The organism is Bradyrhizobium sp. ma5, from assembly GCF_042258955.1.
GTDB lineage: Bacteria > Pseudomonadota > Alphaproteobacteria > Rhizobiales > Xanthobacteraceae > Bradyrhizobium.
This window is the reverse complement of record NZ_CP170156.1, coordinates 398,303-455,973: the sequence shown is the minus strand read 5'-3', so window position 1 is coordinate 455,973 and position 57,671 is coordinate 398,303. Positions and strand designations below refer to the sequence as shown.

Genomic DNA, 57,671 nt, shown 5'->3' with positions numbered 1-57,671 from the left:
CTCGGCCGTTGCGGCTCGGGCGAGCCGCCCGAGAGGAGTAGTCCTTTCATTCGACTTGATGGGTCGCGCAAATCGGCGCAGTCTCTCCCGAACCTCCCCACAGGGCTGCAGGGTCGCCCGCGCGGCTGCGCGGGTAGATTGATCCGGGGATGACAGTCATGAACGTCACGGCGATGCGACTGGCCATACCGTTGCTGGCACTTGCGGCCGGCGGCACGGCTGCGTTCATCTTCGGCATTCACCAAACCCAGCAGATCCTGGGCGTGAGCACGCGCTTGATAGCGACAGCGCCAGCGGCTCCCGCGCAAGACCAGGACGCGGCAAAACAGGACAAGACTGCGCTGGCAAGGGCGCAGACCGAGACCGCGGCGCTGGCCAACGCGTTGGCAGGACCGTCGCCAACACCGGACGGCAATGCGGTGCCGGAATTCGACGTCGTCAACATCGAGCCGACCGGTGCGACCGTTGTCGCCGGCCGGGCGCTCCCCGGCGCGACGGTGGAATTGCTGCGCAATGGCGAGGTGCATGATCGCGCCGTCGCGGACAAGTCCGGCCAGTTCGTGATGGTGCCGCGCCCGCTTCCGCCAGGAAATTACGACCTCACCCTGCGCATCACGCATGATGGCAAGCAGGTGACCTCCAAGCAGAGCGTGGCCGTGGCGCTCGATGCTGCGGCCAGCGAGCGGCCGATGGTGGCGCTGATGGCGCCGGACAAGCCGATCCGGGTGCTGTCGCAACCTGCGCCCACCTCACCGGCGGCCGGCAAGGTGGCTGTCGAGGCCGTCCAGGTCGAACCCGGCGGAAAGCTCCATGTCAGCGCTCAGGCAACTCCCGGCGCGACCGTCAGGCTCTATCTCAACGACAGCTTGATCACATCCGCGACTGCCGACGCGGCGGGGCACCTTTCGGTCACGATCAACAAGGGCGTGACGACCGGCGACTATCGGATCCGGCTTGACGACGTCGACCTTGGCTCCGGCAAGGTCCGTGCACGGGCCGAGGTGCCGTTCAACGTTCCGGATACGACGACGACCGCATCGATCCCGACGGCTGCGGCGTCATCCGCTCGTACGGATGCGACCGCGCCGCAGCTCGCGGCGGCAACCACCGCCGCAGTGAGCTCACCCTCCGCCGTGATCGTGCCGAAGATCGCCACGACCACCGTCGCGCGCGGCGACAGCCTGTGGCGGATCAGCCAGCGCGCATTGGGTGCCGGGCAGCGTTACGCGGTGATCTATCGGGCCAATTCGCGGCAGATCCGCAATCCCAATTTGATCTATCCCGGCCAGGTGTTCGTCATGCCTGCGCGTTGAGGCCGGCATTCCGCCAGCGGCGCAGCGGGTCTGGCGCACGCGCTTGCTCAGCACTAGATGTGCTGCCATGCAGCACCCCGCCCTCGAGGATTTCGTCGCCGGCCACCAGCGCCTGTTTGTCCTGACCGGGGCCGGCTGCAGCACCAATTCCGGCATTCCCGATTATCGCGACAGTGACGGCAACTGGAAGCGGACGCCGCCGGTGACGATCCAGGCATTCCTGGGTGAGGCGGCGACGCGGCAGCGCTACTGGGCACGCAGCATGGTCGGCTGGCGGCGGTTCGGCCGCGCGACGCCGAATGGTGCGCATCGCGCACTGGCCAAGCTCGAACAGCAGGGCCGTTGCGAGCTGCTCTTGACCCAGAACGTCGACCGCCTGCACCAGGCCGCGGGCAGCCAGCGCGTGATCGACCTGCACGGCCGGCTCGATGTCGTCCGTTGCCTCAGCTGTGGCGCGACGACCCCGCGCGAGCAATTTCAGGGCGAGCTGGCGCGGCTGAATCCGGTCTGGCTCACGCTCGATGCCACTGACGCCCCCGACGGCGATGCCGATCTCGAGCAGGATTTTTCGTCGTTCGTGGTGCCAGCCTGCGAGGCCTGCGGCGGTGTGCTGAAACCCGACGTGGTGTTCTTCGGCGAGAACGTGCCGCGCGATACTGTCGCATCGGCGCAGGCGCATCTCGAACAGGCCGACGCTCTTCTGATCGTCGGCTCCTCGCTGATGGTCTATTCCGGCTTTCGCTTCGTTCGGATGGCAGAGCAGCGCGGCCTGCCGATCGCCGCGGTCAATCTCGGCCGCACCCGCGCCGACGAGCTGCTCACGCTCAAGGTCGAGGATAGTTGCGAGACCGCGCTGGCGTTTTTGTTGTAGCGCGCCGCTCTCTCCCTGTCATTGGGAGCGAAGCGAAGCAATCTATCGTGCCGCACACGTTGAAGCATGGATTGCTTCGTCGCTTCAGCGCAAAATTGCTCTGCAATTTTGTCGCGAGCTCCTCGCAATGACGACGAGGGAATTATCGCACTACGCCCGGTGGCGCTGCGACTTGGCCATCGGCATGTTGGCGTTCCAGTGCGTCCAGCTAACGCTGGCGAGGCTGCCCCGGTCCGTTGCCAACGGACGACGGGTCCGGCGTTCGTACTCGGCGATGCAGCGGCCGGACTCGCCGATCTTGCGCTGCAATTCGTCGATCGTCATCTGCGTCGCACGGCCGCAATTGGCCTTGCCGAGCTGATCGACCTCGATCGCCTTCAACGCCGCGCGCAGCTTCTTCAGCTGCGCGCGTTGCCAGGCGATGTGACTGTCGCTGTCTGCTGTCATGTGGCCGCCACCATCTTTGATCGTTGCACGCCGTTGGGAACCTCGATGTCGACTTCAAGCATCGAGACGAACTTGCCTCGGTCCATCTTGACCACGACCTTGTCGGGATCGACGTCGATATGCTTGGAGACCACGCCCAGGATTTCCGAGCGGAGCATCTCCAGAAGGTCCGGCGCGCCGGTCCGGCCACGCTCATGCGAAAGCAGGATCTGCAACCGCTCCCGCGCGACGGGCGCCGATGCAGAGCGGCCGCCGAACAGCCGCATTACGTTCATCATGCCGCCCTCCGTCGCAGCAGCCGGTCCATCAGCCCCTTGCGCTCGACCGGCACGGTCATCTCCACCGCCTCGCCCATCAGGCGCCGCACCGCGTCGGTATAGGCCCGCGCCGGCGCACTGCTCGCAGCGTTCAGCGTGACCGGGCAACCGACATTGGATGCGCGCAGCACGTCCTGGCTCTCCGGGACGATGCCGAGCAGCGGTGTGGCAAGGATTTCCAGGATATCGTTGATCGACAGCATCTCGCCGCGCGCGGCGCGGGCGGCATCATAACGGGTGACCAAAAGATGCTTCTCGACCCGCTCGCCGCGCTCGGCGCGGGCCGTCTTGGAATCCAGCATGCCGATGATGCGGTCGGAATCGCGCACCGACGACACTTCCGGATTGGTGACGATGATCGCCTCGTCGGCATAGCGCATCGCGAGCGTCGCGCCGCGTTCGATGCCGGCCGGGCTGTCGCACAGGATCCAGTCGAACTTGGTCTTGAGGTCTGCGATGACGCGCTTGACCCCCTCTTCGGTCAGCGCGTCCTTGTCGCGGGTCTGCGACGCCGGCAGCAGCCAGAGATTTTCCATCCGCTTGTCGCGGATCAGAGCCTGCGGCAGCTTGGCGACGCCCTGCACCACGTTGATGAGGTCGAACACGACCCGACGTTCCGCGCCCATCACCAAATCGAGGTTCCGCAGGCCGACGTCGAAATCGATGACGACGACGTTCTGGCCCATTTGCGCGAGCGCCGCGCCAAGCGCGGCGGTTGAGGTCGTCTTGCCGACCCCGCCCTTCCCAGACGTCACGACCAATACCTTGGCCATTCTCTCTCTCCTTGTGGTCGATCAGTTCAAAGCTGTGATGCGCAGCATTTCGCCCTCGAGCCACGCCTGGGCGGGCCGGTTGCGCAAGCCGTCGTCGATTTCATCTGCGGTCTGGTAGTAGCCGTCGATGGCGAGCAGCTCGGCCTCGATCTTCTGGCAGAAGATCCGGGCCGCCGAATTGCCGTTGATGCCGGCCATCGCGCGGCCGCGCAGCGTGCCGTAGACATGGATCGAACCGCCCGCGACGATCTCGGCGCCGGAGCCGACCGAACCGAGCACGGTGACATCGCCCTCGGCAAACACGATCGACTGGCCGGAACGCACCGGGCTCTCCAGCAGCAGCGACGGCAGCTTGGTCTTGTCCTTGTCTTTGTTCTTTTCCTGCGCCGGCGGTGTCTTCGGCTCGACATGGGTGATCGCGCAGGCGCGGCCGCCGGTCAGCAGCGGCGGCAGGTTGGCGCCGAGCTTGGATTCGTCGACACCCTCGATGCCGAGGATACGGATGTTGCGTTCAGCGAGGCTGCCGACCAGATGCGCGATCGCGGCCTGGCTGAGGTCGACCGCCGAGAGGTCCAGCACCACGGGCTTGCCGGCGAAGAAGCCCGGCGACTTCCCCAACGTCGCGTCGATCTCGGCGAGCCAGGACACGACCGGCACGACGGGCGAGAAAACGAACGCAACGTAGGAACGGCCGCGCATGCGGACCTGCTGACGTGCCACCTGTGGAGTTGCGTCCATCGCCTCTGACTCGGTTCTCTTGTCGAATGGTTAACAATCGGACCGCATGGTTAATCAAAGGTTAACGGAAGGGGGTGTTTTCACGGATTTGAGAGGACTGCTCCTCGGGCAACCGCTGTTGGCTGCGACCTGTTGCCTGGACGCATGATTCTGGAACCGGCGGCGCGGATCAACGCCGAGCTGTCGGCGATCGCTCGGCCTGCACCGATGCATCGAACACCGCGCGGCATGACGGGCTGAGCTGCTCGACTTGCGCGGCCATACAGTCCCTGATCCGGCCGCGGTCCGGAATGTAGGCGCCGCACAGGCGGACCGCGTCACCCATGCAGGCCTGACGCTGCATCGATTCGTTCGGTCCGGACTGGGCCAACGCGGGCGCAATCGTTGCGGCGAGAAGCACGAGGGCAAGACGAAGTTTCATGGATCACTCTCACTGGCAGGTTGAAATGTTGGTCGAGACTGGATGTCACGACAGCGGCTTGCGGCCGTTGCCGGCGGCGGGTTCGGCGCCGCCTTGCGACGGCGGCAGATGCAGAAGCGTTGCGATCGTCGTGTCGAGCAGCTCGGTCCACGCGGTTGCGGGATCGATCTCGGGCGCGATCTGACCGAGCAGCATCGGAAACGACGGCGGCTGGTTGAGCGCGGCGTTGAGCAGCGCGAAGAACAGCGCCGGATGGCTGCTGCGGATGATGCCGGCATCGATGCCGGCCTGGAAAAGATCGCGCGCCGACTCATACGCCGGGCGCAACAGCTTCTCGGTTACCAGTGTGGCCCGCTCCGGGCTCTCGGCGCCGCGACGAACCACGAAATTCCTGACATCCGGATAGGCGGCATAGAAGGTCGCGACCCGGATGATGAGCGCACGCAGCCGGTCGCCGAGTGAACGGCTCGCGTCGGCTGCGATCGCCTGCACCTCGGCCATCGCCGGTGTTGCGAGCACTGCGATGCGGTCGAGACAGGCCTCCCACAGCGCGGCCTTGTTGCCGAAATGCACGCGCACGAGATTCGGCGCGACGCCCGCCGCCGCCGCGACGCTGCGCAGGTCGGCGCCGTCGAACCCCTGGACCGCAAAGGCCTCGGTCGCGGCGATCAGCAGCGCCTGCCGGCCGTCCGGCATGTCCTTGTTGCGGCGTCCCTTGGGCCTGGCAGCCGGCGTCGCCACCAATTTGCTCGGATCAGTCATTGTCACTCTTATATGTACAATCGAACATATAAGAGCATGATCCGGCTTTTCAAGGCGACGAGCCCCGGATCGGGGCCTATAAAAAACACGTGTCAAATCATATGGTTATGCCTATTCCGCCTTAATGTTGGCCGACTTGACGATCGGCCACCATTTCTCGACCTCGGCGGCCTGATGGTCGCGCAGCGCGGTGGGGGTCTGCCTGTCCGGTGCCGGAATCTCCTGCCCGAGGTCGGCGAAGCGTTGCCGAACGACGGGCTCGGCGAGCGCCGACATCACCGCCTTCGACAGAACAGACACGATATCGGCCGGCGTGCCCTTCGGCGCCCAGATGCCATGCCAGTACGCAATATAGAGTCCCGGCAATCCGGCCTCGTCGACCGTCGGAATCTCGGGCGCCGATGCGAGCCGCGATGATGCGGTCACCGCAAAAGCCTTCACGGTCCCGCTCTTCACCTGCGGCAGCGAGTTGGAGGCCTGATCGAACATGATGTCGATATGCCCGGCCATCAGATCGTTCAGCGCGGGACCGGCGCCGCGATACGGCACGAACGAGAAGTCGGTCGTTGTCAGCTGCTGGAAGAACACGCCCGCGACATGCGCGCCCGAACCCGGGCCCGCCGTGCCGGCGGTGGCCTTGTCGCCATTGGCCTTGAGCCAGGCGATCAGCTCTTTCAGATTCTTCGCCGGCAGATCGGGCCGACCGATGATGAGCTGCGGTCCGCTCGCGATCAGTGCAATCGGCGCGAATTCGCGCACGTCATATTGCAGCTGATAGATCGCGCCGTTGAGGCAATGCGTGCCCCAATGCCCGATCGTGATCGTGGTGCCGTCCGGCGCCGCGCGCGAGGCGCGCAGGCCCGCGACAGTGCCGGAGGCGCTCGTGACATTCTCGATGATGACGGGATGGCCGAGGGTATTGCGCATGTATTCGGCGAGGATCCGCGCCAGCACGTCGGTCGGCCCGCCCGCGGCGAACGGCACGATCATCGTGATCGGGCGCGCCATGGTTTCGGCGCACGCGCCGCGGGAAGCAAGCGGCAACGTCGCCGCGCCGAGCGCGAGTTGCAGGAATGGCCGGCGAGAGATGTTGGGCATGTGCGTTCCCCCTCGTCTGTCATAGAGCCGCTCGCCTAGAAGCTCCAGCCCTTCGACGTGGCCCAGTCCAGCATGAATTGCTCGGTCTCGCGACCGGCGTCGGCGAGCCACGCGGTGAAGTCGGCGATGGCGCCGGCGCTTTCATTGTCGGCGAGATAGAACGAACGGTACTCGCGCTTGCGCAGGCCGAGGTCGCCGAACGGAAGACAGAGCTGGCCCGCTATCAGCTCGTCGATCACGAGGAACAGCGGAAACAGCCCGATGCCGATGCGATCGATGGTCGCCTGCAGCGCGAAGAACATCTGCTCGAACCGCAGCGTCTCCTGATCCGCACTCATCTCGCCGCCGGCCTGGGCGAGCCAGCGCGACCAATCGTAGGGCTCGGTCAGATAGGTGATGAGGGTGTGATGCCGCAAATCATCGGGGGTGGCGAGCCGCCCGCGGGTCAGCAGGTCGACATGGCAGACCGGCGCGATCAGCTCGGTCATGAAATGCTGCGACATCCAGCCGACCGGTTCGCCGACATTGCCGCGGATCGCGACGTCGAACGAACGGTCGTTGACGTTGAGCGGCCCGATCGAGGTCAATAGCCGCAGCTCGACATCGGCGCGCATGCGCTGGAACGACGCGATGCGGCGGATCAGCCAGCGCATCGCGAATGTCGGCGGTGCGCTGACCCGCAGCACCGACGGCGAGCCGTACGCCTTCATGTCCATAGAGGCGAGCGCAAGCCGATCGAGGATCGCCGTGACCTCGCGATAATAGATCTGCCCGGCTGCGGTTAGCGTCAGTTGCGAAGGGGCGCGGCGAAACAACTTGACGCCGAACCAGTCCTCGAGAAGCGCGACCTGGCGGCTGACGGCGCCGTGGGTGACGAGCAGCTCTTCAGCGGCCTTGGTGAAGCTGACATGCCGCGCCGCCGCCTCGAATGTCCGCACCGCGTTGAGCGGTGGCAACTTTCTCATGATCGTGTCGCGTCTCCGGAGAATTCAGGAGGATAGCGTGGAGGCGTCCGGATTGTCGAGGGCGCGGACGAACTGCACGCGATCGAGGTCGCCTTCCCAGTTCGCCACCACCACAGTGGCCACCGCCGTGCCGATGAAGTTGGTCAGCGCACGCGCTTCCGACATGAAGCGGTCGATGCCGAGCAGCAGCGCGATGCTTGCCGCCGGAACATGGCCGATCGAGCCCAGCGTCGCGGCGAGCACGATGAAGCCGCTGCCCGGCACGGCAGCTGCGCCCTTCGACGTCAAGAGGCAGACCACCACGAGACCGATCTGCTGGGCGAGCGACATCGGCGTATCGGTGGCCTGCGCAAGGAACACGCTGGCCATGGTGAGATAGATGCAGGTGCCGTCGAGATTGAACGTATAGCCGGTCGGGATCACGAGGCCGACGGTCGATTCCGCGCAGCCGGCGGCCTTCATCTTGTCGATGAAGCGCGGCATCACCGATTCCGAGCCTGATAGGCCGAGCACCAGCAGCAGCTCTTCGCGGAGATAGCGGATTAGCTTGAAGATGCTGAAGCCGGCAAGCCGCGACACGATGCCGAGCCCGACGATCACAAACAGCAGACAGGTGAGATAGAACACCAGCATGAAGTGCGACAAGGCGACGATCGAGCCGACGCCGTACTTGCCGATGGTGAAGGCCATGGCGCCGAACGCGCCGATCGGCGCGATCCGCATGATCATGCCGATCAGGATGAAGAGGATGTTCGACAGTCTCTCGATCGCCTGCAGCACCGGCTTGCCGCGTTCGCCATAGCGTTGCAGGGCGATGCCGAACAGCACCGCGAAGAACAGCACCTGGAGCGTGTCGCCGCTGGTGAACGCGCCTCCGATCGTCGACGGAATCACGTTCATCAGGAAGCCGACCACGGACTGATCGTGCGACTGGGTCACGTAGGAGGCAACGAGGCGGGAATCCAGCGAAGCCGCCGAGACATGCATGCCGACGCCGGGGCGCGCCAGGTTGATGACAACAAGGCCGATGATCAGCGCCGCTGTCGTGGCGATCTCGAAATAAATAAGGGTTTTGACGCCGATCCGTCCGGCCTTGCGCATGTCGCCAAGGCTCGCAATGCCGTGCACCACCGTGAGGAAGACGATCGGCGCGATCGCCATCTTGATCATCTTGATCAGGGCGTCGCCGAGCGGCTTCAGCGCCGCGCCGACATCCGGCCAGAGATAGCCGACGAGGACACCGAGTGCGATGCCGATCAGCACCTGGACATAGAGACGCGCATGCCACGGCGTCGCGACAGCGTCGAGACGGGTGGCGCCGTCATTGGTGATCGTGGACATGGGCGTCGATCCTCGGGAGTCTTTGATGTTGGCCGCGCGGGAGAGATCATCGGCAGGCGCCAATGCGGCGGCGGGGACGTTGGCGGGCGATTGGCCGAAGCGCAAACGAGTTAAGCTCAGGCAGCGTGACCTCAGCTCACAGGCAGGCGACGGCGGGACGCGGTTGACGGCGCGCCGCGTGAGCCCAACTCACGCTCCGTCAGCATTACTCGTTTGCGGGCGCATCCCGCTTTGACCGACAACGGCAGGGAAGCCGGTGGTCAGCCGGCGCAAGCTGTGAGGAACCACAATGAGCAGACTTTCGGTGGCGGTGATCGGCGCCGGCATGGGGGGACTTGCCTCCGCCGCGGCGCTGAGCCGCGCAGGGGTTGACGTGACGGTGTACGAACAGGCCCAGCGCTTCACGCGGCTCGGTGCCGGCATCCAGATCGGCTGCAACGCCATGAAGGTGATGCGGGCTTGGGACCTCGAGCCCGTGCTGCGCCGCGAGGCGTTCTATCCCCGCTCCTGGAACAACAAGGAATACGACACCGGCGAGGTGCGTTTCGACATGGTGTTCGGTCCAGCCGCCGAGGAGCGCTATGGTGCGCCCTATCTGCTCGGGCATCGCGGCGACCTGCATGCGGCGCTCGCCAGCGCCGTACCCGACAACCTCGTTCGCCTCGATCACAAGCTAACCGCGATCGAGCAGCGCGCCGACCGCTCGGTGGCGCTGACATTTGCCAACGGTCACAGCACGACGGTCGACGCCGTGGTGGCGGCCGACGGCGTGCATTCCTTTGTCAAGGAACGGCTGTTCGGCCGCGACGAGCCGAACTTCACCGGCCGCATCGCCTATCGCACCGTATTCCCGGCGTCGCTGCTCAACGGCTATCCGATCGACGACTGTACCAAATGGTGGGGACCGGATCGCCACATCGTCATCTATTACGTCAAGCCGGACCGCAGCGAGGTCTACTTCGTGACCAGCCAGCCGGAGCCTAACTTCACCGTGGAATCCTGGTCGGCCACCGGCGACGTCGTCGAATTGCGCAAGGCGTTCGAAGGCTTCCATCCCCAGGTCTGCGAGGTGCTGGAGGCCTGCCCGTCGGTGCACAAATGGGCGCTGGTCGACCGCGACCCGCTGCCGCGCTGGAGCGAGGGCAACATCACGCTGCTCGGCGACGCCTGCCATCCGATGACGCCGTACATGGCGCAGGGCGCGGCGATGGCGATCGAGGATGCCGCGGTGCTGTCGCGCTGCCTCAGGGATGTCGAGCGCGACGGCGTTGCCGAGGCCTTCCGCCGCTTCGAGGCAACGCGCAAGCCGAGAGCCTCGCGCGTACAGGCGAGCTCGCGGACCAACACCTGGCTGAAGAACCCGACCGATCCCGACTGGGTCTACGGCTACGACGCCTGGACCACGCCGCTCGCCGAGCCGGCGATGGCCTGACCACCATCCAACAGGAGATGATGATGACCGACGCAAACCCCCGCGGCGAGAAGTTCGAACGCGGCCTCAAGACCCGCCGCACCGTGCTCGGCGACGCCTATGTCGAGCGATCGCTGAAGGCCGCCGACGATTTCAACTGGCCGATCCAGAAGCTCGCGACCGAATATTGCTGGGACGAGATCTGGAATCGCCCAGACCTCGACAAGCGCAGCCGCAGCCTGCTCAACCTCGGCATGATCGCGGCGCTGAACCGGCCGCACGAGCTCAAGGTCCATATCCGCGGCGCGCTCAACAACGGGCTGAGCAAGGCCGAGCTGCGCGAGGTCTTTCTGCAGATCGCGGTCTATTGCGGCATGCCCGCAGGGCTCGACAGCTTTCGTATCGCCAAGGACGTGTTCGCGGAGATGGGCCTTGTCGACTGAAGTCGCTCCGATCGAGATTGCCGCATGGCCGGGCTTCGTCCGGCACGATCTGCAGGGCAAGGCCGGGCGGCTCAGCGTCCGCGTCGGTGGCTCCGAGCGTGGCGCGCCGGTGCTGCTTTGCCATTCGATCCTGACCAGCAGTGCGATCTGGCATCGCGAAGCGCTCGCACTCGCTGCCCGCGGCCATCGCGTGCTCGCGCTCGACAGCAGGGGTCACGGGCAATCCGAGGCGCCGCGCGGTCTCTATGCCATGGATGATCTGGTTGCCGATGCGATCGCTGTGCTCGACCACTTCGGCATCAGGCGAGCTCACGTGATCGGCGTCTCCCAGGGCGGCATGACCGCCTTCGGTCTCGGCGTGCGCCATCCGGACCGCCTGCTCAGCCTGTGCGTGATCGCCGCGCGGGCCGATGCGCCGCCACCATTCGCCGCCGCCTGGGACGACCGCATCGCGCTGGTGCAGGCGCAAGGTATCGCGCCGCTGGCGGCGCCGACCGCCGAGCGCTGGTTCGGACGCGCCTATCTCGCGGCGCATCCGGCGATCGCGACCACGCTGCTCGATTGCATCAACGAGACCGCCCCTGAAGGCTTCATCGGCTGCGCCCGTGCGATCCAGTCCCTCGCCTATCTCGACGGCGTGAAGAAAATGCAGGTGCCGCTGACGATGATCGTCGGCGCAAACGACCAGCTCTTGGTGCAGCCGATGACGGAACTCGCGGCGATGCTGGGTTGCCGGCTGGCGATCATTGCCGACGCCGGACATCTGCCGCAGGTCGATCACCCGGACGAGGTCGACGCCGTGATCGAACGGCATCTGCACCAAGTCGCTCGATCCGCGTGACTGGCTTCCGCCTCCCAGCAAAAATATCGAAAACAACCCCATGCAAAGTACCAGGCGGGCCGCCGCACCTGTGAAATGAACGGCAAGAGCTAGCCGTTGCGGCGCCTCGCCCCGCCGGCGCGCAACCCCACCTGGGCAAATCCAGCGATCATCGGATGCCGGTCAGCCCCGACCACGGTCATCGAACTCGCAAGAAAGCGTCATCCCACCGTCAATTGACCGCGACAAGTTGTCGCGGACAGCGCAGGCGATTCCAAACTCACCGAAAATAGAGGGGCGAACTCATGAGTGGCTTTCGTGACTATTTCCTGTCAACCGCCGCGATCGCGGCGGCCATGCTGGCCTGCGGCGTCGCCGTCGCGCAAGCGGATGACGACAACGATCATTCGCAGCGACACGGCTACAAGCACGTCCTGCTGATCAGCGTCGATGGCATGCACGCCGTCGATCTGAAGCGTTGGGTCGAAAGCCGCCCCGGCGGCAACTTCGCCCAGCTCACCGGAAAGGGCGTCGTCTATCCGAACGCTTTGACCACCGCGCCATCCGACAGCTTTCCCGGCATGCTCGCGCAGGTGACGGGCGCCACGCCGAAGGGCGGCGGCCTGTTCTATGACGACAGCTATGATCGCACCGAATATCCGGCCAAGGCCTTCTATACCAGCCAGGGCCTTAGCGACCCCGGCTGCGTGGGCCCGGCGGGAACCGAGCTCACCAACTTCGAAGCGCTCGACAAGACCTACAATTACTCCAGCGGGCTGGTCGCCGATTACACCGCCGGCGGCACGCTGGGCCAAGTCTACACCCAGCTCGATCCGGATCACATGCAGCGCAAGCTGGTGAACGGCCAGTGCGTGCCGGTCTATCCCCACGACTACGTGCGCACCAACACGGTCTTCGAGGTCATCAAGGAAGCCGGCATGCGCACGGCCTGGTCCGACAAGCATCCGGCCTATGAGGACCTCGCGGGCCCGTCGGGCAAGGGCCTCGACGAGCTCTTCACGCCGGAGATCAACTCGCAGGACACCATCGACGCCGGCGCCCAGCCCGGCGATGACTACACCACGAGTTATACCGGCGTCCGTTCCTACGACTCGCTGAAAGTGAAGGCGGTGTTGAACTGGATCGACGGCTATGACGGCTCGCGGACCGAGCGTAAGCCCGTTCCCGCGATCTTCGGCATGAACTTCCAGGCGGTCAGCGTCGGCCAGAAGCTCGCCAAGGCCGGCCACGCGGATGCCGACAAATCGCTCGTCGGCGGCTATGCCGACGGCAAGGCGACGCCCGGCAATGCGCTCACGCTGCAATTCCAGTTCGTGGACGACGCGCTCGGCAAGTTCGTCAACGAGCTCAAGACGCAAAATCTCTACGATTCGACGCTGATCATCGTCAGCGCCAAGCACGGCCAGTCACCGATCGACGTCAAGGACCGCGTGGCGATCTCCGACGCGCTGTACAGCAAGGCGCCCGGTTTCGGCACCAACGGCTTCGAGATCTGCGATGACGAGGCGCTGGTCTGGTTGTCGCCGGAGCTGCAGCAGGCGACCAATCCGGCGACCGGCCATCCCTACTACGCGGATGCCAAGGCCTACATCCTCGCCCACGCCGCCGATCTGCATATCCAGAAGCTGCTCGACCGCGACGAACTGACCAGGCTCTATGAAGATCCGTTCCACAACAGCCGGGTGCCGGACTTCATCGCCGTCACCGATCATGGCGTCATCTGCACCGGCGGCAGCAAGCTCGCCGAGCATGGCGGCTTCTCCAAAGACGATCGCAACGTGCTGCTGCTGCTCTCGTCGCCGCACATCAAGCATGCGAGGATCGTCGAGGAGACGGCTTTCACCACCCAGATCGCGCCGACGATCCTTCGTGCACTCGACCTCAATCCGCGCAGCCTGCAGGCTGTGCGTGAGGAAGGTGTCGAGGCCTTGAAGATCAAGTGAAGCCGCAAAGGAGCACTGGCTCCAGCTGCGCAACGCACCAAACGGCTTGCACCGGTACACCGTGACCGGGCAAGCCGAGCGGCCTGGCTCACACATCGGCGCCCCTATCGCGGGGCGCCGATGCTGCTTGTCATGAGCGCGTCAGGAGCCGAACTTCCCCCGCAGCATGGGGCCAAGGAGATTCGAGTAATCGTCCGTCCAGAGTGCGCTGGCCGGATCCGGCGACATGGCGGCCCAATGCCGGGCCGCCTCGCCCGCATCCTCGGGCGTGCGCGCAAGCATCACCACCCGGGACGCCGTCCTCAACGTGGTCATGACGTCGCCGGCGGGATGCCCTTCCTTGAAGAGTGCGATCAACCCCTGGGACTGCGCGATATTCGCCATGATCGGCGCGAGATCGAGATGGCGGTTGGAGATATGCACGAGAATGACCCCGTGCGTCGTCAGCCTCGACACATAGCCGGCGATCGCTTCACGCGTCAGCAGGTGGACCGGAATGCTGTCGGACGAGAAGGCGTCCAGCACGATCAGGTCGTAGCGATCGAGTGACGCCTGCAGTGTGAGACGCGCATCGCCGAGCACGAGGCCGGCCTTCGGCGCGCAGCGCGACAGGAATGTGAAGAAGGTTGGATTGCTCGCGATCCGGATCACCTCGGGATCGATCTCGAAGAACGTCCAGTTCTCTGCACCGCGACGGAGGCAGGCGAGCGTGCCGGTGCCGAGCCCGACGACCGCAACCCGTTCGAAGCTGCTGCGGGCACTGCGTGCCGCCGCAACCCCTTCAGCCAGCGGGCTGCCTGGATAGTAGTAGCTCTGAGGCTGAGGCGTTCCCACGACTGGCGTACCGTCGTCGTTCCGCAACCGCTCTGCGCCATGCATCGTGTTGCCGTGGTACAGCAGCCGCGCGCGGCCATCCGCGAGGTCGACCACCGTATGGACCCCGAAGAAGCTGCGCGCGGTCTCGATCGGGGCCATGCCCGGACGCCAGAACGTCGTCAGCATCAGGCCGGTGACCGCCAACCCGGCAAATGACACCGGCCGCTGGCGCAAAAATATCATGCCGGCCGCCAGCAGGACCAGCAAGGCACTGAACGACAGCTCGAAGGAGGCCGGCAACTGCAGTTGCGTCACGTACCAGACCATGGCAAGCGCGATCGCCACCGCCAACCATGGCAACGCCGTGATCAGCGTCTGGCGCGCACCGCCCGCGAACATGCCGGGCAGCGCCAGCAATGCGAGCGCGATCAGGATCGGATATTCGTAGTTGCCGGAGAATAACTGCGGCGCCAGCAGTCCCGCGAAGGCGCCGCCCAGCACACCGCCGAACGAGGTGCACAGGAAGAACTCGGTCAAGCGTTGCGGGTGCGGACGCCGGGCATAGAGCTCGCCATGACAGAGCAGCGCCAACAGCGTGAACACGACGAGGTGGAGCACGATCGTCGTGACCCAGAACACCTTGGCGCCGACCAGACTGATCGCAAGGGGGGCCACGGCGAACGGAACGAGACGCACCACGGTCGCGTGGCTGATCCACGGCCGGTCGCGGAACACGACAACGAAGGTGAACAGATAGAGCGCCAGCGGAATAACCCAGAGAAAGGGCGCTGCCGCGACGTCGGTCGTCAGGTGCGCGGTCACCGCGATGACCAACCCGGACGGAATGGCCGCAAGCGCGATCCACTGCAGCCTGTCGGCCACGCTGACGACCGATGTGTCCGGCGTCGGCGTCACCTTCACGGCACCGTTGCCTCGTCCGAGCACGAAGGCAACCGCTGTGACGAGCAGCGCGAGGACTGCAAAGCCGAACGACCAGATACTCGCCTGCATATTCAGCGCCAGCAGTGGCTCGACAACGGCGGGATAGGCAAACAGGGCCGCGAACGAGCCAAGATTCGATGCGGCATAGAGCACATAGGGATTGTCGGCATCGCGATGGCCGCTTCCGGCGAACCAGCTCTGCAGCAAGGGCGCGCTCGCCGACAATGCAAAGAACGGCAGGCCGATTGACGCAGCGAACAGTCCGAACAACCAGAGCGCGGTTCCATCGGCCGGTGGCGCACCCCAATTGGGCGCGATCGCAATCGGCAAGGTCATGGCCGTGACGGCGAGCAGGAGCAGGTGGACGAGGCCCGCGCGCTGCGGCCCGAACAACCGGCCGAGCAGATGTGCATAGGCATAGCCGGCGAGCAGGACGGCCTGGAAGAACACCATCGCCACCGACCAGACCGAAGGTGCGCCGCCGAGCTTCGGCAGCACCATTTTCGCGAACATCGGCTGAATCAGGAACAGCAGCAGCGCGGATACAAACACCGTCGCCACGCTGAGGAACGGCAGCAGGCGCGTATCATCGGCAGAACGCGATACCTCCGGAAGCGTGCGATCCGGCGCGTTCTCAAAAAGTGACATTCGTTGGCCCTTGCAATCTTTGCTTGCAAGGTAGTTAGCCGCGCCTAAGCAAGGGTTAATCGCAGTTCAGGGAGCGCGTATCGGCGACGGAGAAACAGTTTTGCCAATCGAACCTCCGCCGGTGCCCCGTCACCTCTTGTCCAGCGTCCCCTCAACACCGGAGCCAAACCGCACCCAGTTCTGCCCATCGAACTTCTGCAATTGCATTCGCTCGATCGGGTAGTGGTCACTTGGCGATGTCGTCAACGCAATATCCGGAAGAAGCATGTCGAGGTGAACCCCGTTCAAAGCCTCGGCCTGCCGCATGACGTTGGCGCGCGTCAGGTCATCCCCGCATTGCTTGAGCACGTCGACCAGCGCCTGCGCAGCGTTGTATCCATAGACCACGTAAGAGTTGTCCTTATCCTCGCCCGGCATGTGCTCGGCCATGAAATCGGAGAATCGCTTCAAGCCGGGGTCGTCCTTCCAGGCCGCATCCGCGGGGTCCTTGCTGTAGCCCGCGGTGATGATGTCTCTGGCGTTCTCGAGGCCGGCGGGCTTCAGCACGGCGCTGATCGACTGCGAGTTTCCATGCAGGATCTGCACCGGCTTCCAGCCGATCTCTGCGGCTTTCTTGATGGCCTGGGCCGCGAATTTCGCGGAGGCGAAATTGACGAAGATGCTCGCGCCGGAGAATTTCAGCTTCACGAGCTCGGAATCGATCGTCGGTGCGCTCGTCTCATACGTGACCTCGGCGACGATGTTGCCGGCCCCTTCGCCCAGACCGTCTTTCAAGCCCTTGATATTGTCTCGTCCGAAGTCGTCATTGGACGACAGCACGGCAATCTTTCCGTTGGGATAGTTTTCGCGCAGGTATTTCCCGTAGATGCGCGTTTCGCTCTGGTAGCTCGGCTGGAAACCCATCGACCAGGGATATGCCTTGTGGTCGCCGAACACGGTTGCGCCCGCCGCGATAAACAGCTGCGGTACCTTTTTGGCGTTGACATATTTGATGACCGACATGGTGGTCGGCGTACCGAGCTGATTGAAGAGCAGCAGCACCTCGTCGCTCTCGATCAACTTGCGGGTCTGCTCGACAGTCTTCGGGGGACTATAGGCATCATCATAGGAGATGAACTCGATCTTGCGGCCGTTGACCCCGCCCTGATCGTTGATCATCTTGAAGTAGGCGGCTTCGGTCCTGGCGATGATGCCGTTCGAGGACAGCGGTCCACTATAGGGAGCCGTGTTGCCGATCTTGATCGCTGTATCGGATGCGCCGGTATCGTAGCGTTTCTCCTCGTGAGCCGAGCCTGGCGCCGCAACGGCCAAGCCGATAGCGATCGTCAACGCGACACCCAAACAAGCGGATCTCGCCTCGCGCGCGTGCCGTGGCATCTGCTTCCTCGCGATTTGGTTTTTGATCGGCAATCAGCCGGGCGCTACGCCGTCTTCAGGTCGAATTCGAAACGGGTTCCCCACGTCGTCAGCTGATCGATCGTCCACACGCGCGGACGTTGCGGAAATGCCTGGTGCCACGGCCGCGGCTCGAAAATATCGAGTTCGGGAACGAGCACGTCCATGTCGGAGTAGAGCTCGATCAGAAAGCGGCTGGGGTCATAGTGATAGGAGGCAAGGTTGTGGCCCGCGGTGTGCCGCGACGGGCCCCAGAGCATCGGATGGCCTGTCGTCGCCAGAAAATCCGCCGCATCGTGATGCGCGGCGCGGCTGCGCAGCTCAAAGGCGAGGTGATGAACGCGCGCCTCCGGTGCCGCGATGATGTTGAGCACGTGATGATCGTGGTTGCAGGTCAGGAACGTGGCTATCCCCTCGAACCAATCGGTTGCACGAAACCCGATCGCGGAACAGAATTTGATCAGCTTGTCCGCCTCCGGTGCCATCAGGGCGACATGTCCAAGGCGCGTCGGAATGACGCCCGAGGTGCGGAAGCCGGGACCGGGCATGGCCATCTCCGGCACCAAATGAAGCGTGTGCCCGGCAACGACGACCTCCACCAGGCTCGGAACGCCCGGCCGCACGTCGCTCTTTCTTTCCGCAGAAAGTCCGAGATCGCGCAGCGAGCGGATGGTCTCGTCGACCGCCTCCTGACCGATCCTGAGGCCCAGCGCGGTGAGGCGCTTTTCGGATGCCGGCTTGATCGTGATGTTGTGGTGATCGACACCGAGGCTGAAATAAATGCGGCCGTCGGAGCCGCGCTCGGTCGGCGTTGCACCGATCACTTGATCATAATAGGCGAACTCCTGCTCTGCGGCAGGCGTATCGAGATCGACATAGGCGATTTGGAAAGCGCGGGTCATGGTTTTTCCTCCAGCGTCGCTGCGACTGCTTCTGCGTCGTAGCCATAAAGTCTGTTCATTGCCTCGGGGCTGCCGTGCACACCGCGCGTGGCGAGGACTTGATCCCTCTCGAACTGCTGCGGTCCATCAGGCATGTGGAAGGTCGTGGAATTGGCGCGGGATCTCTCCTGCACCTCAGTCGCACGCGGCTTGCGCAAGGTGACGTAGGCCCGGAACGCGGACGGAATGTCGAACGCTGCGTGTTTCAGGCAGGCCGCCAGCGCCGCGCCGTCCTCGATCGCCTGTGCGGCGCCCTGTGCCATGAACGGCAACATGGGATGACAGGCGTCCCCAAGGAGCGCGATACGCCCTTGCGTCCATTCCGGAAATGGATTGCGATCGAACAACGCCCATTTGAACGTCTCATCGACCGCGTTGAGGATCGTCGCAAGCTGCGGATGCCACCCTTCGTAGATCTCGACGGCATCGGAGATCGAACCGCGGTCGGACCACTGCTCCCGCGTCCAGGTCGCCGCTTCGCTCACCGCGACAAAATTCAGGAAGCGCCCGGCGCCGACGAAGTAGTGGACAAAGTGTCCGCCCGGCCCCACCCAGTTGGTGACATCGAGTGGCAGGTCGAGATGCGCGACGCGTTCCACAGGCGCGAGCCCGCGATACGCGATCTGCCCCGAGAACCTCGGCTTCTCCTCGCCGAACAGGCATTCGCGAACCCTGGAGTGGATTCCGTCGGCGCCGATCAGCAGATCGCCGCGCGCGGACGTGCCATCGTCAAAATGCGCGGTCACGCCGCTGTCGTCTTGCTCGACATGGACCAGACGGCGTCCGAGCTTGATCTCCTTGCGGCCGAACGCGTCCGTCAGGAGGGCGATGAGGTCCGCCCGGTGAAAATGGTAGTAGGGCGAACCATAGCGGTGCTCGAGGACGTCGCCCAATTCCTCGCGCCCCAGCACACGACCGTCCTGCCAGCGACGAAACACCACCGCGGCGGGGCGAACGGCGGCGCGCGCCATGGCGTCGCCAAGCCCGTAGCGGCACAGCAGCCGGGAGGCGTTGGGGCTGATCTGGATGCCTGCGCCGACCTCGCGTTGCGCCATGGTCTGCTCGAACAGGGAAACGTCGAGACCAGCCCGGCGCAGCGCAATGGCGGCGGCCGTGCCGCCGATACCGGCGCCGATCACCAGCGCATGCAGCCGCTTCACCGCGCGCCTCCCCAGCCGAGAGCGGTTGCGAGGATCGCGTCGGCATTGGGCGCCTTGCCGTCCGTACCGCGCCACGCGATGTGATGGTCGGGGCGCACCAGCAGCATGTCGCGGCCATAGACGCCCTTCAGATCGGGCTCGTCGAGTTGTAGGATCGACAGCGGGATCCGTCGTCGCGCCGCGGCATCGACGAAGGGTGACAGGTCGGCGCCGCGGAAATCGATCAGCGTGAAGTGCGTACCGAGCCGATCGTACAGCGCCGTCCCGTCCTTGAGATATGTGCTGGGCAGGCGGGCACCGGGCGTGGTCGTCGGCTTGTAGACGACCGGATCGAACGGAAATGGAGCGGCGTCGCCGCTGGCGACGATCGGCGATCCCTCATAGACAAAGCCGTGTTCGATCCCGAAACATTCGTTCTCTGCGTTGCCGAGTCTCGCAAGCTCGGCACCGACTTCGGCGCGCCGCACGGGATCTTCGCTGTTGTCGCCTTGCAGCAGGTTTCCGTAGGCTTCGGCAATCTGCATCCGCACCTGCATGTGGCGGCCGGACGCGTCGCGATTTCGTGCGGCGACGGGGCGCCGCTCGACTTCGTACGAGGCAAGGAGACCGAGCCCGCCGAAACCTTGCAGCGTTGCAGCCAGTTTCCAGCCGAGGTCGATGGCGTCGCCGACCCCGGAGTTCATCCCGTAGCCGCCGGTCGGAATGAACTGATGCGCGGAGTCGCCGGCGAGCAGGACCCGTCCCTTGCCATAGGATTCGGCGACAAGGAGATGCGGCGTCCATGCATTGGCGACCAGGATCTCGAAAGCAAACGGCCGGCCGGCATAGGCCTCGACGAGCGCGCGTGGATCGAGCTTGCTCGCATCCTGCCCGGGCAGCACGGGAACATGCACGGTCCAGATATCATCATCGTTCTGCGCAATCATGGTTCCAAGCGGCGACTGGTAGTGCCAGGCGACACCCCAGCGCTGCAACAGCTCGCGCTCGGTCGATCGAAAGTGGATCATGTAGAGCTCGCCGACGCGCGACTGCCCCTCCAGCGCGATATCCAGTCCCGCGCGAACGCGGCTGGATCCGCCGTCGCAACCTATGAGATACTGGCAGCTTACCTGCTCTTGCGCGCCACTCCCCTGCTCTCGCAGTGTCGCGACGACGCCGTCGTCCTTCGCTTCAAAGCTTTCAAAGCCGACGCCGAACCGCACCTCGACTTCCGAACGGGTGTCGATCGCCTGCTTCAGAACAGGTTCGATCTCGACTTGCGAAACGCGCATCGGCGGTTCGAGCGGCTGAGTGCCGTCGTTCCTGGTTCGGCTGTGCTTTCGAAACTCGCTCGGGGTCATGTACCGGAAGCGATGCAGCTCATATCCAGCAAGGCTCGTGATCCAGGAGACATCGAAGGGATGATCTTCCGCTACCGCGACCTTTCGCAACGCCTCCGACAGGCCGAACCGGCGGAACAGCTCCATGCTGCGGCTGTTGGTGATGTCCATCTTCGGGTGACGGGTCGTCGTCGCATTCCGCTCGACCAGCATGGAGCGAATGCCGAAATGGGCCAGCACATTCGCAAGCGTCATCCCGACGGGACCGCCACCTGCAATCAAAACCGGAACCGATTTCATTGTTTCCTCCCATAAGGACCGGCGGCGGATTATTTTGTGTTGCCGCTTCCGCACCAGGCCAGATCAAGATCTGGCCTGACCGACTCCCTCAACTCCGGGCACTGTGCGCATCGACCTCGGCCAGGCTTTCACCCTCCTGGCGATCGATACGACGTCCGTTCGCGGCCGCGTACAGCGACGCCGGCGAAGGTCAGGCAGCTGCGCGTACCGCATCATCGCCCTCTTGCACGATCGGATTGCGGAGCACCCCCAATCCCTCGATCTCGATCTCGCAGACGTCGCCGGGCTTCATGTAGAGCGGCGGCTTGCGGGCTGCGCCGACGCCGGACGGCGTGCCGGTCACGATCAGATCTCCCGGATACAAGGTTATACCCTCGCTGATCAGCGCGACCAGCGTTGCGACGTCGAAGATGAGATGGGAGGTCGATGTCTTCTGCATCACCGTGCCGTTCAAGCGCGTCTCGAGCGTCAGGCCGCTGGCACCGGGCGGAAGTTCGTCAGCCGTCACGAGCGCGGGTCCGAACGCGCCGGTGCCGTCGAAGTTCTTGCCCATGGTCCATTGCGGCGTCCGGAACTGATAATCCCGGATCGTGCCGTCATTGAAGATCGAATAACCGGCGACGTGATCGAGCGCCGCGGACTGCGGGATGTGGCGGCCGCCGCGCCCGATGACGGCGACGAGTTCGCCCTCATAGTCGAGCGCGGCCGAGACCTTCGGTCGCACGATCGGCGCGCCGTGGCCGATGAGGCTCGACGAGAACCGGCCGAACAGCGTGGGGTAGTCGGGTTGCTGGATGCTGCTTTCGGCGGTGTGGTCCGCATAGTTCAACCCAACACAGATGATCTTGCCGGGTGAGGACAGCGGCGGAAGGAAACTCACGGCTTCCGGATCGAGCGGCTCGCCCGTGAGAAGAGCGGCTGCGAGATCCTTCAGTCCATCATGCCCGCCGGCAAGGGCGCGCTCGAGCCGGCCATGCGCTGCGCCGTCATCAAGTCCCCGATATCGACCGGCCGGATCGGCCACCGCGAGGCCCCGCCTCGCGTTTCTTTCGTAAGCGATGAACCGCATGGGGTGTTTCCTCCGTGTTCGTCTCCTGTAACACGTAAAATGCATATTGCAAATAAAAATGCATAATTCTGAAAGCGTGCATATTTTAAATGACTCGGATCACCCCTTTTGTTATGGCTAAGCCCATGGAATCACCGACGAGTCTGACCCACGGGGCCTATGCCAAGCTTCGCGCCCAATTGCTGGCGTGCCGCTTCGCGCCCGGAGAAAAGCTGAAGATCGACGATCTGTGCCGCCGCTTCGAGGTCGGCTCGAGCGCCGTGCGCGAGGCACTGTCGCGGCTCGCATCAGAAGGCTTTGTGGTCAGCGAACCGCAACGCGGCTTCCGCGTGGCGCCGTTGTCCGTCGATGCGCTGAGCGACCTCACGAATGTTCGATGCAGCATCGAGGAACTGTGTCTTCGGGGTGCGATCGAGAAAGGCGGGATCGAGTGGCAGACGCAGGTGGTCGCTGCGCTACATCGCCTGTCGCACACGCCGGTATGGGCAGATAAGGCCGCGCGGCGTTACAGCGAAGAATATGCGCGGGCGCACGAGATTTTCCATGAAGCGCTCGCAGCGGGATGCGGCAGCCCCTGGCTGCTTCATCTGCGCGCGACGCTTTACAATCACTCCGAACGCTACCGCGCGTTTTCCGGTCCTTTGTCCAAGGTGGACAGAGACCTGGACAGGGAACATCGGGAGATTGCCGAGGCCACCTTGGCGCGGGACAGCGAACGCGCCGTCACGCTGATGAACAAGCACCTGCAGATGACCACGAAGGTCATCCTCGATTCCGTATTGGCCGGCGAGCCGGCTCCGGAATCGGCAAAGGCGAGACCAGGCGACGCTCACCTGCCTGAAAGCCTGCCGCGCAAAGGCGGCGCGCCGGTCTGACGCGGCATCGACGGCGGGGCGCGCATACGCGCATCGCTTTTCCGTGACGATCCTGCGCCGGAGCGCTATGCTTTAGCGGAATCCTCCGCCGGCCCAATCGCCGCCCGCCAGACTGCAATTGCAGTCTCCACGAGTGAATTCGATGCAGAAGTCACCCGCGCTTGAAACGGATCCCGGCTTTGCCCGAATGAACGTGCCGGACGTTCGGATCAATTACGATCCGATCGATCCAGACCAGTTCGACCGGCCGATTGTCGCCATGTCCATCGAGACAGGTCAGGGGAATGAGGAGCTGCCGCTCCATTCGCACAGAAAGGGCCAGCTGGTGGTGGCCTCTCATGGATCGGTCATGTGCCGCGCGCCGGGAGGACTGTGGATCGTTCCGCCGCAGGGTGCCGTATGGATACCCGCCGGAGTCCTGCACAGCAACTGCATGTCGGAGGCGAAAAAGGTCTACGTCGTCTTCATCGATCCGCAGGCGAGCGCGCTTCCGACCACATGCTGCACTTTCACGATATCGTCGCTGGTCCGCGAACTGATCCATCGATTGTCGGTATTCCCGCCGCTGTATCCGATCGAGGGACCGACAAGCCGACTTGGGCGCGTCCTGCTCGACGAACTGGTCCAGATGTCGACCGAACAGATGTATCTGCCGATCTCCCCTGATAGCCGGCTTCAGCATCTGGCCGCATCTCTGCTCGATGATCCTGCCGACCGGAGTACAGTCGACGAACTGGCCGCCCGATACGCCATGAGCGAGCGCACCTTCGCCCGGCTGGTGTTGAAGGAAACCGGAATGACATTCGGGCGCTGGCGACAGCGCCTCCACATCCTTGTCGCGCTCCAGCGGCTATCGACCGGATCTTCCGTCCAGGCGGTCTCGCTCGATCTGGGCTATGAAACGCCGAGCGCCTTCATCACCATGTTCAAGAAGACAATGGGCAAGAGCCCTCGTCGCTTCCTCGCCGAGCGGTCGAGCTTCGTCAGCCATGAGCCGTTCGAATAGGCAGCAGGTTGCGGCTTCGGATCCTGAAGCCGCGGCCGGCAATGCCCTATCTCGAATTGAACGGCACCAGCGGGTACTGAAGGGTTGCCTCGGCCACGGCTTGCGGCGCCACCACGCGAGGCTTGCCATTCTGTCCCTGCAGCAGGGTCACATCGCTTCCCATATTCTGACCACTGGCATCGAACCTGATCCTGCCGCTGGACATCAGGATCGGCGTCATGTCGGTCGCCTTGAGCGCGGCATGGATAGCAGCCGATTCAGATGAGCCGGCGCGGCTCACCGCGTCCGCAACGATCTGTACGGCTTCGAACGCACATCCTGAATTGGCGTCAAGCCAGTCGTTTGGATAGTCGGCTGCGAATTGCTTGAGGATCGCCGCGGCGTCGGGGGCCTTCGGGTTGGACCACAGCGTCGACAGGATCGCGCCGTCGCCGTATTTGCCCAATGCGTCGTAGTATGCCTTGTCTTGCACGCCATTCGAGTTCGGCGAGAAGATCAGCTTGGGATTCCACCCCTGCTTGACGCATTCCCGGATGATCATGATGGCATCGTTGACGCGCGTCACCGATATCAGTGCGTCGGCGCCCGAGGCTTTTGCCTTGGCCACCTCGACTGAGAGATCCCTCGCCTTCTCGTCGTATGGGATGTACTGGGCGATCTTCAGAGGCACATCGACCTCCTTCCACGCCTGATCGATGCTGGCCGCGGTTGATTGCCCCATCGTGTTGTTGAGATGCATGATGGCCGCGCTCGTCGGCACATCCTTGAGCGGCGACAACAGCGACTTCAGTTCGATCAACGACTTCCTGACGACCGTCAGCGACGTCGGATAATAGCGAAAGACCTGGGTGAAGCCCTGCGAAGTCACCTGGGTCGCGCTCGCGATATGGACCACCATCGGGACTTTCGCGGCCTCCGCGGCCTGCAATGCAGATATGGTTGCGCCCGAGTCCCAGGCTCCAATGAGCACCGTGCAACCCTGCCGGATCAGGTTTTCGGCCGCAATTCGCCCGTTCTCCGGTCTGCTCTGCGTGTCGGCATGGATGACTTCCATGTCTATTCCGAATTTCTCCTTGGCAAACTTCGCGCCGGCGTCGATCCCGCGCACGCAGGCCTGGCCGGGAAACGCCAGGACGCCGCTGCTCGGATTGATCGCGCCGACCCGTACCTTGCCGGGGAGATTTGCCCTTGCCGGCCACGATACGAGCCCTGCGGCGGCGCCCACGCCACTGCCGAGCAATGCACGACGCGTCAGGCCATTTTCGTTGCTAGTCTTCATGTGACGTTCCCCCTCAGTCGGCTGCATGAATATTGCGGCGATCAAATCAAGAACTCGATGACGGGCAGCGCACGCGACACGCGCCGGGCGCGCGCCTCTCGCAGCAGGTGCGCCCGTTCAAGTCACGTCTTCATCTCGGCCTTGACAAGATCGTCTTCACTCTCGTCGTAGAGCGTATCGATCAACGACCGATATCTCTCGGTAATCTGCTTCCGGCGCTTCTTCCTGGTCGGCGTCATCACGCCATTCTCGGGAGACAGCTCTTCCGGCAGGATCCGGAACGCCTTGATCTGCTCGGCTCTGGCCAATTTGCTGTTGGCCTTGCCGATCTCGCCTTCGATCATCCGGACGACGATTTCGGAGTTCGCCAGATCCGCGTACTGCGCGATTTGAAGATCCCGCGATCTCGCCCACTCCATCGTCGCAACGGCGTCGACTTCGATCAACGCGGTGAGATACTTCTTTCCTTCGCCGATCACCGCGGCTTCGGAGATGAACGGACTGTGCCGGATTTCATTCTCGATCTGCGTCGGGCTGATGGATTTTCCGTTCGACGTGTTGATGATCTCTTTCTTCCGATCGACCAGCTTGAAGAGGCCTGTGGGGCCGATATCGACGATGTCTCCGGTGTAAAGCCAACCATCGCTCAGCGCCGATTTCGTTTCCTCAGGCTTGTTCCAGTACCCGACGAACAGCCCCGGTCCCCGGACGATCATCTCCCCGTCCTCGAGAACCGCCGTCTCCCAGGCCGCATCGTGCACGGGCACGCCAACGGTGCCGGCTTCCGGCCATTCCGCCATCTGGACCAGATTGGCGCCGACCAGCTCGGTCTGGCCGTAGCATTCCTTCAACTGCAGGCCCCATAGCTGCCAGAGGGACATGAGCTCGGACGGCATCGCAGCCGACGACGTGTAGGTGACCGCGAGTTCCTCGAACCCGACTTCGGCGAGCAGCGGACGGAAGATCTGGTCCTGGCAGACCGCGAACAGCGCCGATATCAGGGGATCCGGCGTGCCGCCGGCCTGGCGGTCGTCGAGCGCCTTGCGCGCGATCGTCATCGCGAACTGATAATCCTGCTTCTGCTTCGCCGATCCGGAATGGACTTTGCTGAGGATCTGGGTGGCGAACCGCTGATAGAAGCGGGGCGGTGCCGTGAAGTAGGTCGGCTTCACCTCCTTGATGGTCTGGGCAAACTCCATGCTGGTCTCGCCGAAATGCGGCACCAACCGGGCCAGCAAAGGCAAGGTCGTCGCCTGCGCACGCGCCACCGTATGCGACATCGGCAGATGCACGACGACGCGATGGGTGTCGGAACGCATCCGCGGGCTGAACGTCGTCACGCTGTGCGCACCGGCGAGCAGCGACAGATGGGTCAGCATCGCGCCCTTCGGAAAGCCCGTGGTGCCGGATGTGTACCCAATGCTGACCAAATCGCTCGCCTTGGCTTGCGCGGCCTGCTTGCGAAGAAAGACGTCGGCATCGACCGAGATCCCCTCGCAAAAGTCCCCGAGCGAGACGACGTTCGCCGCCGCACCCGCCCCAGTCCACGCCGGATCGAGCACGATGATCTTCCGCAACCTCTCGGCCTGGCCGGAGGCCAGGACGATGCCGAGCTGAAGCTCGCTGCCGACAAAGACGAAGGAGGTTCCGGAATCGCTCAGGTAATAGCCGACTTCCTCCGGCGACGAGGTGAAGTACACGCCGACCATGACGCCGCCGGCGCAGATCGTCGCCATGTCGGCCAGCAGCCATTCCTGGGACACATCGCCCATGATGGCCGCACGATCACCGCACTCGAATCCGGCCTGCTGCAGGGCGGCCGCCAGATTGGCCACCTGATCGGAATACTGCCGCCAGGTCGCGGCGATCCATTCGCCGCGACGCTTTTGCTTGTAGGCGACCGCCTCGGGCTGCTCCGCCCTTCGCGCGCTCAGAAGCTGCGGGATGGTCACCTCGACGAGTTGAGCTCCCGACGTGATGGATTCGACGTCCATCTCACCGCTCCGCGAAGCGCTTCCGCTTTTCAGCGAAGGCGGCGACGGCCTCGCGCCGCTCGGGCAGCGCGAAGGTCAGCATCTCCAGCGCGGCCGAGGTGTCGAGCACCAGATGCGAGTACTGCTTGATGATCTTGTTGACGCTGTACTTGGTCCAGATGATGGATTCTCGCGGGCCGCTTGCAAGCATCTCGGCATATTCGACCGCCGCGTCCTTGACGTCCCTGCCCGAAATGACCTCGTTGATCATGCCCATGGCGGCGGCCTTCTCGGCGGAGATGAACTCGCCCGTCATCAGGTAGTGCTTCGCACGCACCGGCCCCATCAGCAGCGGCCAGATCACCGCGCCGCCGTCACCCGCAACCACGCCGGCCGTCACATGCGTATCGGCAAATCGCGCGGTCGGATTTGCGAAGATGACGTCGCAGAACAGAGCAAGCGTCGCCCCGAGCCCAACGGCAACGCCGTTGACGGCGGCCACGATCGGCACCTCGACCTCGAGCATGTTGCGGATCAGATGGCGTCCGCTCCTGGTCGGCGACGGCAGCGGGCCCTTGTCGAGCGACTTCTGATCGCCGCCCGAACAGAAGCCTCGCCCCGCGCCGGTCAGCACGATCGCGCGGACGTTCTTGTCGTGATCCAGCTCGACGAAAACCCGCTCCAGCTCCTCGTGCATGTCCCAATTGATGGCGTTCAGGATCTCCGGCCGGTTCATCGTGACAACGGCAACGCCGCTGGAGCGCTTCTCGACGATCAGATATTTGTAGCTGTGCTGTGACATTGGTTCTCCGTCCTGCTGTCCTGGAACTACTTTTGCGGCCGCATCGCGCGGATCTTGTCGAGGATCTCCTCGGTGGGTCGCACAACGTTGTTTCTGTCGTTGAAGTGCGGAATCACGTAGCGGCCGCACATTTCGATCGCCTCCATGATCTTCTCGTGGTTCACCGAATCGAGGTGAAGCAGGACTTCATCGATGCCCAATGCCTCGAATTTCTCGAGCTGACGGATGACGGTGTCCGGACTCCCGCAAACGGTGGTCGCCGATTCGTTGAGCAGGTAGTCCCAATCCTTTCCGGCGCGTTCTGCCGCCGGCTGGCTCTCGCTCATGTATGCGTAGTCACCGGAGAGCTTCGCCAGCCGGGGATAGGCGTCGGTCGCTATCCGGGCGTAGTGCATCAGAGGCTCAGCGTAGTCTTCCTTCGCCTTCTGGTCCGTGGCACCGATGCCAAAGAAGATCGGAAGGCCGATGCGAGAGCGATCGAGCGGGCCAAGCTCGTCACGCTTCCAGGCGCGACGGTAGGTCTTGATCAGCTTGGCTTGATAGTCCCACCCTTGGTAGATGTTGCTGCTCAGCACGGCGAACCCCTCGGCGCCTGCCCAGCTATGGCTCCGTTCACTTGTAGCAGCGATGCCGATCACTGGATGGGGCTTCTGAAGCGGCTTCGGAACCAGCATTCGCGGCGGAATCTGGTAATACTTGCCTTCGAAGGTGAAGATATCCTCGCGCATCGATTTCTTGAGCAGCGCGAGCCCCTCTTCCATTTGGGGGAGCGTTTCATTCGGGTCGACGTTGAAGGCCCGCATGGCGATGGTCGTGTTGGCGCGGCCGGCGTAGAACTCCATGCGGCCATGCGACAGAATATCGGTGACGGCCAGCCGCTCCGCCGAGCGCAGGGCGTGATTGATCTTCTGCGGCATCAGGGTCACCGCGGACCGCAGCTTCACGCGAGAGGTCACCGCGGCGAGATAGCCGTAGACCACCTCAGGGGCCGAGCTCGAGATGCCGCCGAGCGCGACGTGCTGCTCGGACAGCGCGACGCAGTCGAACCCCATCTTTTCCGCGAGGCGCACCTCATCAACCAGCTCATGAAGCCGGCGTGCATAGCTCTGCCCGACCTGGGTTTCCTGCTCCGACCAGAACCCGAACGAAAGTGCCATCTTCTAAGTCCTCTGGAAGATTCGAGATGGCAGAGGATTTCATAGGCGCGGCAACATTTTCGTCCGAATGCTGGTGGCGGCTGCGCAGCTTTCCAAATTTTATGCTGTCAGCAGCTGGCGGACCGCATGCCGGCGTCGCCTCATCTGGCCAACGAGGACGCCAGAAGATCCGCGATCGCCTCGAGGCATCGCGCGCCGATCTCGACCGTCGATCCATGCGGATCGCCAATGATCCCGTTGTGCGTGATCGACTTGATCCCGTTCTTCCACATGGACTCAAGCTGCGCTTCGGACAGCGCGCTCAGGTACCCGGCTTCGAACCGGTCCAGCCGCACACTATCGGGGCGGAGCCGCATCATGAGCGACGTCTCCGCGATGTCGGCGTGCCCGCCGACTGCGTTGGGGTCACCCCCGGCATCTCGGACGGCGCTTCGCCATGTGTCGATCCAGGCAATGGCGTCGCAGAACGCATCGATCTCAACGTCAGACGCGACCTCGCGCCTCAACCGCGGAAGCATGTCGCGCAGGACGGGAAAGTTTCCGATATGCCCGGAGAACAGCAGGATCCGCTTGAAACCATGCTGGGCGAGACTCGTGCAGTAATCCCGGCAGATCGCCTCGAAGGTTTCCGGTCGAAGCGAGATCGTACCGGGGAAGACAAGATGGTGGGCTGAACAGCCGACCTTGATCGTCGGAGCGATCAAAGCCGAGCCGAGATGCTGCGCCAGTCTTGCCGCGAGCGCCTCCGCGTGATCGGCATCCATGCAAAGCGGAAGATGCGGCCCATGCTGCTCGACCGCACCGCACGGTACCAAGACCGTCGAATATCCTTGCGCCAGGGCAGCCGACACCTCCTCGAAGCTCATGAGCTCCAGGCGGATTTCTTCAAGGGATGGCAGTACGGCCATTCATGCCTTCTTTGAATTCTTCGACAGGAAGCGGGCGCGCGCGTCTGCCGAGCTATCCCCGGTCAAATAGGCGCCGAGATCCTCGATCGTCATCGCCTCAAGCGAAGCGTCATCCATCTGTCCCGTCAAGTTCAACGAGCGCTTGATCGCGGCGAATAGCTTCTGCTCCTTCCCGCGAAGCTGCCTGCATACCTCCACGGCACGGTCCATCACCTTCACAGTGGTTGCGACCTCGCTGATCGCTCCGATTTCGAGCGCCTTCCGGGCGTCGACCAACTCGCCCCAGTAGAGCAATGCCTGCGCTTCCCGAAGTCCCAGTTTCCGCACGGCGTGCCGCATTCCCTTGGCCGCGGGCAGGAGACCGTGGTTGATCTCGGGAAACCCGACCATGCAGGTGTGGTCTGCGACCACGTAGTCGGCATGAAGCAGGAATTCGAAGGCGCCTCCGACCGCATAGCCGCGGACGGCGCACACCAGCGGGCCCGGATATCGCTCCATCTCGCACAGCAGCGCATGGAAGTTCCTCATGCGAGGTCTGGATATCTCGATGCCGGCGACTTCCTTGATGTCGCCTCCCGCACTGAAGAAGCGATCGCCTCCGCCGGTCAAGACGATACCTGGTGGTGAGGTTTGAGCGGACAACGCACGAATCGTGTCAAGCAAACGCTCGACCAGTCGGTTGTTCAAGGCATTCGCCGGCGGCCTGTTCATCGTCATCGTGACGATGTCGAGGTCGCGCTCGACGATGAGAGCGTCGTCGTTCTGCATGGCGACAGCCTATGTGGCGCGCCTCGGAATTGGTTGCCATACGACGCTTCCGTATCGGGGCGGATCGACACAAATCGCCGTCACGGCACAGGATCGCAGCATAATCTGCTTGATCTTGTCCCGGTTCCACGCCGGGCGGATCAATGCCGCGGGCGCGAAACACCACTACATTCCGAGATATGCGCGCTGAACCTCGGAATTGCTCAGCAATTCGTCGCTCGGTCCGTGCAGCACGATCGAACCGTTTTCCAGGACGTAGCCGCGATTGCTCAACGCAAGGGATTTCGCGACGTTCTGCTCGACCAGCAGCACCGTGATCCCCTGCGCGTGCAGGGACTTCACCACCCCAAACATCACGTCCGTCAAGGCGGGTGACAGTCCAATCGACGGCTCGTCGAACATCACGATTTCAGGCTTCGCCATGATCGCGCGCCCGATCGCCAGCATCTGCTGCTCGCCGCCCGAAAGCGTTCCGGCAAGCTGCCGCCTGCGCTCTCGAAGCCTTTCAAACAACTGGTAGACGAACTCAAGCGTTTCGAGCTGACCGGCCTTCGCGCGCTTCAGCGCGCCACCCAACAGCAAATTCTCTTCGACTGACAGGCTGCCAAAGATCTGTCGACCTTCGGCGACTTGCGCAATGCCGCGTTCGCAGATCTCCCACGGCGGCATCCCGGTGATATCGACGCCGTTCATCTTCACGGCGCCGGCCGAAGATGGAACGATGCCTGCGATCGATCTGATCAGCGAGGTCTTTCCCGCGCCATTCGCACCCACGACACAGATCAACTCACCCTTGTGGATCCGCAGGGAGACGCCGTTCAGGGCGTTCGATCCGTCGTAGGCAACACAAAGCCCGTCGATTGATAAGAGCGCCTCGTCAAGCATGGAAGCCTGTCCCCAGATAGCTCTCAAGGACCCTCGGGTCCGCGGCCACCTCGCCAGGACTTCCTTCGGCGATCCTGGCGCCGTGATGCAGCACGACGACACGCGACGCGACCTCCATCACGATGCGCATGACATGCTCGACGAGGAGGATCGTCAGCCCGGCTTCGGCAAGTCCCTGCAATACGCGGACAACGCTCGCGGCTTCGGTGGGACGGAGGCCCGCCATCACCTCGTCGAGCAGCAGCAGCTTGGGCCGGGTGGACAGCGCTTTGGCGGTTTCCAGCATTTTCCGATCCGGCAGCGTCAGCTGGTCGGTCCTTGCATTGGCCTTGCCGGCAAGTCCAACGCTTTCAAGGGACTCGTATGCCGTCGACCTGGCTTCGCTGACGTTCCGGGTCCAGCTGAAGGCGCCGACCATTGCGTTCTCGAGCACCGACATGTCGCGCATCGGCCGCACGATCTGGAATGTCCGCGCGATACCCATCCTGCAGACAAGTTCAGGCGGTGTATTCTCGATCGGGCGTCCCTCGAACAGCACCTCCCCGCTGGTCGGCTGCATGGCGCCCGCAACGAGGTTGAAACATGTCGTCTTTCCTGCCCCGTTCGGCCCGATCAACGCGGTGATCCGTCCGGCTTGCAGTGCGAAGCTGACATTGTTCACCGCGACCAATCCGCCGAACGATTTGGAGAGATTCTTCACCTCGAGCAAGGCCGTCATTCTTCGGCCTTTCTCGGTTGCGGCAGCCACACCCGGGACGGCAGCTGGATCGCCTTGCAGAGCCGCACCATCGCCGGCCAGATGCCGTCGGGCAGGAACCAGACGACGAGCACCAGCACGACACCGTAGGCGATGTTGTTCAGTCCCGGGATCCGCAGACTGTCGCCGAGCGCGCTCATCAGATGGTTCAGGGGAATAGCCGCGAGCGACCCGACCAGCGGACCAAACGTCGTGCCCAAGCCGCCGACCACGGGCCCGATCAGGACGTCGACGGAGAGCCCCATCCCCATGATCGAATCCGGGAATATCGATCCCTGCACCAGCGCCAGAATTCCGCCGCCCACGGCCGCCGTCGCCGCCGAGATCGCGATCACAAGGATCTTGTGCCGGAATGTGCGAACACCGAGCGCGCGTGCCGCCTGCTCGTCGTCCCGCATCGCTCGCCAGACGTATCCGAGATACGATCGCGAGATCAGTTCGGTGCCCACGATACCGAGGGCGGCCAGCGCAAGCGCGACAAAGTAGTAGAAGCGCGCGTCGCCCCGGAGCATCGAGAACTCGATCGCATTGGTCGGCGCGGCAAAGAACAGCCCCTGCATTGCGCCAACGAACTCCCAGCCGCTGAACATGATCCTGGCGAACTCGGCGGCGGCGATCGTCAGCAGCGCGAAATAGATGCCACGCACCTCGAACCGGAAGCTCAACCACGCCAGCATCGCGCCGACGGACCCGGCAAGGAACATCCCAAGCAGCAGGCCTATCCACGGAGAAATGCCGTACTTCACGTCGAGCACCGCAACTGAATAGGCTCCGAGGCCGACGAAGAGGGCATGACCGATCGAGAGTTGGCCACCGATCCCGAGCATCAGATTCCAGGATTGGCCGAGGAACGTGAACAGCAACACGATCGTCATCAACGAGATGAAGTAAGGATTTGCCAGCGCGCCGACCAGGGTAAGGGTCACGAAGACCATTGCTCCGGCAAGCCACGGCTTGATGTCGGCCGACCCCTCAAATCTCTTTTGCACCAAAGAAACCTCTCGGACGGAAAATCAGGATGATGATCAGGAGCGCATAGGGCAGCGCCGTCTTCATCGACGGGGTGAACATCAACGCTGCGATTGCCTCGGCCACGCCGATCAGCAGGCCGCCCAACAGCGCGCCGCTGAAGCTGCCGAGACCGCCGACGATCACCGTCACGAAAGCCAGCAGGGTAAAGTCGACGGCCAGATACGGTTGCGCGTCGAACAAGGGAGATATCAATGCGCCGGCGACGCCCGCGCAGGCCGCGCCAAGACCGAAGGTCACCGCATAGACCCGGGGGATGTTCAGACCGACGACCAGGCCGCCCAAACGGTTGTCCGCCGCCGCGCGCAAGGACCGGCCGAACGATGAAAACTTCAGATACGCCCCCAGCAGCGTGATGAGCAGGCCCGCGGTTGCTGCGGCCTGCAGACGCGCCAGATCCAAGGTCACGAATCCGAGCGATACGGTGTGAAACGACAGCTGCGAGGCGGTGGGGCGCGGATCCGGCCCGAACGTCACCAGCAGCGCGCCGGTGAAAAGCAACGATAGCCCGATGAAGACGATGAATTGATAATGATGCGGCCGATTGACGAACCGTTTGACGAGCAGGGTCTCCAGCAAATACCCGAAGACGAACATCACGACCGCCGCGATCACCGCCGCGACGATGATCGGAACGTCCCAAAGGCGGACAGCCCAATAGCCGATGTAGACGCCGAACACGACCATCTCACCATGCGCGAAGTTGACGACGCGCATGACGCCGAAAATGATCGTCAGGCCGAGCGCCACCAGGCCGTAGACGAGACCGAGCAGGACACCACTCGCGAGAACATTGAGCCAGAGAGACAGCATGAGCGATCACCGGCACTTGGGCACGGTGAATTCACCCTTCACATAGACGAGAGGCTCGCGATCGGTGTTGGTCGCCTGCGCGACCACTGCGCCGACGAAGATCGTATGACTGCCGGCATCGTATGAATCGGACACGCGGCAATCAAAGCTGCAGATCGCCTCGACGAGACTCGGCGCCCCCGTCGCGAGCTCGCGCCACAAACCTTCGCTGAAACGTATGTCGCCCTTGCTGCCGTCCTGGCCCGCGAATTTCTGCGCCAGCGCAGCGTGATCTGCCGTGAGGATGTTCCAGCAGAACGATCCGCTCTGCTTGATCGTATCGTGGGCGCCGGCCGACTTGTTGACGCAGACCAGCACGCTCGATGGCTCGGTCGACACCGAGCAACCGGCCGTCAATGTCAAACCGTGCCTGCCCGGCCGCGCGCCCGTCGTGACGATCGACACGGCGCCCGGGACGTTGCGCATGGCGCTGCGGAATTCCGTGCTGCTGAGCACCGGGTTGTCCTGACTGGGCATGGGCGAGACTCGTAGGTTCATGGTGGATTGCCCTGATACATGGAGCCGAAATGATGATCTGCGGGCCTACTTGGCCGCAGCCTGAAAGAGCTGGATCGTATTGTGCTGAGGGTCCTTGAAATGGGCCACCCGACCATGCGCTCCCATGTCCCTGATGTCGCCAAGCACCTCGGCCCCCTGAGCCCGCGCGCGATCGAGAGCAAACTCCAAATCATCCACCTCGAAGACGAGGACGGCATTCCGGGACGGCTCAGATACGGATTCAGCGGGACTTGCGACACAAAGGGCGGCCTTCTCTCCTGCGAACTGAATCCACTTGCCGCGGTCGGCGAAGCGGATCGTCAATCCGAGGGCCTCGTAGAACCCCGCCAGCTCTTCGGGTTCGACGGCAGTCAGATAGACGTGCTTGAGCTTCACTTTCTCACTCCCGATTCCGAACGGGCCCTCGATCTGCGATCTCCACAGGCCCCGATCGTCCGGAGATAGTCGCCCCGTTTGGTCGGCATTAATGCTCGAACAGATGGCTGCCCACATCGTTGAGCAGCATTATGTGCCGCGACATGCGCACCTTGGCGTCATTGCTCACCAGCGTTCGCGGCGAGCGGACGATGTCGATTTCAGCGCGTGCCAGCCCCGGGGGAGATTGACCGTTTTTCGATACAAGTCGTCATTTTGTCGAAATTCCCACGGTCGCGACTGCGGTTAGCATCGCTGTCATGGAGATGTCACCACGCGGGATAGCGCGCGGGACCGAACCTCGACGAAGCCACGGTTGCCAGGGAGAAATCGAATGACGACGACGGCTCTGGACAGGATCGACATCAAGATTCTGAATGAACTGCAGCAGAACGCCGACTTGACCAACGTCGAGCTTGCTTCGCGCGTCAATCTCTCACCTTCCCCCTGCCTCGCCCGCGTTCGCACGCTAGAGAAGCTCGGCGTGATCGACCGGCGAATTGCCGTGCTGGATCCGGCAGTCGTCGGGATCGGCGTGACTGCGTTCATCCAGGTCAAGCTCGAAAAGCAGGTGCAGCTCTCGCTCGAGAACTTCACGCGTTCGATCGATCGCCTGAACCAGGTGATGGAGTGTTACCTGATGACCGGCGATAGCGACTATCTGCTCCGCGTGATGGTGTCCGACATCGAGGCGCTTGAAGACCTCATCGTCAACAAGCTCTCGCGCATACCGGGCGTGACCAGCATTCGTTCGAACCTGGCCTTGAAGCGGATTTCCCACAAGACGGTGCTGCCTATCGACTCCAGCCAACCGGTTCAGATCAAGTCGTCCAGCTCGGCTTCCAGGCGAATCGAGAGACCGGCCAAGCCGCAATACGACACTGCCCTTCAGACGCGGATCGACGCCGGCATGAGCATCGAGACGTCGCGCGCGCTCAACCACAATGCAGCCAGCTTCTAGCGATCGGGCGGTACCCGACGTCAGAAGCGGCAACGGGAGCCGGCAGCGACAAGGCGATCGAGAAGCTCTGTCAGGATATTTGGGCGTCGAAACGCCGGGTCCAGTCGGCCGATCTGCCCTTCAAGACCATGAAGCGGGACACCTGGAAGGCACGCGACTGGTACGCGCGCGACACAATCCTCGAGGTGGCGGAGAGGGTGTCAGTCAATCCCCATTGAAAGATAAAGCGTTTTTTGGCATTTCCAGACCGGAACCCACCGTTTGGGCTACGGCCCAAAATGTGATTCTGCCGCAAATGTAGCATGACCGCCTGCGTTGAAGTTCATGAAACACAACCGCGCGCGAACACGACAAGCTTCGCGGAATTCGAAGCTCGGCCTGCACAGCGAGGCAGGCCGCTAGTGCGTTCCGGCTCGCGCATCGCGAGCGGGCTCGTCTCATGCTCCAAACATCGTCAGATCCGTTCGATGATGATCGCGGGAGCCATCCCTCCGGCCGCACACATGGTCACGAGACCTCGCCTGAGATCGCGTCGCTCGAGCTCATCGAGAACGGTCCCGATCAGGATCGTACCTGTCGCTCCGATCGGATGCCCCAGTGCGATCGAACCTCCATTGACGTTGATCTTGTCGCGATCAATCTTCAGATCGCGAATGTACTTTTCGACCACGACGGCAAAGGCCTCGTTGACCTCGAACAGGTCGATATCGCCGAGCGTCAATCCCGCCTTCGCGAGCACCTTGCGCGTCGCCGGGACCGGCGCGTTCATCATCAACGTCGGCGAATCGCCCATATTGGCGGTCGCGACAATTCGGGCCCGCGGCTTCAGGCCATGCTTCTCAGCATAGCCTGGCGATCCCAGCAGGATTGCGGCCGAACCGTCGACCACGCCCGACGAATTGCCGGCGTGATGCAGGAAATTGATGTCAAGGTCAGGATATCGGTCGAGGATCAGCTTTCGATAGGTGGTCCCGCGTTGGTCGAGCGGGTAATCCGCCATCGCCGCGAAGGCCGGCTTCAGCGTCGCCAGCCCCTCGAGCGTGCTGTCCGGCCTTGGATATTCGTCACGGTCGAGGGCAAGCGTGCCGTCCTCGCGATAAACCGGCACCAGGCTCTTGCTGAAGCGACCACCCTCGATCGCCGCGGTGGCGCGCCTCTGGCTCTCCAGTCCGAGTTGGTCCAGTTCTTGGCGCGTGATGCCTTCGAGCGTTGCCACCGCATCGGCGCAGACGCCCTGATGCGATTGCGGATGCCGGGCGCGCAGGCGCAGGTTTCCGGCGTCCATGACCATCGGTCCTTCGCCGCGGCGGCCTTCCATCGACATCATTTCGGTGCCGCCCGCGATCACGAGATCTTCGGAGCCCGACATGATCGCATGCGCGGCCATGGTCACGCTGGTGATGCCCGAGCCACAGAACCGATCCAGCGTGACGCCGCTGGCGCGGACATCGTATCCCGCGTCAAGCGCTGACATCCGCCCGAGATCGCCGCTCTGCTGGCCGCGTTGCGAGCTGGTGCCCCATACGATGTCGTCGACATCGGCGGTGTCGATGCCGGTGCGATCGGCGAGGGCGCGCAACACCGTCGCGCCGAGCTGCTGCGGGTGAATTCCGGAGAGAGCCCCCTTGCCGGCTTTGCCGATACCGCGCGGTGTCCTGCATGCATCGATGATCAGAGCGTCAACCATGTCATTGTGTCGAATGTTGGAGCGATTGGATTCGTGATTCCGAAGCGAACTGCCGAGCGACCAGGCCGCTACCCGACCTGCCGATCCTGCCCGGCCCAGTACTTTGCGCGCAGCACCTTCTTGTCCACCTTGCCCACCGCGGTCAGCGGCAGGCTTTCGACGAACTCGATCTGCTTGGGGACATGCGTGCCGCCTTTATGCCGCTTGACGAGATCCATCAGCGTTTCGGCGCTGGGCCGCTTGCCGGGCTTGGCGACGACCAGGGCCGTGACCGCTTCACCCCATTTGGGATGAGGTATGCCGATAACTGAGGCCATCGCCACATCGGGATGCGACGACAGCACGTCTTCCACCTCGCGGGGAAAGATGTTGAAGCCACCGGAGACGATCATGTCCTTCTTGCGATCGACGATGTAGAGATAGCCGCGCTCGTCGGCCCTTGCGATGTCGCCGGTGTGCAGCCAGCCGCCGGCGAAGGCCTCGGCGGTCTGCTCGGGCCGCTTCCAGTATCCCTCCATCGCCTGTGTGGCGCGAACGCAGATTTCTCCGGCATCGCCCGGCTGGACCTGCTGGTTGTTGTCATCCAGCAACGAGACGCCACAGGAGGCCAGCGGGAAGCCGCAGGATGCAAACAGTTCGGGACGCCTGGCGTCGTGATCGGCCCGCCCGAGCAGACTGATCGGGAAGCACTCGGTTTGGCCGTAGAGCTGCGCGAAGATCGGGCCGATACGCTCAAGCCCCTCCACCAGCCGCGTCGGCGACATCGGCGATGCGCCGTACAGCAGCAGTTCGAGTGACGAGAGATCCGTACTTGCGAGCTTCGCGCTGTCGAGCATCAGGTAGATCATGGTCGGGACCATCATGGTCACATTGATCTTCTGCCGCATGATGGTGGCAAGAAACTCTTCGGGGTCGAAGCCTTTCAGCAGATGCACGGTTCCGCCGCGCGACAGCGACGGCAAGACGAAGCTCCCCGAGACGTGCGTGATCGGCGCCGCGGCGAGATAGCGTGGCGTGTCGGGCAACCCGAACTCGACTGCGACCGACTGGGCCGACGCCACCAGAGCCCGATGACGGCGGATCGCTCCCTTCGACTTTCCGGTGGTGCCGCCGGTGTAGTTGACGATCGCAAGCTCATCGATGTTGGTGAGGTCGACAATCGGCACGGCGCCGACAGCGCGCGCCGCGGCAAGTAAATCGCGGCCGAACTCGCTCCGCCCCATGGTGAATGTCAACCTGAGCTGCGTGGCGGCGCCGGCTGCAAGTTCTGCCCCGCGCTGGCCGTGCGTCTTCGGGTCGACGATCAAGGCCGTCGCCTCGATGTCTTCGATGACAGCAAGGTGATCCGCGAGCGAGCCGAGCGGGTGCAGCCAGGTGATGACGAGGCCAAGCGCCTGCGCCGCAACGCCCGCGCACCACGTCTCGGCGCTGTTGGCGCTCAAGAGCGCGACGACGTCACCCTTTCCGAGACCGGCCTGAACCATTCCCGACTGCAAGTCGGCGATCAGGTCACGCACCGCGGAATAGGTCATGCTGCCGTCATTCCAGACGAATGCCTGGCGGTCCGGAAACCGCGACAGTGCGCGCAGGATCATCGTTGTCGTGGTCGGCGCAAACCCGATTTGCTCGTTCACTGTTCACCTCCTGCCCAAGCTGGCTTCTTGTTCGATCAACCGGCCGGACTGCCGACCTCGCCATTCATGACGGGACCAAACAGCTCCCACACGCGTCCATCGAAGCGTCGCATCTGCAGCTGTTCGACCGGAAAGAAATCGGTTGCGCTGGTGTTGACCTTGATGCCCGGCAGCAGGACGTCGACCTCGAAATCCCTGAGATTTGCCGCCTGCCGCATCACGTTCGCGCGGGACAGATCGTAGCCGCATCGCCGCAGGACCTCGACCAGCGTCTGGGTCGCCATGTAGGACGAGACGTAGCCCTGGTCCGCCTTGTTCACGCCCGGCATGTACTTGTCCATGAAGGCGTTCCACTTGATCATCTTCGGATCGTCCTTCCACAGCGGATCGGACGGATCCTTGGTGTAGGCCGTGCTGAGCAGACCCTTGGCGTTGTCCAGCCCGGCCGGCTGCAACACCGACCCGATCGACCCGGAAACGCTGCTGATGAAATGCATCGGTTTCCAGCCGAGCTCGGCGACCTTCCGAATCGCCAGGGCCGCGAACCTCGGCGACGTCAGATCGACAAACACGTCGGCATTCGCCGTCTTGAGCTTCACGATCTGCGAGTCGGCGGTCGGATCGGAAATCTCGTAGGTTGCTTCTGCAACGATCAGCGCCGTCTTCTCGCCAAGGCCGTCCTTCAGGCCCTTGAGCACATCCTTGCCGAAGTCGTCATTCTGGTACAGGACGCCGATCCTCGCTTGCGGACGATGCTCGAGGATATACTTTGCGAAGATCCGCCCCTCGCTCTGATAGTTCGGCTGGAAGCCCATCGTCCAAGGGAAGTTCTTCGGATCGCCCCATTTGGTCGCTCCAGAGGCGACAAAGAGCTGGGGAACCTTCTTGGTGTTGAGATATTTCTGGATCGCCGTATTCCCCGGCGTTCCAAGCGGCTGGAAGATCAGCAGCACATCGTCGTTCTCGACGAGCTTCCTCGCCTGTTCAACGGTCTTCGGCGGACTATAGGCATCATCATAGGTGACGAATGTGATCTTGCGGCCATTGATGCCGCCTTCATCATTGATCATCCGGAAATAGGCTTCGCTCGCCTTGCCGATGACGCCGTAGGCGGATGCAGGTCCGCTATATGGCATGATGTTTCCGATCTTGATCTCGGTGTCGCTGGCACCGGGATCGTACTTCCTCTGCGCGTCCGCCGGCGTGCTCGCCACCGCAACGCAGGCCGCGAGTGCCAAGGCTCCGACCATCAGGTCCTTGCAGGTCATTTCATGTCCTCGGGTTTACTTGTCGTGATGGGTTGACGAGACCTCGTGGCCCGACTTCTCAGCGTCCGCGCCAGACCGGCTTTCGCTTTTCGGCGAAGGCGCGAAGACCTTCCGTGCGATCCTCGGCCTCGAACGCGATCGCTGCGATCGGAGCCTGTCGGCTCCAGGCCTCCTCATCGGTCCAGTTCGCCGACTGGAGCATGATCTCCTTGGACGCGGCGAGCGCGGTGGGACCATTCACCAGCAGCTCCTCCGCGAAAGCGATCGCGGCGGCCAACGCGTGTCCCGGCTCGCTGATGCGGTTCACCAGCCCATAATGCCGGAAGAACTCGGCATCGTGGAAACCGCCGGTGAGCGCTAACTCCATCGCGACATGGTAGGGAATGCGCCGCGGCAGCCGAAACAGCCCGCCGCCCACCGCCGCAACGTTGTGCCTCACTTCGGGAAGCCCCATCCTTGCGTTCCGTGCGGCAACGACGAGGTCGCAGGACAGGCAAAGCTCGAGCCCGCCGCCGACCGCAAATCCTTCCACCGCCGCGATCAGCGGCTTGCGTGACGGACGCTTGAACATGCCGAAGCCACCGCGCTCGGTCACCGCGCGCTCGTTACGCGCGACCGCCTTCAGGTCGGCTCCGGCGGAGAACGTGCCGCCGGCCCCGGTGATGACGCCGACGAAGAGATCGTCCTCTGCGTCGAGCAGGTCCATCGCGGCATGCATCGCCTGGGCGGACGCATGGTCGAAGGCGTTTTTCGCCTCCGGGCGATTGATGGTGATGACCAGGATATGGCCGCGCCGCTCGGTCAGAACACGTTCACTCATTTTGTCCCCGTTTCGAATCACATTGAGAAGGAGAAGCCGCCATTCACGCCGGCTGCGGCTCGGCTTGACCGAGAAATCCGACGCCGAGCTCGCGCAGCCTCGAAACACCCGAAGGATCGAATCCCCATTGCCGCAGCGCGGCGTCGCCACGTTCACCGCGCCGCGGCGCGGACTTAAGCGCTTGCGACGGAGTGCCGAGGAACCGCGGCGCCGGGGCCGGCTGGATGACGCCATCGATTTCGATGAAGTTGCCGCGGGCGCGATTTTGCGGATGATGCGGCGCCTCCGAGAAGGCGAGCACCGGCGTCACGCAGGCGTCGCTGCCCTCGAAGATGGTGCACCATTCGTCTCGGGTCTTGCCGAGAAACACCCTTGCGAAGGCATTGCGCAGCGCCGGCCAGCCGCTGCGATCGTACTGCTTGGGAAGATCGGCCCCGGCAAGGCCCAGTCGTTTGACGAGTTCGGCATAGAACCGCTGTTCGACGGCGCCCACGGCCATGTAGTGGCCATCAAGCGTGCGATAGCTGTCGTACCATGGCGCGCCGCCATCGAGAATGTTGCTGCCGCGTTGCTCTTGCCAGCCACCTCCGGCCACCAGACCCCACATGATCGACCCGAGTTGCGCCGCACCTTCGATCATCGCGGCATCGACGACCTGTCCCGCCCCGCCCCGCTGCACATTGAGCAGCGCAGCGACCACCCCGAGCGCGAGCAGCATGCCCCCGCCGCCGTAGTCGCCAACCAGATTGAGCGGCGGCAGGGGCCGGCCGCCCGCCAGACCGATCGCCGACAGGACACCCGATAGCGCGATGTAGTTGAGATCGTGGCCGGCATCGCCGGCGAGCGGACCGGTCTGCCCCCAGCCGGTCATCCGTGCATAGACCACCCGCGGATTGCGTTCGAGCACCAGATCAGGACCGAGGTCGAGCCGCTCCATCGTCCCCGGACGGAATCCCTCGATCAGCACATCGGCTTTTTCGATCAGTTCAAGGACAGCAGATGCCGCAGAAGGCGATTTCAGATCGAGCGTGATCGAACGGCGCCCGCGGCCGGTGATGTCGACCGGCTTTCCGGTGCGACGCGGCCCAAGGTCTTGCGGCGGCGACGGCCGATCGATCCTGAGCACGTCCGCCCCCATGTCCGCGAGCAACATCGCGCCGAAAGGGGCTGGCCCAATCGCCTCGAATTCGAGGACGCGAATTCCGGACAAAACGCTCAATTTTGCTCCGATCAGCTTGTGTGCCGGTGTCAGCTTGCGCCAGAACTACACCTGACAGAGGCTACGCCGCCCCACCCGCTCCGGGTGGTCTGCATGACACCGGGCCGCTTTATGTGGCCTCGACACCGTCAGGCTGGTGGAACGGGATCTCGGCGTGGGATGGAGGAACAACTGAGATGGTGACCCGTCCGTCGGACGAAGCAGGTCCGTCACACGAGGTCCTGCAGCCCATCGTCAGCACCAAGCTGTTTCCGCCGCGCGAAGGCGGCCGCCTGCTCCCGCGGGACCACCTGATTGCCCGGCTCGTCAAGGCACGGCGACAACGCTGTGTGCTGGTGCACGGCCCGGCCGGCTCCGGCAAGACGTCGATCGTTGCAGCCTGGCGCCGCGAGCTGCTTACGCTCGGCTTTGATGTGGCCTGGTTGACGCTCGCCCCTGACGACAACGAGGTTTCCCGCTGGCTGGACTACGTTCTTGCGAGCTTCGCCCAGGTCGATCCGGCCATCAGTCAGGCTGCGTCGCAACTGGCGGGGCGCGGCATCGACCGCGAGGCCGTCGAGCGCACGCTCATTGCGCTCGTGCGAAGTATCGCGATACGGCCGCGAGAGATCGTGCTGGTGCTGGACGACCTCCATTTGCTGACGGATACGGCAAGCCATTGGGCTCTGCAATGGCTGCTCGATCAGTCGCCTCACAACCTCCATGTCGTTCTTGTCTGTCGTAGCGCCGCTCCGATCTCGCTGTCGCGGCTGCGCGATCAGCAGAGCATATTCGAGCTCGATTTTCAGGACCTGCGCTTTTCCCAGGCCGAGACCGATGCGTTTCTCCAGAGCCGGTTCGGCAAGAGCGACCGGCGCGCCGCCCGGCGTCTCTACGAACTCACGGACGGGTGGGTGGCGGGCCTCCAGCTTCTGTCGATCGGCTGGTCCAGGAAGGGCGCCACAAGGGAAATCAGGCTCGCGTCCCGCATCCACCTCCAGGACGCGCAATCATTCGCCGACTATTTCGAGCATGAGATCCTGTCAAAACTGTCCAATGACGAGCGCGCGCTGCTCGAGACGGCGTCGATCTGCACGCGGTTCTGTGCCTCCATCTGCGCCGCACTGCTGGGCAGGGAGCAAGACGGCGCCAGCATCGAAGCACTGTTGGCAAACCTGGCAACGCAAAACGGCTTCATCATCCCGGTCGAATCGTCGGAACGCGTGCTCTGGTATCGCTTTCATCCCCTGCTCGGCGAAGCCATGCGCGGCCGGTTTCGCCAGCGTGCGGACGTGCAACAGCGGCAATGCCACAAGGCGGCATGGATCTGGCTCCGCGAGCATGGCTATGTCGATGAGGCTGTTCGCCACGCCATCTCCGCCGACGAAGCGGCCGCGGCTGCCGACCTGCTGGATCAATATGGGCAGGACCTGCTTGCGCGTGGGGATGTCCGTAACCTCAACAGCCTGGTTCGCCTGCTTCCGGAGCACGAGGTACAGTCGCGCACAAACCTGCGGCTCTGGATGGCCCGATCGCAGCTTCTGGCGCGCCAACTGGACGCCTGCGGTGACAGCCTCGAGCAGCTCGAAGCCGATCTGCCGGCAAGCGACGCGTCCGCGCGATTTGCGCTTGCGCTTCTGAAGGCGACGCTGGCGGTCGCGCGCGACGACACCGACGCGGCGATGCTGGTCCTTCCGCAGTTGCTGCATCCGCCGGCAGGCGTCGATCCGGCCGCCATCGGCGGACGCGACAACATCCTGTCCTGGTTATACATGCATCGCGCAAATTACGAACTGGCGCGACAGGTGCAGCTCGGATCCCCTTCGACCGGAGCCGGCGGGACGCCCCTTCTCGGCACTCCCGGCGGCCGCCTGCAGGGCCGCTGCCTGGTCGGGCTCAGCTATGCGCTTCAGGGCCAGATCATCGAAGCGGAGCGGATCTATCGCGACGTTCTCTACGAATCGGAGCAACGTGGCCCATCCTGCATCGATCCCGCCTGCCTGGCTGCGGCGCTGCTTGGAGAGGCGCTCTATGAACTCAATGATCCCCTGGCCGCCCTGCAACTGCTGGACGATCGCGTCGACGTGCTCGAACGCGTTTCGATTCCCGACTCCGTGCTGCGGGTCCTTTCGGTGCTCTCCGCCTCACATTGGCTCGCCGGCCGGCGCCAGGAGGCCCTTGCCTATCTCGAGCGACTTGAAGACTACGCGCTGAACCTCAAGCTCGATCGATTGCTCGCACACAGCCTCGGCGAACAGGTTCGACGCCATCTCGAGCAAGGTGAGTTCGAAACGGCGAAACGCAAGCTCGCCGGCCTCGACAAAATCGGGCGGCGGCATCCGAAGTCGGGCAGCAATCTGGGCGACGAGATTTTCATCATCGTCGAGCGGGCGCATGTCAGAGACGACATTGCGGTCGGCCGCTATGAGGCCGCCGCAGCCCGGCTCGATTCGCTGATCGAGATCTGCGAAGCGCGTGGCCATCAGCAGATCGTGGCCATGCTCCAGCTTCAAAGTGCTCTTGTCGCGAAGCGACGCGGCATGGGCGAGCAGGCCGACGCGATGACACTGGAGGCGCTGCGTCTCGGCCATCGGCTCGGCCTCGTGCGAAGCCTGCTCGATGCGGATGCCTCCGCGCTCGACCTCGTCCGCTCGCGCGGCGCGGCGCCGGGCTTTGATGTCCTGCTGTCATTCTATGTCGAGCATCTGCGCGACGCGGACCTGCCGGCGCGGCGGGCCGCGCCCGCCTCGCGCAATGATACAGCCGAGAGCCGTTCCGGACTGCTGGAGAGCCTTAGCGATCGCGAACTCGACGTCATTCGCATGCTTGCGCAGGCGTTTCCCAACAAGAAAATCGCGCGGGCGCTCGGCCTTTCGCCCGATACCGTGAAATGGCACCTCAAGAACATCTACGGCAAGCTCGGCGTCGCCGGTCGCGATGACGCCGTCGCGCGCATGCGCGACCTCGGATGGAACGCGAACGGCCAAGCGGCACGTTCACCGTGAGGTGACGCCCCCAGTCTCCGCCCACGCCGCGCTTCGGCCACAACAGGCCGTCAAAGCTGGCGGGAAATCAGGTCGCGCATGACCTCGCTGGTTCCGCCGTAGATTCGGCTGACGCGCATGTCGACGAACGATCTGGCGATCGGATATTCCATCATGTAGCCATAACCACCGTGGAGCTGCACCATTTCGTCGAGCGCCTTCCCGAGCGTCTCGGTCGCGAACAGCTTTGCGATCGCCGACTCCTGAAGCGTCAACCCGCGCTTCATATGCTCGGCGAGGTAATGATCGACCATCAGCCGGACTGCCACGGCCTGCGCCTTGATATCGGCAAGCTTGAACTTCGTGTTCTGAAAATCCCACACTGTATGGCCGAAGGCTTTCCGTTCCTTGACATAGGCCAGCGTGTGATCAAGCGCGGCCTCCAGACGCGCTGCAGCCGATACCGCAATCGAGAAGCGCTCCTGCGGCAATTCACCCATCAGATATTTGAATCCCATCCCCTCTTCGCCGAGCCTGTTGCTGACGGGGACCCGGACGTTGTCGAAGAACAACTCGGCCGTATCCGCGGCATGCTGCCCGACCTTCTTCAGCTTGCGCCCTCGCCGGAACCCCGCACGATCCGCCTCGACGACGATGAGGCTCATGCCCTTGGCGCCGGCGTTTGCGTCCGTCTTGCAAACCACGATGACGATGTCGGAGTTCAGGCCATTGCTGATGAAGGTCTTGCTTCCGTTGATGACGTAATCGTCGCCATCCCTGACCGCGGTCGTCCGTATCGACTTGAGATCGCTGCCCGTGCCCGGCTCGGTCATCGCGATCGACAGAATCAGTTCACCGGAACAGGCGCGCGGCAGCCACTTCCTCTTCTGTTCCTCGTTTCCGACCCGCGCGATGTATGGCGCGATGATATCGGAGTGCACCTGAAAGCCAGGTCCGCTTATGTTGGCGCGTGCCATTTCCTCCGCCATCACCACGGCATGGCCGAAGTCGCCACCCCCGCCGCCATATTCTTCCGGCAGGATGACCCCCAGTAGGCCCTCCTGGCCGGCCTTGAGCCAAACCTCGCGGTCGACACGTCCCGCATCGTCCCATTCCTCCTGCCGCGGCACGCATTCACGTTCGATGAAGCGGCGAACCGTAGCGCGGAACATTTCGTGGTCTTCGCGAAAGACGGAGCGAGCGATCTGCATCTGGAAGGTCTCTTGGGCCCGGGAGCCGTTTGGGTTCAGTCCGGAAGCTAGCCGGTGCGGCCTGAAGTTCGACCACCCGCGTTGGGTAGGGTCGGGGGCGGGGCGACATCGCCTGAAACGATCCAGGCGAGGCCGATCCCTGATTATGGTCAGGACGGCTTGCGCGGTCTTGATCGCGCTCCGCCCGCTCCATCTCGACGACGAAGATCTCGGACCGGGGTGGTTGCGCGCCTTCCGCAAGATCATTTGCGGCACGGGAGCTGCTTCCCGGCGCGCCGCTACGCTTCCCCTTGCACCTCGCCCGGGGCTCGTTCATCTTCATGGCGAACAACGCCGGTGGATGCATCGGCATAGATGTTGCCCCGCCAAGGAAGCGAATGCATGAGTACCGCATCTCCCACCATCATCTACACGCTGACCGACGAGGCCCCAGCATTGGCGACCGCAGCGTTCTTGCCTATCGTGCGTGCGTTCACGGCGCCCGTCGGCATCAACGTCGTTACCAGCGACATCTCGGTGGCGAGCCGAATCCTCGGTGAATTCCCGGAATTCCTGACCGAAGAGCAGCGTTTACCCGACAACCTGGCCGAACTGGGCCGGCTGACGCTGCTGCCGGGCACCAACATCATCAAGCTGCCCAACATCAGCGCCTCGGTGGCGCAGCTGATGGCCGCGATCAAGGAGTTGCAGGACAAGGGCTACAAGATTCCCGATTATCCCGAGAGCCCAAAGTCGGACGAAGAGAAGGCGATCCGGGCGCGCTATGCCAAATGCACCGGGAGTGCCGTGAATCCGGTATTGCGCGAAGGCAACTCCGATCGCCGCGCTCCGCTCGCCGTGAAGAACTACGCGCGCAAGAATCCGCACAGCATGGGCGAATGGAGCCAGGCCTCTCGCTCGCACGTCTCTCATATGCACCAGGGCGACTTCTACCATGGCGAGAAGTCCATGACGCTGGACAAGCCGCGTGACGTCAAGATGGAGCTGATCACCAAGAGCGGCAGAACCATCGTACTCAAGCCCAAGGTGTCGCTTCAGGACCGCGAGGTCATCGACTCGATGTTCATGAGCAAGAAAGCGCTCCTGGAGTTCTACGAGCAGCAGATCGAGGACGCGTACAAGACGGGCGTGATGTTCTCACTGCACGTGAAAGCCACCATGATGAAGGTCTCGCACCCCATCGTATTCGGCCACTGCGTGAAGATCTTCTATCGCGACGCCTTTGCCAAACACGGCCAATTGTTTGACGAACTTGGCGTGAACGTCAACCATGGCATGGTCGACCTGTACAACAAGATCGGTAGCCTGCCCCAGAGCAAGCAGGATGAGATCAAGCGCGACCTGCATGCCTGCCACGAGTACCGGCCCGAACTTGCGATGGTCGACTCGGCCAAGGGCATTACCAACTTTCATTCGCCCAACGATATCATCGTCGACGCGTCGATGCCTGCGATGATCCGGAACGGAGGCAAGATGTGGGGCGCCGACGGTCGCCTGAAGGATGTCAAGGCCGTGATGCCCGAAAGCACCTTCGCGCGCATCTATCAGGAGATGATCAATTTCTGTAAGTGGCACGGCGCCTTCGACCCCAAGACCATGGGCACCGTGCCTAACGTAGGACTGATGGCGCAGCAGGCCGAGGAATATGGCTCGCACGACAAGACCTTCGAAATCCCCGAGGACGGCGTTGCCAATATCACCGACCTCGCCTCCGGCGAGGTGCTGCTGAGCCAAAACGTGGAGCAGGGTGACATCTGGCGCATGTGCCAGGTGAAGGACGCCGCTATCCGCGACTGGGTCAAGCTGGCCGTCAACCGCGCTCGTCATTCCGGCATGCCGGTCCTGTTCTGGCTGGACCCGTACCGCCCCCACGAGGCGCAGCTCATCACCAAGGTCAAGATGTACCTGCACGAGCACGACACCAGCGGCTTGGATATCCAGATCATGAGCCAGGTGCGGGCAATGCGCTACACGCTGGAGCGCGTGATCCGAGGTCAGGACACGATCAGCGCTACCGGCAACATTCTGCGCGACTATCTGACCGACCTGTTTCCGATCATGGAGCTCGGCACCTCGGCCAAGATGCTATCGATCGTGCCACTGATGGCCGGCGGCGGCATGTACGAGACCGGCGCCGGTGGCTCGGCGCCCAAACACGTGCAGCAGCTGGTGGAAGAAAACCACCTGCGCTGGGACTCGCTCGGCGAATTCCTGGCCTTGGCCGTATCACTGGAGGACCTCGGCCTGAAGACGGGTGACCAAAAAGCCAAGCTGCTGGCCAAGACCCTGGACGCCGCCACGGGAAAGCTGCTGGACAACCGGAAGTCGCCCTCGCCGCGCACCGGCGAATTGGATAACCGTGGGAGCCAATTCTACCTCGCAATGTATTGGGCACAGGAACTCGCTACGCAAACCGAGGACCCCACATTGCAGTCGAAATTCAAGCCGCTGGCCGAGGTGCTGACCAGCAATGAAGACCAGATCGTTGCCGAGCTCGCGGCCTTGCAAGGCAAGCCCGCCGACATCGGTGGCTACTACCTGCCCGACTTGAGCAAATGCGAAACCGTGATGCGGCCGAGTCCGACGCTCAATGCGGCACTGGCTCAGATGGGGAGTTCGTAGAGACCCGAAGCTTGGTTGGCCTCGGAAACTCAAATCGACTGTGTCGTCTGGTCAGAGGCCGAGATGAAGCGGCGGGCGCGCACCATCAAAATGCCTTTCTGCCGCATGAATCCCATGTCGTCGCCGACGGCCGCCGCGTCCCGCTCGGACCGAGTGGAGGTCTGCTGTTCTTGTCAGGAAGCCTTTGCGTCGATGAGGACGCACGCGATAACGTCGAACTCCTGACCCGCCGGATATTCGAGCGCATCGCGCGCGTGCTGCGCAAACATGGCGCCTCACTCTCGGATATCGTGAAGACCACGGCGTTCTTGGCCGACTATGATGGCTTCAACCCGGCCCGCATCGAAATATTCATGGACGCCAAGCCTGGCGCACAAAATCGCGGAGATGGCGGAGAGAGTGGGATTCGAACCCACGGTACGGTTTCCCGCACACACGCTTTCCAAGCGTGCGCCTTAAGCCACTCGGCCATCTCTCCGGGAGGCCTCTCTTGAAGGGCTGAGGCGGATTTTGCAAGGGAGCGCGGGGCCGGAGCGTGAAATTTCCCCAATGGATTGAAAATATTAGGTAAATTGGCGATGAGATCAGCGGCGCCCGGCGGCCTCGCTTGCCGTGGCACGCGATTTTGGCCGCTGGCAGGTCAAGGACCGGCGCAAATCAGGCCATACAATCGATCAGCCGATCCTTGCCACTCCCGGGTACGCGATTGCGCACCTGGCGCATGGGCTTTACCCCCGAGCTTTCTACCTTTGTTCGGGGGTCGTGGGGGCGAAATACCGATTGTTGCGCCACGCTGGAACGACGAGCCGCGTTCACGACATCCGCCACGGCGTATGGGTCCCTGCCTTCGCCGGGACGACGGAGTAGCGGATGGGCAAATAACGCGCGCCCATCCTGTAACGCCAGTGCTCGCTCAGTGATATCGCGCGGCAAGATCCGCCGTGCGGCGCCGCCACAGGCTGGGTGGCTCCGGCAGCGCCGCGGCACCCGCATTGTGCGTGTCCCGCAACGCCTCGATGAAATCGGCGAACCATTGCTGGATGGTGCCGCTGTTGAGCTTCTCCATCATGGCTTCCCAGCGCATCCGCCGCTCGGTCAGCGGCATCGCGAGCGCCGTCGCCAAGGTGCGCGCCATGCCGTCGATGTCATGCGGATTGACCAGCAGCGCTGCGTCGAGTTCGTTGGCCGCACCGGCGAATTTCGACAGCACCAGCACGCCGGGGTCGGCCGGGTTTTGCGCGGCGACATATTCCTTGGCGACAAGGTTCATGCCGTCCTGCAACGGCGTCACCACGCCGACCTGCGCGGTGCGGTAGAGCCCCGCGAGCACGCCCTGGCCAAAGCCCTTGTTGAGGTAGCGGATCGGCGTCCAGTCGACCTCGCCATGCACGCCATTGACGTCGGTGACGAGCTTCGCGACCTCGCTCGCGAGATTGCCATAGGCCTCGATCGCGCCGCGCGACGGCGTTGCGATCTGCAGCAGCGACACCGAACGCTTCAGGTTCGGATGCAGCGCCCACATCCGGTCGAACGCCTTGATGCGGTTGACGAGGCCCTTGGAATAGTCGAGCCGGTCGACGCCGATCGCGAGCTTTTCGCCGTTGAGGCTGCGCCGCAGCCGCGTCACGTCGGGATGCATCATCGCCTTGGTCGCCTGCTGCGCGAATTTTCCCGGATCTATCCCGATCGGAAACACCGCAGCGCGGGTGCGGCCGAACGACGAAGTGATCACGCCGTCGCGCACCGCAAAATCGAGATCGTTCTGCACATAGCTCAGGAAGTTCTCGCAGTCCTCATCGGTCTGGAAGCCGATCAGATCATAAGACAGCATCGCCTCGATCAGCTCGCGATGATTGGGCACGCCGGCGATCACCGCGCGCGCCGGCCACGGCGTGTGCAGGAAGAAGCCGATCGGCTGCGTGACGCCGAGATCGCGCAGCTCGGCGCCGAGCGCGAGGAAATGATAGTCCTGGATCCAGAACACGGAATCAGGCTTGCGGAATCGCAACAGCGCACGCGCCATGAACGCATTCACTTCGCGGTAGCTGTTATAGTCCTCGTGCGAGGCGCGAATCAGGTCCGCGCGCGAATGCATCGCGGGCCACAGCGCCGAATTGGCAAAGCCTTCGTAGTAGCCGCCATAGTGCGCGGCCGGCAGATCGAGCATCGCCAGTGCGCCCGCACCGAGAGCTTCGACCTCTGCAAAAGGTTCCTTGTGGTTCCCGTCGCGGACGCGCCCGCTGGAACCAACCCAGATTGCCCCTGTCTTTTCCACCACCGGCAACAATGCCGCAGCCAGCCCCCCCGTCATGGGTTCATTGGGTTTTCCGCGCGAGACGCGGTTCGATACGACGACGAGGTTCACCCGGTCCCCTCCTGTTGGTCAACTCGCGTATTAACAACCATTCATCAAGATGGTTCCTGACCAAGGAATCTCCCAAATGAAACCAAATTCTGGCGAAGCGAGAAGGAACTCGCGGGAACTCGCGAAAAGAAAATTTCATGCGAGGTTGACGCAACGACGCAAAAGCACCGCATTCGACTCGGCTGCGATGAATGTGACTCTGTTAGGACAGCCTGACATCCCTATCATCGTCGAGCAGTTGCGCGAGAAACGCGCGCACATCGCTCGGCCCGTCGAAATGTCCGGCGACGCCGGTCGCGCGACGTCCGACGGAGAATGCGAGGCCGTTGAAATCGGGCATGATCGCAAACACGGTCTCGTCGGTGACGTCATCGCCGATGAAGAACGGGCGGCGTCCCTTGAACGGCTCATGCGTCATCAGCTCGAGCACGCCGGTCGCCTTGGTGAAGCCGGAATGCTTGATCTCGCAGACGCTCTTGCCCGGCAGCACTTCGATCGGCGCATTCGGCAGCTCGGCGCGGATCAGCGACACCGCCTCATAGATCGCCCTCTCCGCCTGCGGCGCCAGCCGATAATGCAGCGCCAGCGAATAGCCCTTGTCCTCGAGCAGAATGCCGGGGCTGAGCTTGGCGATCGCGGCGAGGCGGCGCTTCAATTCCTTGTCCAGTGGTGGCGCGTGCGCCGCGACCGCCTCGCTGTCCGGCTGCAGCCGCATCTCGGCGCCATGGCCGCCGACCGCGGGAAACTGCTCGGGCGCGAAGATCAGATCGATGTCGTTGAGCGAACGGCCGCTGACCAGCGCCAGCGCGCCGCCGGTGCGGTCATGCAATTGCTTCAGCGTGGTCGCGAGCTCCGGCGGCACCCAGACCTCGCGCGGCGTCGGCGCGAAATCGAGCAGAGTGCCGTCGATGTCGAGCAGTACCGCGGTGCGATCCAGCGGCGGAATCAGCGATGCCGGCGCCGGCACATTGTCGGTCGTCGCATCAGGGGTGAAGTCGTCATCCAGGGGCATTTCGGCCAATTCATGCTTCGTCATAGTCTACTCCACAAATGCCAGTGGTCGCGCGACAGATTCGAGCGGTTTTCGCTCGGCCGCGACGGCATAGCGCCACGCGACGGCTGCGGCGACCATCATGAGCGCCGCCCCCAGCAGGTAGCCGGCGAACACGCTGTTGCGCGATCCGGTGTCGATCAGCACGCCGAACAGCGCGGGTCCAATCACGCCGCCGATGCCGGTGCCAACCGCATAGAAGACGGCGATCGCGAGCGCGCGGACCTCCAGCGGAAACGTCTCGCTGACGGTGAGATAGGCGGCGCTCGCCGCCGGCGAGGCGAAGAAGAAGATCACCATCCAGGCGATGGTCTGGGTCTGCGCGTTGAACACGCCGATCGAGAACAGATAACCTGATAGCGCCAGCAACACGCCCGAAATGCCATAGGTCAGCGCGATCATGGTGCGGCGGCCAACCGTATCGAACAGGCGGCCGAGCAGCAGCGGCCCGAGGAAGTTGCCGGCGGCGAACGGCAGGATGTACCAGCCGACATTGCTGGCGGCGATGCCGAAGAAATCGGTCAGGATCAGCGCGAAAGTGAAGAAGATCGCATTGTAGAAGAATGCCTGCGCGGCCATCAGCGTGAGTCCCACCAGCGAGCGCTGCCGGTAGGTGGAGAACAGCGTCACGGCGACCTCGCGCAACGGCGTGTGATCGCGCATCCGGATCTTGATCTTCTCGAAGCCCTCGCCCGGCTGTTCGTGACCGAGCACGGAAGTCTCGATATCGGCGACGATCCTGTGGGCCTCTTCGGGGCGTCCATGGATCATCAGCCAGCGCGGGCTTTCCGGAATCCACATCCGCATCAACAGCACGACGAGACCGAGCACCGCGCCGGTGAAATAGGCGATCCTCCAGCCGTGATCGGGCGCAAGCAACGCAGGATCGAGCAGCACGATGGCGCTCACCGCTCCGATCGCGGCGCCGATCCAGAAGCTGCCGTTGATGACGAGATCGGTCCAGCCGCGATAGCGCGCCGGCACCAGCTCCTGGATGGTCGAATTGATCGCGGTATATTCGCCGCCGATGCCGGCGCCGGTGAGAAAGCGAAATAGCGCGTAGCTCGCGACGTTCCACGACAGCGCGGTCGCAGCCGTCGCCGAGAGATAGAGCGCGAGCGTGATGAAGAACAGCTTCTTGCGCCCGATCCGGTCGGTGAGCCAACCGAAGCCGAGTGCGCCGAGCACCGCGCCGGCGAGATAGGCGCTGCTGGCAAGCCCGACATCGGCGTTGGAGAAGCTCATCGTCGGGCTCTCCTTCAGCGCGCCCGACAGCGCACCGGCGAGCGTCACTTCGAGCCCGTCGAGAATCCAGGTGATGCCGAGCGCTGCCACGACGCGAGTGTGGAAGCCGCTCCAGCTGAGATTGTCGAGCCGAAGTGGGATCGAGGTCTCGATGATGCGGCCGTCATTTGGCGTGACTGGAGCCATCGCCGCGTGCGCCGTCGCAGAGCTCAATTGTGTCCGTTGCAGTGTCATTAGAATCGACCAATGAGAAAAGCCCCGGAACGTTGTGTTCCAAGGTTCTCTTTCCCAGGATTGCGGCAAACGGAGCGCCCGCCACGCGACGTCAACGCCGCAGCCCGGCAAGGGTTCCCGCAATGCGGGAGAGCGAGGGAAGTCGCTAGATCGACGAAACAGTTCGTGCGGAATTGATTTTGTCGTCCTGGCGAAAGCCAGGACCCATACGCCGCGGCCATGGCAATGGGCGCGCGGCGAATTGCACGGGCAACAATAACGTGTGGTGGTTATGGGTCCTGGCCCTCGCCAGCACGACGATGGATAGACCAGCGCGCCCTACGCCGCGCGGATGTTCGCCATGAAGCGGTCGAGTTCCTCGCGCAGCCGCGAGCTCTCGACCGACAGCGAGCGAGCCGAGTTCAGCACCTCTTCGGAGGCGACTCCCGTCTCGGTGGCGCCGCGGTTGACCTGGGTGACGCTGGAGGCGGCTTCCTGGGTGCCCTGCGCGACGTTTTGCACGCTGCGTGCGATCTCCTGCGTTGCCGCGCTCTGCTGCTCGACCGAGCTTGCGATATTGGTCGCGATTCCAGAGATCTGCCCGATCGTGCCGCCGATCTCCTTGATCGCGGCGACCGATTCCTGCGTCGCGGCCTGCATGCCCGAGATGTGAGTGGAGATCTCGTCGGTGGCTCGCGCGGTCTGGCTCGCCAGCGACTTCACCTCAGATGCGACCACCGCGAAGCCGCGGCCCGCATCGCCGGCACGCGCAGCCTCGATGGTGGCGTTCAGCGCCAGGAGGTTGGTCTGCTCGGCGATCGCCGTGATCAGCTTGACCACGTCGCCGATCTCCTGCGCGGCGCGCGAGAGCTTGCCGATCCGGGCATCGGTCTGCTCGGCCTGGCGCACGGCGGAATCGGCGATCTGGCTGGATTCCTTGGCGCGGCGGCCGATCTCGTCGACCGACGCCGACAGCTCCTCGGTCGCGGACGCGACCGACTGCATGTTGCTGGAGGCTTCCTCGGAGGCGCCGGCGACCTGGCTCGACAGGTTCTGCGTGGTCTCGGCGGTGCGGGTCAGCGTCCCGGCCGCGGATTCGAGCTGCACGGCGGACGCCGACACGTTGGAGACGATCGAGCCGACGGCGGATTCGAATTCGTCGGCGAAGCGAATGAGCTCGGTGCGCCGTGCGGCGGCGCTCGCCTTGTTCTGTGCTTCCTGGGTCGCGGCATCGCGCTCGGCCTTGGCGACCGCCTGGACCTTGAACTCTTCGACAGCGCCGGCCATCTCGCCGAGTTCGTCGCGACGGCCGAGGCCCGGCAGCACCACGTCGAAATTGCCGGCCGCGAGCTCGCGCATCGCCGCACACATCGCCGCGATCGGCCGCGAAATGCCCTTGCCGAGCAGGAAGGCCCATACCAGCCCGAGCACCAAGCTGCCGGCGGCAAGCATCAGGATCAACTGCTCGGTTTCGCCGATCATGGAATGCGATTCGGTCTCGAGCCGCTTCTGGTCGGCGAGCAGATCGGATTTCATCCCCGCCGCACCCTGACTGATGGCGGCCGCGGATTCCGTCATCTCGACGGTCAATTCGTCGATCGACTTCGCATTCGCGATCAGCTTGGCCAGCGCCTCGCGGTACTCTTCCAGCAACCCGGTAATGTCCTTCACGCCCTGGCTGATCCGCTCGTTCTTCGAGGTGATCCCCTTCACGAGATTGTCGGCGAATTTCAGCCGGGCGAGCGCGCTGGAGGCAACGGTCTTGTCGCCGTTGACGACGAACGTGTTGACGGCGCCGGTGATCGACTGCAGCTGGTCGGCGACCTTCTTGGCGCCGAACTGAATCGACTGCAGCTCGGAATCATCGGCATTGCTCGGCAGATCGTCGAGCTTGTAGCGCATCGAGGTCGCGCTGCGGACCAGCCTGTTCTGCGCGGTCTGCGCGCTGTCGTCCTTGATACGGACGATCTCGGCAAAGATCTTGGTGAAGGCGCGGAATTCGCGCTCCAGCTTGGTGATCTGCTCGAGCCGGGCCGGATTGGTGGTGCCCTTCATCGACGCCACGATGGCATCCTTCAGGCTGGCCTCGGCGGCGAGCGCGGCCTTGGCGTCGTCCTCCTTGCCGGTGGCGACGTAGTAGCGCGCCAGCGAGCGGTAGGAGATCAATTCGCGATCGATGTTGCGGGCGAGATCGGCTTCCGCGACGCTCTGGCGGTAGGAGCCGACACCGGCGGAGACCCGCTCGAAGCCCATATAGGCAAAGCCCATGGTCGCCGCCGACAGCGCCAGCGTGACGGCAAAGCCGAGCATGATCTTGGCTTGAAATCTGAGGGTTGGGAACCTGATCGACAGCGATCGCTTGAGTCCCGGCATTCCAACCCCCGTCTTCATTCTGAAAACCACGCGGGGTCCGGCAGCAATCAGCCCCAGCCCCCGGAGGGCAAAACTAAGGCAGAATCAATAAGGCCCGGTAAATGGGCAACAGATCAGCCAATTCGGCGCGCTACTACCTTGGTCGGGCTCGGAGGCCGGGCAAGGTGATTGACGCCCGGGTCCGGCTCGATAGTTTAGAACCGATCAAACCTGTCCCTGCCCGGGCCGGGAGAACACATCGGGAGGTGTCCCATGTCATCGCGTCGAGCGGCGCCGTTGGCGCTTGCGGCGAGCGCAGCTGCCGGCAAAGTCGCCCGGCCCATGACATTTCCCCTCACGACCTAGAACCGGCAGGCCTGACCGCAACCAAATCGCGGCATGGCCCGTATGCCCTTACGACCCGCGCTGTCACGACAGGCCGCGCCAAGAAAAACAAAAAATTCTGGTCAGGGAGAACGCCTTTGGCGAAGCAGAACGGCAGCGCCACCGACAGCATTGTCGTGGTGCAGGCAAAGACCGACGGACCGCGGCAAGCAGCCGA

General features: G+C 63.5%; 49 protein-coding genes, 1 tRNA gene and 1 pseudogene (1 of these 51 cut by a window edge). 13 read left to right on the top strand and 38 right to left on the bottom strand.

The window, feature by feature from the left end; genetic code table 11:
- The first annotated feature begins 158 nt into the window (after positions 1-158).
- Both ACE103_RS02095 and ACE103_RS02090 read left to right on the top strand, forming a co-directional pair.
- A complete protein-coding gene (locus ACE103_RS02095; RefSeq protein WP_375778149.1) occupies positions 159-1,313 on the top strand; it encodes a LysM peptidoglycan-binding domain-containing protein in 1,155 nt (384 codons plus the stop codon).
- 67 nt (positions 1,314-1,380) lie between these two features.
- Complete coding sequence (locus tag ACE103_RS02090; protein WP_375778148.1) at positions 1,381-2,184, top strand: NAD-dependent protein deacetylase; 804 nt, start codon at positions 1,381-1,383, stop codon at positions 2,182-2,184.
- 150 nt (positions 2,185-2,334) lie between these two features.
- Here ACE103_RS02090 and ACE103_RS02085 read toward each other — a convergent pair whose 3' ends face one another.
- From ACE103_RS02085 to ACE103_RS02045, 9 genes are all read right to left on the bottom strand, one after another.
- Positions 2,335-2,631 (bottom strand): hypothetical protein, encoded by a 297-nt coding sequence (locus ACE103_RS02085; RefSeq protein ID WP_223974602.1) that lies wholly within the window; start codon positions 2,629-2,631, stop codon positions 2,335-2,337.
- Entirely contained in the window at positions 2,628-2,906 is a 279-nt protein-coding gene (gene minE / locus ACE103_RS02080) for a cell division topological specificity factor MinE (RefSeq protein ID WP_375781309.1), read from the bottom strand. The genes ACE103_RS02085 and minE overlap by 4 nt, the downstream gene beginning before the upstream one ends.
- Positions 2,906-3,721, bottom strand: a complete 816-nt coding sequence (gene minD / locus ACE103_RS02075) for a septum site-determining protein MinD (protein ID WP_223974601.1) — start codon at positions 3,719-3,721, stop codon at positions 2,906-2,908. The genes minE and minD overlap by 1 nt, the downstream gene beginning before the upstream one ends.
- Before the next feature lie 21 nt (positions 3,722-3,742).
- Complete coding sequence (minC, locus tag ACE103_RS02070; RefSeq protein WP_375778147.1) at positions 3,743-4,459, bottom strand: septum site-determining protein MinC; 717 nt, start codon at positions 4,457-4,459, stop codon at positions 3,743-3,745.
- Positions 4,460-4,628: 169 nt separating this feature from the next.
- A complete protein-coding gene (locus tag ACE103_RS02065) occupies positions 4,629-4,880 on the bottom strand; it encodes a hypothetical protein (protein ID WP_375778146.1) in 252 nt (83 codons plus the stop codon).
- Positions 4,881-4,925: 45 nt separating this feature from the next.
- Positions 4,926-5,642 carry a TetR/AcrR family transcriptional regulator gene (locus tag ACE103_RS02060; protein ID WP_375778145.1) on the bottom strand — a complete coding sequence of 239 codons (717 nt, stop codon included), beginning with the start codon at positions 5,640-5,642 and terminating at the stop codon, positions 4,926-4,928.
- A 111-nt stretch (positions 5,643-5,753) separates the two neighbouring features.
- A complete protein-coding gene (locus tag ACE103_RS02055) occupies positions 5,754-6,650 on the bottom strand; it encodes a tripartite tricarboxylate transporter substrate-binding protein (protein ID WP_375781308.1) in 897 nt (298 codons plus the stop codon).
- Positions 6,651-6,775: 125 nt separating this feature from the next.
- A complete protein-coding gene (locus tag ACE103_RS02050; protein ID WP_223974593.1) occupies positions 6,776-7,705 on the bottom strand; it encodes a LysR substrate-binding domain-containing protein in 930 nt (309 codons plus the stop codon).
- Between the two features lie 24 nt (positions 7,706-7,729).
- On the bottom strand, positions 7,730-9,046 hold the full coding sequence (locus tag ACE103_RS02045; protein ID WP_375778144.1) for a dicarboxylate/amino acid:cation symporter: 1,317 nt from the start codon (positions 9,044-9,046) through the stop codon (positions 7,730-7,732).
- A 289-nt stretch (positions 9,047-9,335) separates the two neighbouring features.
- Between ACE103_RS02045 and ACE103_RS02040 the strand changes: the two genes are divergently transcribed.
- The 4 genes from ACE103_RS02040 (at position 9,336) to ACE103_RS02025 (ending at position 13,684) form a co-directional block, all read left to right on the top strand.
- Positions 9,336-10,478: an FAD-dependent monooxygenase gene (locus ACE103_RS02040; RefSeq protein ID WP_375778143.1), complete on the top strand. Its 1,143-nt coding sequence runs from the start codon at positions 9,336-9,338 to the stop codon at positions 10,476-10,478.
- Positions 10,479-10,501: 23 nt separating this feature from the next.
- Positions 10,502-10,900 carry a carboxymuconolactone decarboxylase family protein gene (locus tag ACE103_RS02035; protein ID WP_375778142.1) on the top strand — a complete coding sequence of 133 codons (399 nt, stop codon included), beginning with the start codon at positions 10,502-10,504 and terminating at the stop codon, positions 10,898-10,900.
- Positions 10,890-11,741: an alpha/beta fold hydrolase gene (locus tag ACE103_RS02030; RefSeq protein ID WP_375778141.1), complete on the top strand. Its 852-nt coding sequence runs from the start codon at positions 10,890-10,892 to the stop codon at positions 11,739-11,741. Before ACE103_RS02035 ends, ACE103_RS02030 begins: the two co-directional genes overlap by 11 nt.
- Before the next feature lie 284 nt (positions 11,742-12,025).
- Positions 12,026-13,684 carry an alkaline phosphatase family protein gene (locus ACE103_RS02025; protein WP_375778140.1) on the top strand — a complete coding sequence of 553 codons (1,659 nt, stop codon included), beginning with the start codon at positions 12,026-12,028 and terminating at the stop codon, positions 13,682-13,684.
- A gap of 141 nt (positions 13,685-13,825) precedes the next feature.
- Here the strand turns inward: ACE103_RS02025 and ACE103_RS02020 are convergent, their stop codons facing one another.
- The 6 genes from ACE103_RS02020 to ACE103_RS01995 all read right to left on the bottom strand — a co-directional run bounded on the left by ACE103_RS02020 (position 13,826) and on the right by ACE103_RS01995 (position 22,274).
- Entirely contained in the window at positions 13,826-16,090 is a 2,265-nt protein-coding gene (locus tag ACE103_RS02020) for a fused MFS/spermidine synthase (RefSeq protein WP_375778139.1), read from the bottom strand.
- A gap of 129 nt (positions 16,091-16,219) precedes the next feature.
- Complete coding sequence (locus ACE103_RS02015) at positions 16,220-17,467, bottom strand: ABC transporter substrate-binding protein (protein WP_375778138.1); 1,248 nt, start codon at positions 17,465-17,467, stop codon at positions 16,220-16,222.
- Between the two features lie 44 nt (positions 17,468-17,511).
- Positions 17,512-18,387: a VOC family protein gene (locus ACE103_RS02010; RefSeq protein ID WP_375778137.1), complete on the bottom strand. Its 876-nt coding sequence runs from the start codon at positions 18,385-18,387 to the stop codon at positions 17,512-17,514.
- Entirely contained in the window at positions 18,384-19,586 is a 1,203-nt protein-coding gene (locus ACE103_RS02005; RefSeq protein WP_375778136.1) for an FAD-dependent monooxygenase, read from the bottom strand. Before ACE103_RS02005 ends, ACE103_RS02010 begins: the two co-directional genes overlap by 4 nt.
- The gene (locus tag ACE103_RS02000) at positions 19,583-21,205 is read right to left on the bottom strand and encodes an FAD-dependent monooxygenase (RefSeq protein WP_375778135.1); all 1,623 of its coding nucleotides are present in this window, start codon (positions 21,203-21,205) and stop codon (positions 19,583-19,585) included. The genes ACE103_RS02005 and ACE103_RS02000 overlap by 4 nt, the downstream gene beginning before the upstream one ends.
- 190 nt (positions 21,206-21,395) lie before the next feature.
- A complete protein-coding gene (locus tag ACE103_RS01995; RefSeq protein ID WP_375778134.1) occupies positions 21,396-22,274 on the bottom strand; it encodes a fumarylacetoacetate hydrolase family protein in 879 nt (292 codons plus the stop codon).
- Positions 22,275-22,399: 125 nt separating this feature from the next.
- Between ACE103_RS01995 and ACE103_RS01990 the strand changes: the two genes are divergently transcribed.
- Both ACE103_RS01990 and ACE103_RS01985 read left to right on the top strand, forming a co-directional pair.
- Positions 22,400-23,149 carry a GntR family transcriptional regulator gene (locus ACE103_RS01990; protein ID WP_375778133.1) on the top strand — a complete coding sequence of 250 codons (750 nt, stop codon included), beginning with the start codon at positions 22,400-22,402 and terminating at the stop codon, positions 23,147-23,149.
- 142 nt (positions 23,150-23,291) lie between these two features.
- On the top strand, positions 23,292-24,155 hold the full coding sequence (locus tag ACE103_RS01985) for a helix-turn-helix domain-containing protein (protein WP_375778132.1): 864 nt from the start codon (positions 23,292-23,294) through the stop codon (positions 24,153-24,155).
- A 46-nt stretch (positions 24,156-24,201) separates the two neighbouring features.
- Here ACE103_RS01985 and ACE103_RS01980 read toward each other — a convergent pair whose 3' ends face one another.
- From ACE103_RS01980 to ACE103_RS01925, 12 genes are all read right to left on the bottom strand, one after another.
- Entirely contained in the window at positions 24,202-25,434 is a 1,233-nt protein-coding gene (locus ACE103_RS01980; RefSeq protein WP_375778131.1) for an ABC transporter substrate-binding protein, read from the bottom strand.
- A 122-nt stretch (positions 25,435-25,556) separates the two neighbouring features.
- Positions 25,557-27,428 (bottom strand): AMP-dependent synthetase/ligase, encoded by a 1,872-nt coding sequence (locus ACE103_RS01975; RefSeq protein WP_375778130.1) that lies wholly within the window; start codon positions 27,426-27,428, stop codon positions 25,557-25,559.
- Position 27,429: 1 nt separating this feature from the next.
- Positions 27,430-28,209 carry an enoyl-CoA hydratase/isomerase family protein gene (locus ACE103_RS01970; RefSeq protein WP_375778129.1) on the bottom strand — a complete coding sequence of 260 codons (780 nt, stop codon included), beginning with the start codon at positions 28,207-28,209 and terminating at the stop codon, positions 27,430-27,432.
- A 26-nt stretch (positions 28,210-28,235) separates the two neighbouring features.
- On the bottom strand, positions 28,236-29,366 hold the full coding sequence (locus ACE103_RS01965) for an LLM class flavin-dependent oxidoreductase (protein ID WP_375778128.1): 1,131 nt from the start codon (positions 29,364-29,366) through the stop codon (positions 28,236-28,238).
- A 140-nt stretch (positions 29,367-29,506) separates the two neighbouring features.
- On the bottom strand, positions 29,507-30,274 hold the full coding sequence (locus ACE103_RS01960) for a creatininase family protein (RefSeq protein WP_375778127.1): 768 nt from the start codon (positions 30,272-30,274) through the stop codon (positions 29,507-29,509).
- Positions 30,275-31,042 (bottom strand): enoyl-CoA hydratase/isomerase family protein, encoded by a 768-nt coding sequence (locus tag ACE103_RS01955; RefSeq protein ID WP_375778126.1) that lies wholly within the window; start codon positions 31,040-31,042, stop codon positions 30,275-30,277.
- Positions 31,043-31,207: 165 nt separating this feature from the next.
- The gene (locus ACE103_RS01950) at positions 31,208-31,927 is read right to left on the bottom strand and encodes an ABC transporter ATP-binding protein (protein ID WP_375778125.1); all 720 of its coding nucleotides are present in this window, start codon (positions 31,925-31,927) and stop codon (positions 31,208-31,210) included.
- Positions 31,920-32,645: an ABC transporter ATP-binding protein gene (locus ACE103_RS01945; RefSeq protein ID WP_223974557.1), complete on the bottom strand. Its 726-nt coding sequence runs from the start codon at positions 32,643-32,645 to the stop codon at positions 31,920-31,922. The genes ACE103_RS01950 and ACE103_RS01945 overlap by 8 nt, the downstream gene beginning before the upstream one ends.
- Complete coding sequence (locus ACE103_RS01940) at positions 32,642-33,673, bottom strand: branched-chain amino acid ABC transporter permease (RefSeq protein WP_375778124.1); 1,032 nt, start codon at positions 33,671-33,673, stop codon at positions 32,642-32,644. Before ACE103_RS01940 ends, ACE103_RS01945 begins: the two co-directional genes overlap by 4 nt.
- Complete coding sequence (locus tag ACE103_RS01935) at positions 33,657-34,526, bottom strand: branched-chain amino acid ABC transporter permease (RefSeq protein ID WP_375778123.1); 870 nt, start codon at positions 34,524-34,526, stop codon at positions 33,657-33,659. Before ACE103_RS01935 ends, ACE103_RS01940 begins: the two co-directional genes overlap by 17 nt.
- A gap of 6 nt (positions 34,527-34,532) precedes the next feature.
- Positions 34,533-35,042 carry a flavin reductase family protein gene (locus ACE103_RS01930; RefSeq protein ID WP_375778122.1) on the bottom strand — a complete coding sequence of 170 codons (510 nt, stop codon included), beginning with the start codon at positions 35,040-35,042 and terminating at the stop codon, positions 34,533-34,535.
- Positions 35,043-35,108: 66 nt separating this feature from the next.
- A complete protein-coding gene (locus ACE103_RS01925) occupies positions 35,109-35,459 on the bottom strand; it encodes a VOC family protein (protein WP_375778121.1) in 351 nt (116 codons plus the stop codon).
- A gap of 373 nt (positions 35,460-35,832) precedes the next feature.
- Between ACE103_RS01925 and ACE103_RS01920 the strand changes: the two genes are divergently transcribed.
- Entirely contained in the window at positions 35,833-36,459 is a 627-nt protein-coding gene (locus ACE103_RS01920; protein ID WP_375778120.1) for an Lrp/AsnC family transcriptional regulator, read from the top strand.
- 454 nt (positions 36,460-36,913) lie between these two features.
- Here the strand turns inward: ACE103_RS01920 and ACE103_RS01915 are convergent, their stop codons facing one another.
- The 5 genes from ACE103_RS01915 to ACE103_RS01895 form a co-directional block, all read right to left on the bottom strand.
- Positions 36,914-38,146, bottom strand: coding sequence for an acetyl-CoA C-acetyltransferase (locus ACE103_RS01915; protein WP_223974534.1), 1,233 nt, complete (start codon positions 38,144-38,146; stop codon positions 36,914-36,916).
- Between the two features lie 68 nt (positions 38,147-38,214).
- Positions 38,215-39,780, bottom strand: a complete 1,566-nt coding sequence (locus ACE103_RS01910; RefSeq protein ID WP_375778119.1) for an AMP-binding protein — start codon at positions 39,778-39,780, stop codon at positions 38,215-38,217.
- 35 nt (positions 39,781-39,815) lie between these two features.
- Positions 39,816-41,048 carry an ABC transporter substrate-binding protein gene (locus ACE103_RS01905; RefSeq protein WP_375778118.1) on the bottom strand — a complete coding sequence of 411 codons (1,233 nt, stop codon included), beginning with the start codon at positions 41,046-41,048 and terminating at the stop codon, positions 39,816-39,818.
- Positions 41,049-41,106: 58 nt separating this feature from the next.
- Positions 41,107-41,868: a crotonase/enoyl-CoA hydratase family protein gene (locus ACE103_RS01900; RefSeq protein WP_375778117.1), complete on the bottom strand. Its 762-nt coding sequence runs from the start codon at positions 41,866-41,868 to the stop codon at positions 41,107-41,109.
- Positions 41,869-41,911: 43 nt separating this feature from the next.
- On the bottom strand, positions 41,912-43,021 hold the full coding sequence (locus ACE103_RS01895; protein ID WP_375781307.1) for a CaiB/BaiF CoA transferase family protein: 1,110 nt from the start codon (positions 43,019-43,021) through the stop codon (positions 41,912-41,914).
- A 242-nt stretch (positions 43,022-43,263) separates the two neighbouring features.
- Between ACE103_RS01895 and ACE103_RS01890 the strand changes: the two genes are divergently transcribed.
- Positions 43,264-46,071, top strand: coding sequence for a LuxR C-terminal-related transcriptional regulator (locus ACE103_RS01890; protein ID WP_375778116.1), 2,808 nt, complete (start codon positions 43,264-43,266; stop codon positions 46,069-46,071).
- 50 nt (positions 46,072-46,121) lie between these two features.
- Here ACE103_RS01890 and ACE103_RS01885 read toward each other — a convergent pair whose 3' ends face one another.
- Positions 46,122-47,501, bottom strand: a complete 1,380-nt coding sequence (locus ACE103_RS01885; RefSeq protein ID WP_375778115.1) for an acyl-CoA dehydrogenase family protein — start codon at positions 47,499-47,501, stop codon at positions 46,122-46,124.
- A gap of 141 nt (positions 47,502-47,642) precedes the next feature.
- Here ACE103_RS01885 and ACE103_RS01880 point away from each other — a divergent pair, with 141 nt between their 5' ends.
- Together ACE103_RS01880 and ACE103_RS01875 are read left to right on the top strand one after the other, a co-directional pair.
- Positions 47,643-49,883, top strand: coding sequence for an NADP-dependent isocitrate dehydrogenase (locus tag ACE103_RS01880; protein ID WP_375778114.1), 2,241 nt, complete (start codon positions 47,643-47,645; stop codon positions 49,881-49,883).
- Positions 49,817-50,155: pseudogene (locus ACE103_RS01875) on the top strand (hypothetical protein); the annotation flags it as partial. The gene ACE103_RS01880 and the pseudogene ACE103_RS01875, both read left to right, overlap by 67 nt.
- A gap of 116 nt (positions 50,156-50,271) precedes the next feature.
- Here ACE103_RS01875 and ACE103_RS01870 read toward each other — a convergent pair.
- The 5 genes from ACE103_RS01870 to ACE103_RS01850 form a co-directional block, all read right to left on the bottom strand.
- Positions 50,272-50,361 (bottom strand) — tRNA-Ser (locus ACE103_RS01870).
- A 435-nt stretch (positions 50,362-50,796) separates the two neighbouring features.
- A complete protein-coding gene (locus ACE103_RS01865; RefSeq protein ID WP_375778113.1) occupies positions 50,797-52,248 on the bottom strand; it encodes a trehalose-6-phosphate synthase in 1,452 nt (483 codons plus the stop codon).
- Between the two features lie 202 nt (positions 52,249-52,450).
- Positions 52,451-53,284, bottom strand: coding sequence for a trehalose-phosphatase (gene otsB, locus ACE103_RS01860; protein WP_375778112.1), 834 nt, complete (start codon positions 53,282-53,284; stop codon positions 52,451-52,453).
- Positions 53,285-53,287: 3 nt separating this feature from the next.
- The gene (locus ACE103_RS01855) at positions 53,288-54,730 is read right to left on the bottom strand and encodes an MFS transporter (RefSeq protein WP_375778111.1); all 1,443 of its coding nucleotides are present in this window, start codon (positions 54,728-54,730) and stop codon (positions 53,288-53,290) included.
- A gap of 366 nt (positions 54,731-55,096) precedes the next feature.
- Positions 55,097-57,130 (bottom strand): methyl-accepting chemotaxis protein, encoded by a 2,034-nt coding sequence (locus ACE103_RS01850; RefSeq protein WP_375778110.1) that lies wholly within the window; start codon positions 57,128-57,130, stop codon positions 55,097-55,099.
- A gap of 461 nt (positions 57,131-57,591) precedes the next feature.
- Here ACE103_RS01850 and ACE103_RS01845 point away from each other — a divergent pair, with 461 nt between their 5' ends.
- Positions 57,592-57,671, top strand: the 5' portion of a protein-coding gene (locus ACE103_RS01845) for an FIST N-terminal domain-containing protein (protein WP_223974516.1). Its footprint extends 1,093 nt past the window's final position; the window shows 80 of its 1,173 coding nt (coding positions 1-80); it begins with the start codon at positions 57,592-57,594; its stop codon lies beyond the right edge, outside the window.

Excerpts from the sequence above, each read along its gene's own strand:
- ACE103_RS01980 (WP_375778131.1), bottom strand. The coding sequence starts at position 25,434 with ATGAAGACTAGCAACGAAAATGGCCTGACGCGTCGTGCATTGCTCGGC.
- ACE103_RS01960 (WP_375778127.1), bottom strand. The coding sequence starts at position 30,274 with ATGGCCGTACTGCCATCCCTTGAAGAAATCCGCCTGGAGCTCATGAGC.
- ACE103_RS02035 (WP_375778142.1), top strand. The coding sequence starts at position 10,502 with ATGACCGACGCAAACCCCCGCGGCGAGAAGTTCGAACGCGGCCTCAAG.
- ACE103_RS01970 (WP_375778129.1), bottom strand. The coding sequence starts at position 28,209 with ATGTCACAGCACAGCTACAAATATCTGATCGTCGAGAAGCGCTCCAGC.
- ACE103_RS01850 (WP_375778110.1), bottom strand. The coding sequence starts at position 57,130 with ATGCCGGGACTCAAGCGATCGCTGTCGATCAGGTTCCCAACCCTCAGA.
- ACE103_RS01915 (WP_223974534.1), bottom strand. The coding sequence starts at position 38,146 with ATGGTTGACGCTCTGATCATCGATGCATGCAGGACACCGCGCGGTATC.
- ACE103_RS01900 (WP_375778117.1), bottom strand. The coding sequence starts at position 41,868 with ATGAGTGAACGTGTTCTGACCGAGCGGCGCGGCCATATCCTGGTCATC.
- ACE103_RS02055 (WP_375781308.1), bottom strand. The coding sequence starts at position 6,650 with ATGGCGCGCCCGATCACGATGATCGTGCCGTTCGCCGCGGGCGGGCCG.
- ACE103_RS02000 (WP_375778135.1), bottom strand. The coding sequence starts at position 21,205 with ATGAAATCGGTTCCGGTTTTGATTGCAGGTGGCGGTCCCGTCGGGATG.
- ACE103_RS02065 (WP_375778146.1), bottom strand. The coding sequence starts at position 4,880 with ATGAAACTTCGTCTTGCCCTCGTGCTTCTCGCCGCAACGATTGCGCCC.
- ACE103_RS01905 (WP_375778118.1), bottom strand. The coding sequence starts at position 41,048 with ATGACCTGCAAGGACCTGATGGTCGGAGCCTTGGCACTCGCGGCCTGC.
- ACE103_RS02015 (WP_375778138.1), bottom strand. The coding sequence starts at position 17,467 with ATGCCACGGCACGCGCGCGAGGCGAGATCCGCTTGTTTGGGTGTCGCG.
- ACE103_RS02085 (WP_223974602.1), bottom strand. The coding sequence starts at position 2,631 with ATGACAGCAGACAGCGACAGTCACATCGCCTGGCAACGCGCGCAGCTG.
- ACE103_RS02050 (WP_223974593.1), bottom strand. The coding sequence starts at position 7,705 with ATGAGAAAGTTGCCACCGCTCAACGCGGTGCGGACATTCGAGGCGGCG.
- otsB (WP_375778112.1), bottom strand. The coding sequence starts at position 53,284 with ATGACGAAGCATGAATTGGCCGAAATGCCCCTGGATGACGACTTCACC.
- ACE103_RS01950 (WP_375778125.1), bottom strand. The coding sequence starts at position 31,927 with ATGCTTGACGAGGCGCTCTTATCAATCGACGGGCTTTGTGTTGCCTAC.
- ACE103_RS01995 (WP_375778134.1), bottom strand. The coding sequence starts at position 22,274 with ATGCGGTTCATCGCTTACGAAAGAAACGCGAGGCGGGGCCTCGCGGTG.
- ACE103_RS01985 (WP_375778132.1), top strand. The coding sequence starts at position 23,292 with ATGCAGAAGTCACCCGCGCTTGAAACGGATCCCGGCTTTGCCCGAATG.
- ACE103_RS01990 (WP_375778133.1), top strand. The coding sequence starts at position 22,400 with ATGGAATCACCGACGAGTCTGACCCACGGGGCCTATGCCAAGCTTCGC.
- ACE103_RS01890 (WP_375778116.1), top strand. The coding sequence starts at position 43,264 with ATGGTGACCCGTCCGTCGGACGAAGCAGGTCCGTCACACGAGGTCCTG.
- ACE103_RS01855 (WP_375778111.1), bottom strand. The coding sequence starts at position 54,730 with ATGGCTCCAGTCACGCCAAATGACGGCCGCATCATCGAGACCTCGATC.
- ACE103_RS02045 (WP_375778144.1), bottom strand. The coding sequence starts at position 9,046 with ATGTCCACGATCACCAATGACGGCGCCACCCGTCTCGACGCTGTCGCG.
- ACE103_RS01945 (WP_223974557.1), bottom strand. The coding sequence starts at position 32,645 with ATGACGGCCTTGCTCGAGGTGAAGAATCTCTCCAAATCGTTCGGCGGA.
- ACE103_RS01975 (WP_375778130.1), bottom strand. The coding sequence starts at position 27,428 with ATGGACGTCGAATCCATCACGTCGGGAGCTCAACTCGTCGAGGTGACC.
- ACE103_RS01965 (WP_375778128.1), bottom strand. The coding sequence starts at position 29,366 with ATGGCACTTTCGTTCGGGTTCTGGTCGGAGCAGGAAACCCAGGTCGGG.
- ACE103_RS01895 (WP_375781307.1), bottom strand. The coding sequence starts at position 43,021 with ATGTTGCTCGCGGACATGGGGGCGGACGTGCTCAGGATCGATCGGCCG.
- ACE103_RS02040 (WP_375778143.1), top strand. The coding sequence starts at position 9,336 with ATGAGCAGACTTTCGGTGGCGGTGATCGGCGCCGGCATGGGGGGACTT.
- ACE103_RS02010 (WP_375778137.1), bottom strand. The coding sequence starts at position 18,387 with ATGACCCGCGCTTTCCAAATCGCCTATGTCGATCTCGATACGCCTGCC.
- minC (WP_375778147.1), bottom strand. The coding sequence starts at position 4,459 with ATGGACGCAACTCCACAGGTGGCACGTCAGCAGGTCCGCATGCGCGGC.
- ACE103_RS02095 (WP_375778149.1), top strand. The coding sequence starts at position 159 with ATGAACGTCACGGCGATGCGACTGGCCATACCGTTGCTGGCACTTGCG.
- ACE103_RS02090 (WP_375778148.1), top strand. The coding sequence starts at position 1,381 with ATGCAGCACCCCGCCCTCGAGGATTTCGTCGCCGGCCACCAGCGCCTG.
- ACE103_RS01935 (WP_375778123.1), bottom strand. The coding sequence starts at position 34,526 with ATGCTGTCTCTCTGGCTCAATGTTCTCGCGAGTGGTGTCCTGCTCGGT.
- ACE103_RS01930 (WP_375778122.1), bottom strand. The coding sequence starts at position 35,042 with ATGCCCAGTCAGGACAACCCGGTGCTCAGCAGCACGGAATTCCGCAGC.
- ACE103_RS02025 (WP_375778140.1), top strand. The coding sequence starts at position 12,026 with ATGAGTGGCTTTCGTGACTATTTCCTGTCAACCGCCGCGATCGCGGCG.
- ACE103_RS01880 (WP_375778114.1), top strand. The coding sequence starts at position 47,643 with ATGAGTACCGCATCTCCCACCATCATCTACACGCTGACCGACGAGGCC.
- ACE103_RS02060 (WP_375778145.1), bottom strand. The coding sequence starts at position 5,642 with ATGACTGATCCGAGCAAATTGGTGGCGACGCCGGCTGCCAGGCCCAAG.
- minE (WP_375781309.1), bottom strand. The coding sequence starts at position 2,906 with ATGAACGTAATGCGGCTGTTCGGCGGCCGCTCTGCATCGGCGCCCGTC.
- ACE103_RS01920 (WP_375778120.1), top strand. The coding sequence starts at position 35,833 with ATGACGACGACGGCTCTGGACAGGATCGACATCAAGATTCTGAATGAA.
- ACE103_RS02020 (WP_375778139.1), bottom strand. The coding sequence starts at position 16,090 with ATGTCACTTTTTGAGAACGCGCCGGATCGCACGCTTCCGGAGGTATCG.
- ACE103_RS01955 (WP_375778126.1), bottom strand. The coding sequence starts at position 31,042 with ATGCAGAACGACGACGCTCTCATCGTCGAGCGCGACCTCGACATCGTC.
- minD (WP_223974601.1), bottom strand. The coding sequence starts at position 3,721 with ATGGCCAAGGTATTGGTCGTGACGTCTGGGAAGGGCGGGGTCGGCAAG.